Genomic DNA, 56,201 nt, shown 5'->3' on the forward strand with positions numbered 1-56,201 from the left:
TGTCCATAACGGCCAGGCGAGCAACCTCGATGCCATGGATATCACCGCGCCCTATACCGCAGGCGCACTCCGTGGCGGTAGCCATGTACACGTCTTTAGCCCGAACGGGCAGTTCGTCAGCTTCACCTATAACGACCATGTGTTGCATGAGCGCGATCCAAAGCTCGATTTACGTAACGTTGGCGTCGCCGCACCCTTTGGCCCGGTCATCCCGCAGGGCAACCATCCTCATGAATATCCGGGCACCTTCTGGAGCGTGCTGGTAAGCCGCACGACGCCGAACCCACAGCCGGGCAGCGATGAGATCAACCGCGCCTATGAAGAGGGCTGGGTGGGCAACGGCAGGCTGGCGTTTATTGGCGATACCCTGTCTGTGAAAGGCGAAAAAGTGCCTGAACTGTTTATTGTCGATCTGCCCAAAGACGAGCAGGGCTGGAAACAGGCAGGCGATACGCCATTGCAGGGCACGCCAGAGACGATGCCAGCACCGCCTGCTGGCGTGCTGCAGCGCCGTCTGACCTTTACCCATCAAAAGGCGTATCCGGGGCTGGTGAACGTGCCGCGCCACTGGGTGCGCAGCAACCCGCAGGGTACGCAGATTGCTTTTCTGATGCGTGATGACAACGGCATTGTCCAGCTGTGGCTGATCTCACCGGAGGGGGGCGAGCCGCGTCAGTTAACGCATACCGAAAGCGGTATCCAGTCGGCATTCAACTGGCATCCTTTGGGCGACAGTCTGGGATTTGTGCTGGAAAATCGTATCGCCTGCTGCGATGCGCAGACCGGAGAAGTCACGTTTTTGACGTCCGATCACGGCAATCCGCCGTCTGCCGATGCGGTCGTCTTTTCCCCGAACGGGCGCGCTATTGCATGGATGGAGGAGAAAGAGGGTTTCCGCCAGCTGTGGCTAACGGAAACCGCACAGGATTAGCGTCGCGGCATCTCGGCGGGCGGGATAACGGCGTTGGTTGCCAGATTTTGCTGCTCGCTTTTCTCAACGCGCGAGCGTACGGAACTGTCCGTGCGGAACATATCCCAGGGCAGCAAAAGCGTATCGGCCACTGCCGTGAACGGCATATCGAGGATCACCAGGGATTTGGTGCCCCAGTTCGTGTCATCATCGGAGATCATCGCCGCGCTGGCGCGCGTCCCCGGATATGTTCCTTCTTTACCGCCGGTGTGAGACATCACGCTCGAACACCCGCAAAGTAAAACCACCCCGCTGAACATCGTCAGCTTAATCAGAACATTTTTCATCATCACTCAGTCATCGTTAATGGCACTGCATAGACCTGCAACTCTGGGTTATAGCGAGCCTTGTTGAAAATGAATAGCCCAATAACCCCGCACTGTGGCAGCCATCGCAATTTAACCCTTTGTGCTGTTGTCCCAGTCTAAGCGAGAAGCACAAAAGTGCAAAAAAAAGTGCGAACGTCGCGGTTGAAAACACCGGTTCCAGACCCATTTTAAGAATGTAACCCGATAACGAACACGCCTGATGGGTGTTCGGGGGGCGCAATGGCCTGTCCATGGTGGAAGGCTAAAATTTCTCGCTGATTTCAGGAGCTTTTATTTATGCGTAACTTCGATCTTTCCCCGCTATACCGTTCTGCAATTGGTTTTGACCGCCTGTTTAACCATTTAGAAAATAACCAAAGCCAGAGCAACGGCTACCCTCCATACAATGTTGAGCTGGTTGATGAAAACCACTACCGCATTGCCATTGCTGTCGCCGGTTTTGCAGAGAGCGAACTGGAGATCACCGCGCAGGACAACCTGCTGGTGGTGAAAGGTTCACATACGGCCGAGCAGAAAGAACGTACCTACCTTTACCAGGGCATCGCCGAGCGCAACTTTGAACGCAAGTTCCAGTTAGCGGAGAACATTCACGTTAAAGGCGCGAATCTGGTCAACGGTCTGCTGTTTATCGAGCTGGAACGTGTGATTCCGGAAGAGAAAAAACCGCGCCGTATCGAAATTAATTAATGCCGCGGGTCGCGTCAGCGGCCCACTCAGAATTGCTTGCCGAACCGGGAGCATATGCGAATCCACAAGGATTTGCAGGAACAACTGTGCACAAAAATAAACTGTGCCGAACTCGCTTCTCAGAAGGAGATTTAGTATGCGTAACTACGATTTATCCCCCCTGCTGCGTCAGTGGATTGGTTTTGACAAACTGGCTAGCGCCCTGCAAAGCACCACTGAGCACCAGACGTTTCCGCCGTACAACATCGAAAAAAGCGACGATAACCACTATCGCATCACGCTGGCGCTGGCCGGGTTCCGCCAGGACGATCTGGATATCCAGCTCGAAGGCACGCGTCTGACCGTGAAAGGGTCGCCGGAAAAACAAGAAACCGAGACCAAATGGCTGCATCAGGGGTTGGTGACTCAGCCGTTTACCCTGAGCTTTACCCTGGCAGATCATATGGAAGTCTCCGGCGCGACCTTTACCAACGGGTTGCTGCATATTGACCTGGTCCGTAACGTGCCGGAAGCCATCGCGCCACAGCGTATCGCCATTAGCGAGCGGCCGGCGCTGAATAGCTAATCCGCTTTACTCACAGACCGCACAAAGCCCTGCCCCGGCAGGGCTTTTTTGTGCGCCATCACCCATACAACGCCCTTCACCTCTGAGAGAATCCTTAACATAACCAAGGTTATGCAAGGAAGTGGATCATGAGTGATATCGCGTTAACCGTCAGCGTGTTGGCCCTGGTCGCTGTTGTTGGATTATGGATTGGCAACATAAAAATCCGTGGCGTCGGGTTTGGGATCGGTGGGGTGCTGTTTGGCGGCATTTTTGTCGGACACTTTGCTGACAAACTCGGGCTGGTTCTCAGCGCCGATATGCTCCACTTTACGCAGGAGTTCGGCCTGATCCTCTTCGTCTATACCATCGGCATTCAGGTCGGGCCGGGCTTTTTCGCCTCATTGCGGGTTTCCGGATTACGCCTCAATCTGTTTGCCCTCGGCATCGTCGTAATGGGTGGGCTGGTCACCGCTATCCTGCATAAACTCTTCGCAATTCCGCTGCCCGTGGTGCTGGGCATTTTCTCCGGGGCCGTGACTAACACGCCCGCGTTGGGTGCGGGCCAGCAAATCCTGCGCGATTTAGGTATCGAACCCGGCATTGTCGATCAGATGGGGATGAGCTATGCGATGGCTTATCCGTTCGGGATTTGCGGCATTCTGCTCTCCATGTGGCTGGTTCGGGTGCTCTTTCGCATTAACGTTGACAAAGAGGCGAAGGACCACGAAACCACGCTCACCAACGGCCATATGCCGATCAAAACCATCAACATCCGCGTCGATAACCCCAATCTGAACAACATGGCGATTCAGGACGTGCCGATCCTGAACAGCGCCAATATCATCTGCTCGCGCCTTAAACGTGACGAGATGCTGATGGTGCCCGCGCCTGGCACCATTATCCGGCAAGGCGATCTGCTGCACCTTGTCGGGCAGCCCGGGGATTTAAACAACGCGCGGCTGGTGATTGGTCAGGAAGTGGATACCTCGCTCTCTACCCGCGGCACCGACATGCGCGTGGAGCGTGTGGTGGTAACTAACGAGCACGTTCTGGGCAAGAAAATACGCGATCTGCAGGTAAAAGAACGTTACGACGTGGTTATCTCTCGTCTCAATCGCGCCGGTGTTGAACTGGTCGCCAGCCCGGAAGCCAGCCTGCAGTTCGGCGATATTCTTAACCTGGTCGGGCGTCCGTCGTCCATTGACGCCGTGGCGGATATGGTCGGTAACGCTCAGCAAAAACTGCAGCAGGTCCAAATGCTGCCGGTGTTTATCGGAATCGGGCTGGGCGTGCTGCTTGGTTCCATTCCGCTGTATATACCGGGGTTCCCGGTGGCCCTCAAGCTGGGTCTGGCGGGCGGGCCGCTGATTATGGCGCTGATCCTCGGGCGAATCGGCTGTGTCGGTAAGCTCTACTGGTTTATGCCGCCGAGCGCCAACCTGGCGCTGCGCGAGCTGGGCATTGTGCTGTTTCTGGCGGTCGTCGGGCTAAAATCCGGTGGCGATTTTGTCGATACCCTGGTCAGGGGGGAAGGGATGAGTTGGGTCGGCTACGGCATCTTCATCACCGCGATCCCGCTGCTGACGGTCGGCATACTGGCGCGAATGTTCGCGAAAATGAACTATCTGACGCTCTGCGGCATGCTGGCGGGGTCGATGACGGATCCACCGGCGCTGGCCTTTGCCAATAGCCTGCACGCCACCAGCGGCGCGGCGGCGCTGTCATACGCTACGGTCTACCCGCTGGTGATGTTCCTGCGCATCATCACCCCCCAGCTACTGGCGGTGCTGTTCTGGGGGATGAGTTAGCAGGTCGTCCGGGTGGATGCGCCGCAGATGGTAGTCCACCTGGTAATCACTGGTATTTCGGAACATCACGGAATAGTTAAGGAACTCGCCGCTGTCGCTGTAGGAGAGAGAGGTAATGCGCAGCAGCGGCGTTTGCTCCGGCAGGTTCATGTAACCAGCGAGTTGTTTATCGGCCAGTACCGGCGTCAGGCTCTCGTAATTGCCGCTGATTGTAATTCCGCACTCCTTCTCGATGTAATCAAACTTTGACCCTTCCAGATGCGCCAGCGAGAGGTTGCGAAACAGCTTCACGGGCATAAAGCTATCCTCCAGCATCAGCGGTTTTCCGTCCACGTAGCGCACCCGGCGGGAAAAGTAGATCCGCTCATCCACCTGGATCCGCAGCTGGCTGGCGATGGCGGGCGGGGCGGGCATCACTTCAAACTGCAACACCTTGCTCTGTACCTCTTTGCCCTGCTGACGCAGTACCTCCACCAGCCCGGTGAGGTTGGTGGTTTCATGGTGCACATCTTTGCGTGCTACAAACGTCCCGCTGCCGTGCCGCCGCTCAACCAGCCCCCAGTTCACCAGCAGATCCAACGCCTTGCGAATGGTCATGCGCGCCACGCCAAACTCCTGCGCCAGCGCTTTCTCACCCGGAATGGGGCTGCCGATGTTGTAGTCCGATGAATTCAGCCGTAGCCGTAATCGGTCGGCAATGGATTTGTAGATCACCAGTAGACCTCTCTGCCCGTATCAGGGTGTGGATTGCATCCTGACATGTCCATATTTACGTCGAAAAGTAGACCTGATTGGTCAAAATAAAACCATGAATGCGATCACGAATCGCAGCGGCACGCCATGTTCGCGCATCAGTAAGTTCTTATGCTCACCTCAGGCCAGCACAAAACCATAAAGGCCTCTCTCCCCTACAGGTTGTTACGTGAGGATTTAAAAATGCTCAGTCAAATACAACGTTTTGGTGGTGCCATGTTTACCCCGGTGTTGCTGTTTCCCTTTGCCGGGATCGTGGTGGGAATCGCCATCATGCTTCGCAATCCGCTTTTCGTGGGCGAAGCCTTAACGGCTCCTGATAATCTGTTCGCGCAGATCGTGCACATCATTGAAGAGGGCGGCTGGGCGGTGTTCCGCAATATGCCGCTGATTTTTGCCGTTGGCTTACCGATTGGTCTGGCGAAACAGGCGCAGGGCCGCGCCTGTCTGGCGGTGCTGATCAGCTTCCTGACCTGGAACTACTTCATCAACGCGATGGGGATGACCTGGGGCCACTTCTTTGGCGTCGACTTTTCCGCCGAACCGACGGCGGGAAGCGGGCTGGCGATGATTGCCGGGATCAAAACCCTTGATACCAGCATTATTGGGGCGATTGCGATTTCCGGTATTGTCACTGCGATCCATAACCGCTTTTTCGAGAAACCACTGCCGGTTTTCCTGGGCATTTTCCAGGGCACCTCGTTTGTGGTGATTATCGCGTTTTTCGTCATGATCCCCTGCGCCTGGCTGACGCTGCTGGGCTGGCCGAAAGTGCAGATGGGCATTGAGTCCCTGCAGGCGTTCTTACGCTCCGCCGGTGCGCTCGGTGTCTGGGTGTATACCTTCCTGGAACGCATTCTGATCCCAACCGGGCTGCACCACTTCGTCTACGGTCCGTTTATCTTTGGCCCGGCCGCCGTTGAGGGCGGGATTCAGGTCTACTGGGCGCAGCATCTTCAGGCGTTCAGCCAGAGCACGCTGCCGCTGAAAACCCTGTTCCCGGAAGGTGGTTTCGCGCTGCACGGTAACGCTAAGGTGTTTGGATCGGTCGGGATTGCGCTGGCGATCTGGTACACCGCCTCACCAGAAAACCGCGTCAAGGTCGCGGGCCTGCTGATCCCGGCCACGCTTACCGCCGTGCTGGTGGGGATTACCGAACCGCTGGAGTTTACTTTCCTGTTTATCTCGCCGCTGCTGTTTGCCATTCACGCCGTGCTGGCGGCCACCATGGCGACGGTGATGTACACCTTTGGCGTGGTGGGCAACATGGGCGGTGGCCTGCTGGACCAGTTCCTGCCGCAAAATTGGATCCCCATGTTCCATAACCACGCTTCAACGGTATTCACCCAGATCGGCATCGGCGTCTGCTTTACCGGCCTTTACTTCGTGGTCTTCAAAACGCTGATTGAGCGTCTGAACCTCAAAACCCCGGGTCGTGAAGAGAGTGAAATCAAACTCTACAGCAAGGCGGACTATAAGGCGGCGCGCGGACAAACCACCGCCCCGGCTGCCGCCAGCCAGCAGGTCGGCCAAGCCGCCGGATTCCTGCAGGCGCTGGGCGGCGCGGCCAACATCGAAAGCATCAACAACTGCGCCACCCGCTTGCGTATCGCGCTGGTCGACATGGCGCAAACCCAAAGCGATGAGGTGTTCAAAGCCCTCGGCGCACACGGCGTAGTGCGACGCGGCAACGGCATACAGGTGATCGTTGGCCTGCACGTTCCGCAGGTGCGAGACCAGCTGGAATCGCTGATGAAAACCCCTTTAACGAATGAACAAACCACCCTGACAGAGGCTATATCATGAAAAAATTCTCAGTTGTCATTGCAGGCGGCGGCAGCACCTTTACGCCTGGTATCGTCCTGATGCTGTTAGCCAACCGTGACCGTTTCCCGCTGCGTGCCCTGAAGTTTTATGACAACGATGGCGCACGTCAGGAAACCATCGCCGAGGCGTGCAAAATTATCCTTAAGGAAAAGGCACCGGAGATTGAGTTTAGCTACACCACCGATCCAAAAGCGGCGTTTACCGATGTGGATTTCGTGATGGCGCACATCCGCGTGGGCAAATACCCGATGCGCGAAAAAGACGAGAAAATTCCGCTGCGTCACGGTGTGCTGGGTCAGGAAACCTGCGGCCCGGGTGGGATCTCTTACGGCATGCGCTCAATCGGCGGCGTACTGGAACTGGTGGATTATATGGAGCAGTACTCCCCGAACGCGTGGATGCTGAACTACTCCAACCCGGCGGCGATTGTGGCGGAAGCGACGCGCCGCCTGCGTCCGCATGCCAAAATTCTCAACATCTGCGATATGCCAATCGGTATTGAAGGGCGCATGGCGCAGATTGTGGGCCTGAAAGACCGCAAACAGATGCGCGTGCGTTACTACGGCCTGAACCACTTCGGCTGGTGGACATCGATTGAAGATCTGAAAGGTAACGATCTGATGCCGAAACTGCGCGAATACGTGGCGAAACACGGCTATGTTCCGCCTTCGGAAGATGCGCATACCGAAGCGAGCTGGAACGATACCTTCGCCAAAGCCAAAGACGTGCAGGCGCTCGATCCAGATACCATGCCAAACACCTATCTGAAGTATTACCTGTTCCCGGACTACGTGGTCGCGCACGCCAACCCGGAGCGGACCCGCGCCAATGAAGTTATGGATCACCGTGAGAAGCATGTATTCAGTTCGTGCCGGGCGATTATAGAAGCCGGAAAATCCTCTGCCGGGGAGCTGGAGATCGACGAACATGCCTCGTACATCGTCGATCTGGCGACGGCGATTGCCTTTAATACCCAGGAGCGGATGCTGCTGATTGTGCCAAACAACGGGGCCATTCATAACTTTGATGCCGACGCGATGGTGGAAATTCCGTGTCTGGTGGGCCATAACGGGCCGGAGCCTCTCACCGTGGGCGATATCCCGCACTTCCAGAAAGGGCTGATGAGCCAGCAGGTGGCGGTGGAAAAACTGGTGGTGGATGCCTGGGAACAACGCTCGTATCAGAAACTCTGGCAGGCAATCACCCTGTCAAAAACCGTACCGAGCGCGTCGGTCGCGAAAGCGATTCTGGATGACCTGATCGAGGCTAATAAGGATTACTGGCCAGAGCTGCATTAACCCTCCTGACCGGCATCGCCTGATGCCGGTCTCCTTGTCCTGGCCGATTTACGCTATGCTGAAGCCTGCCTGCAGCATGACAAGGAGCCTTCATGAAAATTTCCCGCCTCGGTGAAGCCCCGGACTACCGCTTCTCGCTGGCCAATGAACGTACATATCTGGCGTGGATCCGTACCGCGCTGGGCTTTCTGGCCGCCGGCGTCGGTCTTGATCAGCTCGCGCCCGATTTCGCCACGCCGTTGATTCGTGAAGTGCTGGCGCTGTTGCTGTGCCTGTTTGCGGGCGTACTGGCGATTTACGGCTATCTGCGCTGGCTGCGTAACGAAAAGGCGATGCGCCTGAAGCAGGATCTGCCCTATACGCGTGGGTTACTGATCATCAGTGCGATTTTGCTAACAGTGGCGGGCGTGGTGATGGTGCTGGTGGTGTATGGCGGATAGTCGCAAAGCGCGGCGCGAAGCGGACCCCGGCCTGCAGCCGGAGCGGACGTCGCTGGCGTGGCTGCGCACGCTGCTGGGGTATGGCGCGCTGATTGCCCTGGCGATTAAGCACAACTGGCACCGCACGGGGCTACCCTTCTGGATCTCACTGGTTGTGCTGGCGCTGGTGGCCATCATTTTATGGCGCTATACCCGCAGCCGTAACGTGATGGACGTGGCGCAGGACGATTTTGTGCAGCCGAAGGCGGTGCGGGATAAGTTCCTCATCGCCCTGGCTGTGCTGTCGCTATCACTGCTGTTTGCGGTAACCCACATTCAACAAATTGTGCACCTGTAGGCCGGGTAAGGCGCAGCCGCCACCCGGCATAATTACTTCCCTTTCGCCAGATACTTCGCCATCTCGTCTTCCGGCACCATGCCGCCGCCGGTCGCCCACACCAGATGGGTGACGTTGGCATCAGCCTGAACACGCAGCGGCCCGGCCATGCCCGCCAGCGCCGATGGCTCCAGACGAATCCCTTCCTCCTGCGCCAGCCAGCCGAGCATGTCGTACATGCTTTGATCGGAAAGGGTATAGAACCCGTCGAGCAGACGTTCCATCGCGCGGCCGACGAAGCCCGACGCGCGTCCGACCGCCAGCCCGTCCGCTGCCGTCACGTTGTTGATACCCAGATCCTGCACGGCAATCTCATCGTGCAGGCCGGTATAAACCCCCAGCAGCATGCACGGGGAGTGCGTGGGCTCGGCAAAGAAGCAGTGAACGTTGTCGCCAAACGCCAGCTTCAGACCAAACGCCACACCGCCAGGACCCCCGCCAACGCCGCACGGCAGATAGACATACAGCGGGTGCTCTGCATCCACCACACGGCCCTGTTCGGCAAACTGCGCCTTCAGGCGCTCGCCGGCAACGGCATAGCCCAGGAACAGGGTGCGGGAGTTTTCATCGTCGATAAAGAAGCAGTTCGGGTCGTTTTCCGCCGCTTTTCGCCCTTGTTCCACCGCCACGCCATAATCCTGCTCATATTCCACGACGGTAACGCCATGGCTGCGCAGTTTGGCTTTCTTCCACTCGCGGGCGTCGGCGGACATATGTACCGTCACCTTAAAGCCGATACGTGCGCTCATGATGCCGATGGACATTCCCAGGTTGCCGGTTGAACCCACCGCAATGCTGTACTGGCTAAAGAAGTCTTTAAAGCGCGGTTCCAGCAGGATGCTGTAGTCATCTTCAGTGCTCAGCAATCCCGCTTCCAGCGCCAGTTTTTCCGCGTGGGTCAGCACCTCGTAGATGCCGCCGCGCGCTTTAATCGAGCCGGAGATGGGCAGATGACTGTCTTTTTTCAGCAGCAGCGTTCCGGGAAGAGCCTTGCCAGATTCTCTCTCCAGCCGTTTTTTCATGGCCGGAATAGCAACCAGCTCAGATTCGATAATCCCGCCCGTTGCCGCGGTTTCCGGGAAGGCTTTCGCCAGATACGGCGCGAAGCGGTTGAGACGCGCATGCGCGTCGTCCACGTCGGCTTTGGTCAGCCCGACATAGGGCAGCCCTTCTGCAAGCGAAGTGGTTCGCGGGTTAAGCCACGTGGTCTCTTTCAGAGCCATCAGATCCTCAACCAGAGGAAACTGTGCGGTTAAAGCAGTGATAGTTGCGTTTTCCATAATACGTCTCGTCGCGCTCAGATAATGAAAGAAAGCAGGAATGTGCCGCCAAGTGCAAGCACCGAGGCGATAAACGTCGCCGTCGTATAGTATTTGAAGGTCTCATTCAGGGTCGCGCCGCAGTATTGCTTGACCAGCCAGAAGAGCGAATCGGTCACGATCGTGCAGCCAATAGCGCCGGAACCGATGGCAATGGTGATGATCTCCGGGCTTACGTTCGGATAGAGCGGCAGCATCGGCGCCACTATTGCGGTCGCACCCATCATCGCGACCGTAGCGGAGCCTACAGCGGCATGCAGCACCAGCGCCACCAGCCAGGCGAGCAGGATCGGATGCATGTGCAGGTTCGAGAGAATATGCGCCAGCGAATCTGCCAGCCCGCTGGTTTTGAGAATAGCGTTGAACGCGCCACCGGCACCAATAATCAACAATATGTTCGCGATAGAGCCAAAGCCGTGCTCCGTATGGGTCAGCATTGCGCCCATGCCCATATGCTGGCGGATCCCCAGCAGGTAGTAGGCGACAAATACAGCGATAAACATTGCCGTGATCGGGTTGCCGATAAACTCCAGCAGGGTATACAGCGTGCCTTCCTTCGCCATATTGAGCTCAGCGAGGGTCTTCACCAGCATCAGAACAATCGGCAGCAGCACCGTAAACAGCGTTGCCCCCAGCGACGGCAGGGTATGCTCCTCCCGCACCTTCAGATCTGAAAATTCTGCCGGAACCGGTTTATACGGCAGACGGTTGCCGAGCAGTTTCAGGAACAGCGGGCCACCAACCAGAGATGCCACCAGACCCACCAGCAGGCCGTAAACAATCACCGTTCCGACGTCCGCACCTAATTTGTTGGTGACAAACAACGCAGCCGGATGCGGCGGTACCACGCAGTGCACCGCCATCAGTGCAGTACAGAGCGGAATGGCAAGCTTAAGCAGCGACGTATTCGTCTTTTTGGCGATGGAAAACGCCAGTGGGATCAGCAGTACCACGCCCACTTCCACGAACAGCGTAATACCGCAGATAAGACCCACCAGCACCATAATGACGTCCGCTGACAGCCAGCGGCAGCGCTGTAGGGTGATCCCGATGCGCTCCGCCGCACCGGAGACTTCCATCATCTTACCCAGAATGGTACCCAGGCCGATGACTGCTGCCAGGAAGCCCAGCGTACCGCCAATCCCGCTTTCAATGGCATTCACCATATCCAGCGGGCTCATCCCCATCATCGCGCCGACGAAAAAGCTCGCCAGCAGCAGCGCAAGGAACGGGTGAAACTTCAGTTTTACGATGGTTAAAACAATCAACACAATGCTGACAAGCAGCGTTACCACAACCCAGACCGGCGATCCCATATCTCACCTCACCCTTATGTCATCTGTGGGTATTGGACGAAAAAACGGCGTGAGCTGACAAACGATAAAAATTGCCGTTCAGGTGAGCTAGATTGGATCAAATGAGTGACTGAACTCAAAAAAGCGCACTTATTTCGCTGTTGGTTCACATAAATTCATGCCTGGGCGGTATGCTGGGCGCAGAAATAACGTGTGAGAATTGTGATGACCGATGCGAATGAAGTCAGAAACCGGCTGCTAAATGGCTGGCAACTGTCAAAGATGTACACTTTTGAAGTGGCTGCCCGGCATGAATCCTTCGCGCTGGCGGCGGCGGAACTGTCGCTCAGCCCCAGCGCGGTGAGCCACCGCATCAACCTGCTGGAAGAGGAGCTGGGCATTCAGCTGTTTGTCCGCTCGCACCGTAAAGTTGAGCTAACGCAGGAAGGAAAGCGCGTTTACTGGACCCTAAAATCATCCCTCGACACCCTGAATCAGGAGATCCTGGATATTAAAAACCAGGCGCTGTCCGGTACGCTGACGGTGTATTCCCGGCCGTCAATCGCCCAGTGCTGGCTCGTCCCCATGCTGGGGGATTTTACCCGCCGCTATCCGTCGATATCTCTCACCATTCTCACCGGTAATGAGTACGTCAATATGCAGCGAACCGGCATCGATCTGGCCATCTATTTCGACGATACGCCGCCAAACTACCTTTCTCATCATTTCTTGATGGACGAGGAGATTTTGCCCGTCTGCTCGCCCGCATATGCTCGCGAGCATGCGCTGTTGAAAAACCCCGATAACCTCAGCCACTGCACGTTACTGCACGACCGTCAGGCCTGGAGTAATGATTCCGGTACGGATGAGTGGCTCAGCTGGGCGCAGCATTTTGCGATGAATATGCCGTCATCATCGGGTATTGGCTTCGATCGTTCCGATTTAGCGATAGTGGCAGCCATGAATCATGTGGGCGTGGCGATGGGGAGAAAGCGGCTGGTGCAAAAGCGCCTTGAGCGGGGCGAGCTTATCGCCCCGTTTGGCAACAAGACCCTCAAATGCCATCAGCACTATTACATCTCAACGCTTCCCGGCCGTCAGTGGCCGAAAATTGACGCCTTTATTGGCTGGCTAAGAGAACTGGCAGGCTGAAGAATTATTACGCTTTGGCGCTACACCAAATACAAAAAAGCGTGCTAAATACAGGTAATGCTTTTGATTTATCCAGGGTAAGCCGTGTTAAAGCCTCTTATTGCGACCGCTTTACTTCTCTCTTCCGGCTGGGCGATAGCCGCCGAGCCGCCGCTGACGGCTGCGCTTTATGCGCAAAAGCTGGGTGTGGGTATGGACGTGGACTGGGCGCGCACCGAGCGCGGGATACGGGAATTCGACCCGCTGGTGGTACGCGACTTTCGCGCGAAAGGCATCAGCCATGTGCGTATTCGCGTGGCCGATGAGCCGACCGAAGCACGGCTGATCCACCTGCGTAAGCTGGTGGAAGCCTGCGAGCAGTACGGCGTGATCCCGATTATCGCGTATCAGGCGGACAGCTATAAAAACGATCCGAAAGCCGATAACGAAAAAGAGGTTACCGACTGGTGGATTGCCGTGGCGCACTATTTCGGCAAACGTTCGCCGCTGCTGGGCTTTGACCTGATTTATGAGCCTGCGGACAAGCTCAACCACAACGCAGCCTCGCTCAACCGGGTGTATGAGAAAACCATTAAGGTCATCCACAGCATTGATGCGGACCGGATGATCTTCATCGCTCCCCGCCTGCGTGCGGCCCCCGAAGATCTCCCCAGCCTCAAGCTGCCTGCGCACAGCCAAAACTTTCTGCTGGCGGAGTGGCATATCTTCCCCTGGGGGCCGCTGAAAAATAACGGCAAATACCCGTGGACCTCCGGTACGGCGGCGGAGAAAGCGGCGATTCACAATCGCATCGCGACGGCGCTGCGCTGGCAACAAAAAACCGGACACGTCAGCTGGGTCGGGGGCTGGGGCGTGGGGGAGTCAAACCGCTTTACACCCACCGCGTCGCAAATGGCCTTTGCCACGTTTATGGCCTGCGAGCTGCAAAAGGCGAAAATACCCTACGCGATTAACGCCGATTTCCAGTTTTATGACGGAGAGGAGGGGGCCTGGCGGCCAGCGCCAGAGCCGCTGCTGGAGGCGATGATTGCCCCGGCGTGTGAAAAGCCCGGCGAGAAGCCGGGCCATCATGCGGTTAAACAGGCTGCTCGTGGTGGGGAACACGCGACGCCAGCGGCAGCCAGCACAGCAAAATCAGCAGCCCCATCAGCGTCATCAGTAAACCCAAACTAGCCTGCCCGGTTTGCGGCATCATGGCGGAGAGCCAGGCCAGCGCGCCGGAACCGATGTTTTGCAAACCGCCCACCAGTGCACCCGCCGTACCCGCGAGGAACGGGAACGGCTCCATGGCGCCGCTGGTGGCAAGCGGGAACAGCATCCCCGCGCCGAAGAAGAACAGCGCCGCCGGGATCAGCAGCGTCCAGACGGTCATTATGCCAAACAGACCCGGGATCCACATCATCAGGCCAGCCAGCAGGCAGCTGATAACAGACTGCCACATCAGCGTTGAGAAGCGTTTGTTCTGACGTCCGGCGAACCAGGCCCCAAAGAACGCCGCCGGGATCGGCAGGATAAACAGAATACTTACCACCATGCTGCTCAGGCCAAGCCCCGCTCCCAGCAGTACGCCGGAGCAGGCTTCGAACACCGCAATGCCCGCCAGACCGCCGATCAGCATCAGCAGGTAACAAGTAAAAGCCCCGTTGCCGAACAGCGTTTTGTAGCTGGCGAGAAGCTTCGTGCGCGGTGCGTCCTGGGGACGGGTTTCCGGCATCCAGCGCGCCATGCTGAAGGTGACAATCACGCACAGCACCAGCAGGAAGGCATAGCAGGCGCGCCATGACCACATTGTGTCCAGCAGGCCGCCAATCAGCGGTGCCAGCAGCGGGCTGACCAGAATACCCATATTCAACAGGCTGTTGGCATGGCGGAGTTGCGTGCCCTGATACATATCGCGCGGTAAGGTACGCGCCATCACCCCACCGACGCCCGTGCCTACCCCCTGCAGTGCGCTGGCGGCAATCAGTACGGTCAGGCTATGGGTGGTAATAGCAATCACCGTCGCGACCATGAAAATGCACATGCCGGTCAGAATGACCGGACGGCGGCCAATGCGGTCGGACAATGGTCCGTAGAACAGCTGCGAAACGCCATAGGTCAGCAGGTAGGCGGCCATCACGCTTTGTACCGCGCCCTCGCGGACGTTGAGTTCCTTTGCCATGTCGGCAATCGCCGGAATGTAGATGGTTTGCGCCATCTGACCGACGGCCACCAGTAACACCAGCATCAACAATAAGTTAACGTTCCTTTGTTTTTTCATGTCGCTGAATACTTTTGCCAAAAGAGAAAAATGAAGAATAAGTGACTACGCATTCCCATAAATGCACGAGGAATCTACCACAATGAGATGACAAATTAAGCATTGTCATGATGAGTGAAGAAGAGGATTAAGGCAGGTTTTGTAAACAAGAACGGCAACTAATGTTGCCAGTGAATTACGCCAGACGCAGCAGGATCGCACCGGCTGCAATACCCAACGCGGCAGCGATACGCAGACCGGCAACCTTTTCTTTTAAAAGCACAAATGCGATCAGCGCACCGAAGAGTATGGAGGTTTCACGTAGCGCAGCGACAACCGCCAGCGGAGCCTGCGTCATCGCCCATAAGGCCAGGCCATACGAGCCCATGGTTCCAACCCCGCCGAGCAACCCCTTTTTCCAGTACAAACGCAGGTAGCTGGAAGCTTCGCGGCGTCGCGCCACCATTGCCCAGCACAGCAGGCAGAAGCCGTTCATAAAGAAGGTCCACAGCGTATAGCCCAGCGCGGTATCCGATAAACGTACGCCCGTTCCGTCCACCAGCGTATAGCCGGCGATAAAGCAGGCGTTCAGCAGTGCCAGCCAGATCCCCTTGCGGGACTGCAATCGGCCATTCATCGCCATCGCGAGGATCGACAGGCAGATCACCCCGATGCCCGCCCAGGCGAGCCAGGAGAGGCTATCCCCGAGCACCAGCACGCTGATCAGCGCCACCAGCAGTGGGGCTGTTCCGCGCATCAGCGGATAGGTCTGGCTCATGTCTGAGACCTGATACGTCTTCGCCACCAGTACCGTATACACCACCTGCAGCGCGCAGGAGACCACTAAAAATGGCCAGCTGGCTACGGAGGGTTGAGGAGAAAATGGCAATAAAACCAGCGCAATGAGTGTGGCGGAGCCGCTAACGCTGATCGCCGAGTAAAGCTTATCCGTTCCGGCTTTGACGATGGCGTTCCAGCTGGCATGCAGCAGTGCGGCGAACAGCAAAATACAGAAAACGGAGATGGTCATGGCGTCTTTGGCGGTGAATTGTCACTCAACTGTAACATTCACGACCTGATGTCGCCAGCCAGCTACACCGCGCAAAAGAGACGATGGGTAACCCGTGGCTCGTCTGACACCAGCCTGAAGCCTGCCCGACGGTAGAAGCCGCAGGCCGTATCGGGGGCATGGGTATTGAGGAAATCAAACCAGATGCTGGCATCGGCCATCACCACCGTTAACAGCTGTTTACCAATGCCCAGACCGCGGCACTTCTCGCTGACATAAAGATGGCGAATACGTCCGGCACGCGGCTGCTGGCTGAACGGATCGCGGTTAAGGCCGCAGACGCCCACCAGCTTGCCGTTTAAAAAGGCACCCAGCAGCTTTTCACCCGGCGCGTTAAAGCGGTTTTCACCACGCTGCCAGTTCTCTTCCAGCCTGCGCAGCATATTGAAATTCGCCGCGATGCTTTCGGCTTTCAGCGCGATATACCCGGGCTCTTCCGGCGTGATGGGTTCAATTAACAGACGCGACATAGCATTCCCTCGTTATTAAAGAGGGGCGGTTGCCCGCCCCTCTCAGGTGCGACTTGAACCTGAATCACCGAAGGTATTTCAGGACAGCATCAAGCAGTTGCAGAACAGCAACAATGAGTTTGAGGATAAGTATCACCATATCCACTACGCTCATACGCGTCTCCTTTTGGTAAAAAGGAGCACGATGCTGGCGTACCTTTCCGCCGCCTGTTGCCAGCACCTCGATTGACGTAACACAGTGTGCTCACTTCAGAGGGTTAAGGCACTGACGGCACCACCCGTTTCAGCCAGGACTTCGTTGCGCCGGTAGAACTGCGGCCCCCTCGCTCACTGCGAACATCCTCAGTATAGATAAATACTGTATGTATGAACAGTATTTTGTGGACAAAATTCGAAACCCATTCCATACTCAAAAACGTCAAAATCCGTGCCGGAATTGCGCGTTCGTCTTCGATCGCATATACTTCGTGCGTTGACGTAACACAGTGTGTTCTGCGGCAACCAACCGCAAAACCCTGAAAAAACCTCGCTCCGGCGGGGTTTTTTGTTTTCTGCTTTCTGTACAGAACGGGATGCCAGTTGATTTATTGACAACGTACTCGGCAGAAATAAGGTAAATATTAATGTTTCAGTTAATAATCCTTAAATATAGATTTTTTAAATAAAATTAAGTCTGTTTATTTTTAACGTGAATGAGTATTTAAATAAAATTAACGGATTTGAATTGCCCGGTTTTTCAACGTATATTCATATAACCATAAAAAAAGTATGGATACGTTATGCAAGCATCTGATTACTTGAAGATGAAGTTCCAGAGCGACAGGCAGTTAGCTATTTATGGACAACAAGGCGTTGCTGGGACATGGAAAGCATTAAAGGGGATCGGTTCTGATATTTACTCAGGAATGGAGCGTGTTAGTTGGTATTCATCATGCTTAATCCCCAGCTATCACGATGTGTGTGAAGAGTTACTCTCAGAAGAAAAAAGGATGTACCTCTCAATTGTGTCTATTTACCGTTATCGCAATGTAATAGCACACATGCTCTATCTTTATTTTGAAAGCATTATGACTGATTCTGAAAATGGGAATGAAAAAAATCGCGTTCGCAAGACGGATTCAAACGTAACCGGCCTTGTTAAAAACATCCCAGCAAGCAAGGCAGCGCGTTTAGCGATAGCATGGACGCTGGCCAAATCCCTTTCGGAATCCGGCTTACTTTCAGAGATCGTCGTCGAACGGCTTGCGCGCCGTGTACCCAATGTTGTTATGGCTCTGCAGCTGATGGGTACGGACCAGAAGTGCGCTCTTGCTGCCCGTCGTCTGAAAGTGTTGGATCCTAAGTATTACGCCACCCTTTATGCCGCACAACTGGAGATGCTTTACTACTTTTTTGAACCATTCCTGGCTGAAATCATTAAGAAAGTGCAAACGGGATTCTACAAGGATTTTGATGCGATCTATAACGACTTAAAGGATAAATAGCATGTTTAAGAGTCTGCTATCCATTCTTTTTACAGATGTTTTATTCCCCGTTTATATTTTTGCTTGCGCCTCTTTGTTTCTCTGGCTGGTGCCCAACCACTGGGTATTATTAACATTCATTGCTATCGTCGTATTTATTATTGTTCATCCGATAATTTTCGGCCGCTTTGATAAGTACGATTGAGTTTTATAAAAAGGAGTTTGTATGTCAAATCCGGCTTATTTGTTTCTGACAGATGAAAATGGTTCGCCAATGGTAGGTCCCTGCCTGGTTTCAGGGCGTGAAGGCGCAATTGAACTCAAATCGTTCACTCATAATGTCAATATCCCGGTCGACGGGAATACCGGGAAATTGACGGGCACGCGCATACATATGCCCGTCATGTTCCAGAAGGAATTTGATCGTGTCACTCCGTTTTTATTTCGGGCGTTGAGTACGGGGAGAACGCTTCAGTCAGCCACCATAAAGATGTATCAGATTAATGAGGCTGGTTTAGAGCAGGAGTATTTTAATATCATTATGGAGAATGTAAAAATAACTTCTATTACACCCGATTTGTATCCAGGTGCCAACACCGGAACACACCTCGAAACGGTTCTCATACGCTATGAGAAAATCACCTGGAAACATTGCGACGGAAATGTCATCTATAGTGACGCCTGGAATGAGCGAGCAACATACTAAAACGTGATCCCTGACGCATTTTTGCGCAGATGAAAATATTTCCATTGTCACGCCCGAAAACCTGTGTTTGTATAAATTCAATCAATGATTCCAAACACAGGTCCCCCATGACTGCATCCATGAACACCGCGACCCTACTAAAAACTGCGCAACCAGCCGCAGTGGTCGTCGTGCGTGTGGTGGTGGTCGTCGGCAATGCGCCGTAGGGACTGGATCAACACACGAATCCAAAACCCCGCCGGCGCAAACCGGGCGGGGTTTTTCGTTTAGGACCCCTCCCGGATACGCTAAGTAGTTCGGGTTGCAGCCAACGCATCTGCAACCTGAAATACGACGCGTAAAGCTGGCTCAGAAGAAAAGGACTGGAGCATGGCAAGTTCGGGCACAACATCCACCAAGACGCGTTTTACGGGCGCGCAGCTGATTGTTCATTTACTGGAACGACAGGGCATTACCACGGTTGCGGGTATTCCGGGCGGTACGGTGCTGCCGCTGTATGACGCGTTAAGCCAAAGCACGCAGATCCGCCACGTGCTGGCGCGTCACGAGCAGGGAGCGGGTTTTATCGCTCAGGGCATGGCGCGTACGCAGGGTAAACCGGCAGTCTGTATGGCCTGTAGCGGTCCGGGGGCGACCAACCTGGTAACCGCCATCGCCGACGCGCGTCTCGACTCCATTCCGCTGATTTGCATTACCGGCCAGGTGCCGTCCTCAATGATCGGTACCGATGCGTTCCAGGAAGTGGATACCTACGGCATCTCTATCCCCATCACCAAACATAACTATTTAGTTCGCGATATTACCGAGCTTCCTCAGGTTATCAGCGATGCGTTCCGCATTGCGCAGTCCGGTCGCCCAGGCCCGGTGTGGATAGACATTCCTAAGGATGTCCAGACCGCAGAAATTGAGATCGACGTCCTGCCGGAGCCGGGCGAGCGAGCACCCGCGCCAGAATTCAGTGCTGAGAGCGTGCGCGATGCCGCGGCCATGATCAACGCCGCTAAACGTCCGGTGCTCTATCTGGGCGGCGGGGCAATCAATGCCGCAGATGAAATCCGTCAGTTCGCTGAAAAAGCCAACCTGCCTACCACCATGACCCTGATGGCGCTCGGCATGCTGCCCAAAGCACACCCGCTGTCATTAGGAATGCTGGGCATGCACGGCGCACGCAGCACCAACTACATCCTGCAAGAGGCGGATTTGCTGATTGTGATGGGCGCGCGTTTTGATGACCGGGCGATTGGTAAAACTGAGCAGTTCTGCCCGAACGCAAAAATCATTCACGTGGATATCGACCGCGCCGAGCTGGGTAAAATCAAACAACCGCACGTGGCGATTCAGGGGGACGTGGCCGACGTGCTGGCACAGCTGATCCCGCAAACGGACGCAACTGACCGCGCCGACTGGCGTCAGATGGTGGCGGATCTGCAACGCGAGTTCCCGGGCGCGATCCCAACCGAAGGCGACCCGCTGAGCCACTACGGGCTGATTAACGCCGTGGCCGCCTGCGTGGACGACAGCGCGATTATTACCACCGACGTTGGGCAGCACCAGATGTGGACCGCCCAGGCCTATCCGCTGAACCGTCCGCGTCAGTGGCTGACCTCCGGCGGCCTGGGAACCATGGGCTTTGGTCTGCCTGCGGCAGTTGGTGCGGCGCTGGCGAACCCGGACCGCAAGGTGATCTGTTTCTCCGGTGACGGCAGCCTGATGATGAACATTCAGGAGATGGCCACCGCGGCCGAAAATCAATTAGACGTTAAAATCATCCTGATGAACAACGAGGCGCTGGGGCTGGTACACCAGCAGCAGAGCCTGTTCTACAAGCAGGGGGTGTTTGCGGCAACCTATCCGGGGATGATTAACTTCATGCAAATTGCCGCCGGTTTTGGCCTGCATACCTGCGATCTGAACGCAGAAGAGGACGCCCACGCAGCGCTGCAGGCGGCGATCTCTCGTCCGGGCCCGGCGCTGATCCACGTCCGTATCGACCCTGAACAAAAAGTGTATCCGATGGTGCCGCCGGGTGCGGCAAATACTGAGATGGTGGGGGAATAAGCCATGCAGAAACAACATGAAAACGTCATTCTGGAACTCACCGTCCGCAACCACCCTGGCGTTATGACCCACGTCTGCGGGCTGTTTGCCCGTCGCGCGTTTAACGTCGAAGGCATTCTCTGTCTGCCGATTCAGGGCAGCGAGCACAGCCGCATCTGGCTACTGGTCAACGACGATCAGCGTCTGGAGCAGATGATGGCCCAGATCGACAAGCTGGAAGACGTCACCAGAGTGGCGCGCAACCAGTCCGATCCCACCATGTTTAACAAAATTGCGGTGTTCTTCGAATAGATCGCTTAAGGTAAGCGTCTTTCGCTCTTGTAGGCCGGATAAGCGCAGCGCCATCCGGCGTTTTCAGACCGCAGGAACAGACATGACCACCATCGCTCTCATCGACGACCACCTTATCGTTCGCTCCGGCTTTGCCCAGCTTTTAAACCTCGAACCGGATTTTCAGGTGGTGGCAGAGTTCGGCTCGGGGCGCGAGGCGCTGGCGGGCCTGCCGGGGCGTGGCGTACAGGTCTGTATCTGTGACATCTCAATGCCGGATCTCTCCGGGCTGGAGCTGCTAAGTCAGTTACCGAAAGGGATGGCGATTATCATGCTCTCGGTTCATGACAGCCCGGCGCTGGTGGAGCAGGCGCTCAATGCCGGTGCGCGTGGGTTTCTGTCAAAACGCTGTAGCCCGGATGAGCTGATCGCCGCTGTGCGCACCGTCTCGACGGGCGGCTGCTACCTGACGCCGGATATCGCCCTCAAGCTGGCGGCCGGACGTCAGGATCCGCTTACCCGGCGTGAGCGTCAGGTGGCAGAAAAACTCGCGCAGGGGATGGCGGTGAAAGAGATTGCCGCCGAACTGGGTTTGTCGCCCAAAACCGTGCACGTTCACCGCGCTAACCTGATGGAAAAACTCGGCGTCAGCAACGACGTCGAGCTGGCGCGCCGTATGTTCGATAGCTGGCAATGAACCCGTTGATTTCGCGGCTGATCGCCGTTGTTGCCAGCTTTTTTATCTTCTCTGCCGCCTGGTTCTGCCTGTGGAGCATCAGCCTGCATCTGGTGGAACGCCCGGAGCTGGCGGTGCTGCTGTTTCCCTTTGGCCTGCGTCTGGGGCTGATGTTGCAATGCCCGCGCGGCTACTGGCCGGTTTTGTTGGGCGCAGAGTGGTTGATGCTGATCTGGTTGTCGCAGGAGGTCGCCCTCGCGCATCTGCCCTTATTGATGACCGGAAGCCTGCTCACGCTCCTCCCGGTTGCGTGGATTTCCCGCTATCGTCACCAGCGCGACTGGCGCACGCTGCTGCGCCAGGGGGCGGCGCTGATTGCCGCCGCGCTGCTGCAATCCCTGCCGTGGGTAGGTGAAAAGGAGATGCTTAACGCCCTGCTGCTGACCCTGACCGGCGGCCTGACGCTGGCACCCACCTGTCTGGTTTTCTGGCACTATCTCACCAGCACTGTCTGGCAGCCGCTCGGGCCATCGCTGGTCTCCCAGCCGGTTAACTGGCGCGCCCGGCATCTCATCTGGTATCTGCTGCTGTTTGTGGTGAGCCTGTGGCTGCAGCTTGGCCTGCCTGCTGAGCTTTCCCGTTTTACCCCGTTTTGTCTGGCGCTGCCGATCATTGCTCTCGCCTGGCATTACGGCTGGCAGGGGGCGCTGATCGCCACACTGATGAACGCTATCGCGCTGATTGCCAGCCAGACCTGGCACGATCACCCGGTCGATTTACTGCTCTCTCTGCTGGCGCAGAGCCTGACCGGGCTGCTGCTCGGGGCAGGTATTCAGCGCCTGCGTGAGCTGAACCAGTCCCTGCAAACCGAACTGTCGCGCAATCGCCGCCTGGCAGAACGCCTGCTGGAGACCGAAGAGAGCGTGCGCCAGGAGGTGGCGCGCGAACTGCATGACGACATCGGCCAGACCATTACCGCCATTCGCACCCAGGCGGGCATTGTTCAGCGCCTGGCGGCGGATAACGCCGGGGTGAAGCAGGGCGGGGCGCATATCGAACAGCTCTCTCTTGGCGTGTACGATTCGGTGCGTCGCCTGCTGGGCAGGCTCCGTCCGCGCCAGCTGGACGATCTCTCTCTGGAACAGGCGGTGCGCTCCCTGATGCGTGAGATGGAGCTGGAAAGCCGCGGAATTGTCAGCCATCTCGACTGGCGCATTGATGAATCATTGCTGAGTGAAGGCCAGCGCGTCACGCTGTTCCGCGTCTGTCAGGAAGGGCTGAACAATATCGTCAAACACGCCAACGCCAGCGCGGTGACGCTGCAGGGCTGGCAGCAGGATGAAAGCCTCAGGCTGGTGATGGAGGACGACGGCTGCGGCCTGCCGCCGGGCTCGGGGCAGCAGGGGTTTGGCCTGGCGGGCATGCGCGAGCGCGTGAAGGTGCTGGGCGGCACGCTGAATATCTCCTGCACCCACGGGACGCGCGTCAGCGTCAGCCTGCCGCTAAGGAGCCATCATGTTTAAAACCCCCGCAAACGCCGCGCCGATAGGCAACAAAGCGGAGATCGACGCCCGCTACCGCTACTGGCGTCGTCATATCCTGATCACTATCTGGCTCGGCTACGCGTTGTTCTACTTTACCCGCAAAAGTTTCAACGCCGCCGCGCCGGAAATCCTTGCCAGCGGCGTGATGACGCGCACCGATATCGGCCTGCTGGCGACGTTGTTCTACATCACCTACGGCCTGTCGAAGTTCTTCTCCGGCATCGTCAGCGACCGCTCCAACGCCCGCTATTTTATGGGTTTTGGACTAATCGCCACCGGCGTGGTGAACATTCTGTTTGGCTTCTCCACCTCGCTCTGGGCCTTTGCCCTGCTGTGGGCGCTGAACGCCTTTTTCCAGGGCTGGGGCGCGCCGGTCTGCGCCCGCCTGCTCACGGCGTGGTATTCGCGTAACGAGCGCGGCGGCTGGTGGGCTATCTGGAACACCGCGCATAACGTCGGTGGCGCGCTGATCCCAATGGTGGTTGGTGCCGCGGCGCTGCACTACGGCTGGCGCGCGGGGATGATGATTGCCGGTGGTCTGGCGATCCTGGCCGGGTTGTTCCTCTGCTGGCGGCTGCGCGACAGGCCACAAACCGTGGGGCTGCCCGCGGTGGGCGACTGGCGGCACGATGAAATGGAAGTGGCGCAACAGCTTGAGGGGGCGGGGCTGACGCGCAAAGAGATCCTCACCAAATACGTGCTGTTAAACCCGTATATCTGGCTGCTGTCGCTTTGCTACGTGCTGGTCTACGTGGTGCGCGCGGCCATCAACGACTGGGGTAACCTGTACATGTCCGAGACGCTGGGGGTGGACCTGGTGACCGCCAACTCGGCGGTGACGATGTTCGAGCTGGGCGGGTTTATCGGCGCGCTGGTGGCGGGCTGGGGCTCGGATAAGCTCTTCAACGGCAACCGTGGCCCAATGAACCTCATCTTTGCGGCAGGAATCTTACTCTCCGTCGGTTCGCTGTGGCTGATGCCGTTCGCCAGTTACGTGATGCAGGCGGCGTGCTTCTTTACCATCGGCTTCTTCGTGTTTGGCCCGCAGATGCTGATCGGCATGGCGGCGGCAGAATGCTCGCATAAAGAGGCGGCGGGTGCGGCGACGGGCTTCGTCGGGTTGTTCGCCTACCTGGGCGCGTCCCTCTCCGGCTGGCCGCTGGCGCGGGTGATCGACATCTGGCACTGGAGCGGTTTCTTTGCCGTGATCGCCATCGCGGCGGGGATATCGGCCCTGCTGCTGCTGCCGTTTTTGCACGCGCAGGCGCCGCGTGAAGCCAGTGTGATGTGATGTGCCTCACCTTTTCGCCCCGAGTGGCGCAAAACTAAGAAATTTTCCCGGTTTTACCTGGACGCTGTCTCAGGCATCTCTCCTGGCTGATTTTTACAATGCCTGCCATTCGCAGGTAAAAATCAGCTCAGGAGCAAACCATGCTGGCCTTCCTTAATCAGGTGCGCAAGCCGACCCTGGATCTGCCGCTCGACGTGCGGCGCAAAATGTGGTTCAAACCGTTCATGCAGTCCTATCTGGTGGTCTTTATCGGCTACCTGACCATGTACCTGATCCGCAAAAACTTTAACATCGCGCAGAACGACATGATCTCCACCTACGGGCTGAGCATGACGCAGCTGGGGATGATTGGCCTGGGCTTCTCCATCACCTACGGCGTGGGCAAAACCGTTGTCTCGTACTATGCAGACGGCAAAAACACCAAGCAATTCCTGCCGTTTATGCTGATCCTCTCCGCCATCTGTATGCTCGGCTTCAGCGCCAGCATGGGCGCGGGCTCCGTCAGCCTGTTCCTGATGATCGCCTTCTACGCCCTGAGCGGTTTCTTCCAGAGTACCGGTGGGTCGTGCAGCTACTCCACCATCACCAAATGGACCCCGCGCCGTAAGCGTGGTTCATACCTTGGTATGTGGAACATCTCCCACAACCTCGGCGGGGCGGGGGCAGCAGGCGTGGCGCTGTTCGGTGCTAACTACCTGTTTGACGGTCACGTCATCGGCATGTTTATCTTCCCGTCGATTATCGCCCTGATTGTCGGCTTTATCGGTCTGCGTTTCGGCAGCGACTCTCCGGAATCTTATGGCCTCGGCAAAGCCGAAGAGCTGTTCGGCGAGGCGATCAGCGAAGAGGACAAAGAGACCGAAGAGAACGAGATGACAAAATGGCAGATCTTTGTTGAGTACGTGCTGAAAAACAAAGTGATCTGGCTGCTCTGCTTCTCCAACATATTCCTGTACGTGGTGCGCATCGGTATTGACCAGTGGTCGACCGTGTATGCCTTCCAGGAGCTGAAGCTCTCTAAAGAAGTCGCGATTCAGGGCTTTACCCTGTTTGAAGTGGGTGCGCTGGTCGGTACGCTGCTGTGGGGCTGGCTCTCTGACCTCGCCAACGGTCGTCGTGCGCTGGTGGCCTGCGTCGCGCTGGCGCTGATTATCGCTACCCTGGGCGTCTACCAGCACGCCAGCAACCAGTACGTTTACCTGGCGTCTCTGTTTGCGCTCGGCTTCCTGGTGTTTGGTCCGCAGCTGTTGATCGGCGTAGCGGCGGTAGGTTTTGTACCGAAAAAAGCGATCGGCGCCGCCGATGGGATTAAAGGCACCTTCGCCTACCTGATTGGCGACAGCTTCGCCAAGCTGGGTCTGGGGATGATTGCCGACGGCACGCCGATTTTCGGCCTCACCGGCTGGGCAGGCACCTTTGCGGCGCTGGATGCCGCCGCCATCGGCTGTATCGTCCTGATGGCGATGGTTGCGGTGCTCGAAGAACGTAAAATTCGCCGTGAAAATCGTGTGCAGAAATTAAAAGCAGCCTGAGTGTGCAGGTGACTTCTTTGCCCGGTGTGTGATGCCGGGCTTTTTTGTTTTAAATTCCAGTTTTTACCCCGCTTTACACAATCGCCCCTCTCCTTGCTCTACAGTTTTTTTGCTGCCGCCTTTCGCGCAGCCTTATTCCTTTTGCTATGGGAGAGCTTGCATGTTGACCCGACGATTATCCTGCCTGGCGCTGTTGATGGCGCTGGCAACCCCCGCAATGGCTACGGATGCGCCCACCTACGGCGAGAAGCTGGAAGGTTTCGACTACGGCTGGCCGGTAAAACACTTTACGTTTACCTCCCAGGAACAGTCTCTGGATATGGCTTATCTGGACGTGAAGCCGGAAAAACCCAACGGCCGCACCGTGGTGCTGATGCACGGCAAAAACTTCTGCGCCGGTACCTGGGACGGCACTATCCGTGCGCTCTCAGCCAGCGGTTATCGGGTGATCGCTCCCGACCAGATTGGCTTTTGTAAATCCACCAAACCGGAGCACTATCAGTACACCTTTCAGCAGCTGGCGGATAACACCCACGCCTTGCTGAAAACGCTCGGCGTCGATCGCGTGACGGTTATCGGCCACTCGACCGGAGGGATGCTGGCGACCCGCTACGCGCTGATGTGGCCGCAGCAGGTGGAGCAGCTGGTGATGGTCAACCCAATTGGTCTGGAAGACTGGAAAGCGCGCGGTGTGCCGCATATTACGGTCGATCAGTGGTACCAGCGCGAGCTGAAGGTCAGCGCCGACGGCATTCGTCAGTATGAGAAAAATACCTACTACGCCGGAGCGTGGAAGCCGGAGTACGAGCGTTGGGTCACCATGCTTGCCGGGCTTAACAACGGGCCGGGAAAAGAACGTGTGGCCTGGAACTCGGCGCTGCTCTACGACATGATTTACACCCAGCCGGTGATCTACGAATTTAGTGAACTAAAGATGCCGGTATTATTGATGATCGGCACGAAGGACAACACCGCCATCGGGAAAGATCTCGCCCCGCCTGAGATCCGCAAAACGCTCGGCAACTATGCGGTGCTGGGGAAGGAGACGGCGAAACGCATCCCGCACGCGACGCTGGTCGAGTTCAACGACATGGGGCACGCGCCGCAGATGCAGGATCCTGCACGCTTCCACGAGGCACTGCTGAAAGGGCTTCAGGCGCGCTGACTGGTTTCCAGCAACAACCCGCGCAGCCACATCTGCGCGGGATTACGGTGTGTTCTGGTGTGCCAGGCCATGCACTTGGTGAAACCCGGCACCGGAACCGGTGTGTCGCAGACAAACATTCCCGTCTGGTTTTCCGCTATCCGTGACGGTACCACGGCGATCATATCGCTTATCGCCAGTACATCCGGCAGTACCAGGAAGTTGCTCACCGATAACCCCACGTGCCGCGTCCGGCCCATTTTTTCCAGCGCGCCATCCGTCACGCCGCGAAAACTGTCACCCTCATAAGAGACCAGCACGTGCTCAAGGGCGCAAAAGCGCGCCAGAGAGAGCGGTTTGCCCGCGTCCGGGTGGTCGGCACGCATCATGCAAACGTACCGTTCATCATAAAGCGCCCGGCTGTGCAGGTCGTCTGGCGTGGTGTGGGGCGTGATCAGCGCCACGTCAACGTTCCCGCGTTCAAGCTGGTTCATCATCCGCTCGGAATCGACAGGTATAACCCGCACGCGTATTGCCGGTGCCCGCACCTTCAGTGCCGCGATAAACGGCACCGCGATCGCGCGGAGCGCGTAATCGGTGGCAGCAAGCGTGAAGGTGAGGGTGGCCTGTCGTGGGTCAAACGCCACCGGCTGCAGCAGGAGGTCGATATCTGCCAGGATGCGCTTCACCGGCGCGGCCAGTTCTTCCGCACGCGTCGTGGGTACGATGCCGTGGGGCGCTCGGATAAACAGCGGGTCGTCGAAGTAATCCCGCAGGCGGTTCAGCATGCCGCTGACCGCCGGCTGGGTCAGGGCCAGACGCGTCGCCGCGCGGGTGACGCTGCGTTCATCCAGCAGGGCGTCGAGCGTTTTCAGCAGGTTAAGATCCAGCGTGCGCAGATCCGTTTTCATGACGATGTTCTACCTTTTTTCAGTTCACTATTATGGCCGTGCCCGCTGTCGATACCCTGCGTTTCCCGCTATGATGAGCGGCTATTCAAAGGAGAACGCATGGTCTGGATAATGCTGGCAACGCTTGCCGTGGTGTTTGTGGTTGGGTTTCGTGTCCTGACCTCGGATTCCCGCCGCGCCATCAAACGCTTGAGCGAACGGCTGGGTATCACCCCGATGCCGGTAGAATCGATGATCGATCAGTTCGGTAAAACGCCCGGCAATGAGTTTATCCGTTATCTTGAACGCCCGGACGAGGCGCATCTGCAAAACGTTGCCCAGGTGCTGCTCATCTGGCAGGTCTGTATCGTCGACGGTAGCGAAGAGAATCTCCACACCTGGCACCGCATGTTGCGTAAAGCCCGTCTGGCCGCGCCGATCACCGATGCGCAAATTCGTCTGGCGCTTGGCTTTATGCGCGAGATGGAGCCGGATCCGCAGGAGCTGAACGCTTTCCAGCTGCGTTACAACCAGCTCTTTCTGCCGGAAGAGGGTGTATTTTACCTGCACTGATATCACGAACCGTGATGATGAGTATAAGGCATCATCATTAGATTTATACCACTCACGGGCGCACCATCACCTCATCCACTAACGATGAGGTGAACCATGAAACAATCCGCCATTATCTGGCCAGACGATTACCTGCCAGGCACCACCGATAACTTTGCGTCCAACGAAATCATTGTCGCCGGGCTGAGCGCAAAAGCGATCTGGGCGCAGCTCAACGACACTACCCTGTGGCCGAACTACTACAGCAACGCCGAAGATATTCGTTTTCACGACGGCAGCGGTCCGGAACTGAGCGCCAACGCCCGCTTCCGCTTCACGACCTTTGGCTTTCCGGTTGAGGCGCAGGTGACGGAGTATGTTCCGCCGGTCGATGGCGAGGCGGCGCGTATCGCCTGGCACGGCTGGGTGGAAGGGGAGGAGAGTGCGCGTCTGGATGTGATCCACGCCTGGCTGTTTGAAGACTTACCGGGTAACCGCGTCCGTATTTTGACTCAGGAGTCGCAGAAAGGCGTTCCGGCACAGGAATTAGCACGTACCCTACCGAACCCGATGATCAACGGGCATCAGGAGTGGATCGTCGGGCTGGCGAAGGCGGCGATGCAAGAAAAGTTGTCGAAACGTTAAATTCGTCACACTTTTGATGATAAACTGCGCGACTTTCCCGCACGTTTTTATCTCAGGTGACACCATGACAGAACATATCCAGCCCACGACCAGACCGCAGACCAAAGAGGTTTCTCGCCCCAACTGGTCGGCGGTTTTTTCCGTGGCGTTCTGCGTCGCCTGTCTTATTACCGTCGAGTTTTTACCGGTCAGCCTGCTGACGCCGATGGCGCAGGATCTGGGCATTTCCGAAGGCGTAGCAGGGCAGTCCGTTACCGTGACCGCGTTTGTGGCGATGTTTGCCAGCCTGTTTATCACGCAGGTTATTGGCGCGATTGATCGCCGCAAAGTGGTCATTCTCTTCAGCGTGCTCCTGACGCTCTCCTGTCTGCTGGTCTCTTTCGCGGAGAGCTTCACCCTGCTGCTGCTCGGCCGCGCCTGTCTGGGTCTGGGGTTGGGCGGTTTCTGGGCAATGTCCGCCTCGCTCACCATGCGTCTGGTGCCGGCACGCACCGTGCCGAAAGCCCTCTCCGTTATCTTTGGCGCGGTCTCCATCGCGCTGGTGATTGCCGCGCCGCTGGGGAGTTTCCTTGGCGGAATCATCGGCTGGCGTAACGTCTTTAACGCCGCAGCGGTGATGGGTTTTCTCTGCATTCTGTGGGTGTGGAAAGCGCTGCCGTCCTTGCCGGGAGAAGCGGCGCACCATAAACAGAACATGTTCAGTCTGCTTAAGCGCCCCGGCGTGCTGGCGGGGATGACCGCCATCTTCATGGCCTTTGCCGGGCAGTTTGCCTTCTTTACCTATATCCGCCCGGTCTTTATGACCATGGCGGGCTTTGACGTGGATGGCCTGACGCTGGTGCTGCTCAGCTTCGGTATCGCCAGCTTTGTCGGCACCTCGCTGTCGTCTCAGTTCCTGAAGCGCTCCCTGAAAGTGGCGCTTGCTGGCGCCCCGCTGGTACTGGCTGTCAGTGCCGTCGTGCTCATTCTGTGGGGCAGTGACAAATGGGTTGCCTCGGCGATTGCGATTATCTGGGGCTTTGCCTTTGCGCTGGTGCCGGTGGGCTGGTCGACGTGGATCACCCGCTCGCTTGCCGATCAGGCTGAAAAAGCCGGGTCGATTCAGGTGGCGGTGATCCAGCTGGCGAACACCTGCGGCGCGGCGGTGGGCGGCGTGGCGCTCGACCACCTGGGGCTGACGTCGCCGCTGGTCATCTCCGGCACGCTGATGCTGCTGACCGCGCTGCTGGTGGCAGGGAAAGTGAAGACGAAGTAATGCTTTTCTCCCTCTCCCGTGGGAGAGGGCTGGGGTGAGGGCAACAGGCTATGCCGGGGCTTTCACCCGTTTTCTCGAATCCATCGAAATCAACACCACCGACGACACGATCAGCAGCGTGCCCAGCCAGTCCGGCAGGGTAAACGCCACGCCCAGTAAAATCACCGACAGTAACGCGCTGCTCAGCGGCTCGGCGCAGCTCAGAATGCTCGCCTTCGGCCCGCCGATCATCTGCGCGCCTTTCAGGTACAGGCTGAACGTCAGCGCCGTGCCGATCACCACCAGGTAGAAAAACGCCAGCAGCAGGCTGCCGTCAATGACAAACGCGGTGCCGCGTCCGGCGTAGAACGGCGTCAGCGTTAAGCCGGCGATCAACATACTCCAGCCGACAATCGGCAAGGTGCCGTAACGGGCGATCAGGGTTGACGGATACGTCGTGTAAAACGCCGCGGCAAAGGCCGAGGCAATGCCGAAGAACAAAGCCGCAGGCGAGATGGAGAGTGAAGTGTGGTCGCCGTGGGTGACCAGCAAAAATGTCCCCACCAGTGAGGTCAGGATCGCGGAAAGCACAAACAGACCCGGCCGCTTTTTCCGCGCCAGCGCAAACCACGCCACGATAATCGTCGGTGACAGAAACTGCAGCACGGTGGCCGTAGCCGCGTTGGATTTCTCGATTGTCACCAGGAAGGTGAGCTGCACCGTGAGCGCGCCAGCCAGGGAGAAAAACAGCAGGCTGAGGGCGTCTTTGCGATGTTTGATGACCGAGAAAATTTTGTCGCCGTGAACGAAGGAAAGCGTCAGCAGGATCAGGCCGGTAAACAGCAGGCGAACCATGGTCAGATACGGTGACGAGATCTGGCTTTTCTCCATGATGTACTGCGCGCAAACCCCTGAGCTGCCCCATAAAACGGCGGCGATCAGGACGTTCAGCATCCCTTTACGTGTGGAACCCATGTTCTCCCCTGCGATGTTGTCGTTAATTCGGTCAACAGCATAGCATGGTTGTGTGCGGCCTGGTGCCCTCACCCCAACCCTCTCCCACGGGGAGAGGGGGATACACCGTTTTGCTTTTACCTTAGAACCACGCCTCCCACATCGCGCCGACGTTGAAGTCGTCCAGCGTTTCGTCTTTGGTATTGTTCACGCGGGCGGTACGTTCGTTATCCACTTTGCCGCCGGTGACGTAGAAGCGCAGCATCGGACGGAACTCCGGCCCCATGGCGATAGACATGTTCTGCGACAGGGTCAGCTTCCAGCCCTTGTTGTCGCCGCCGTTGTCGTAATCCACATGCTGCCAGCCCGCTTCCAGCCAGGTGGAGTGAACGTCGTTCCACCAGTGCATCGGACGTACAATGGCGTTGTAGTTCTTACGGTTATCGGTCTTATCACGGCTGTTGTCGTAGTCGTGGAAGGCGAGGATGTACTCCACCTGCGTGGCCTGGGTGAATTTGTACAGCCCTTCGAAGCTGGCATAGACCGTGGTCAGATCTTCGGTTTTATTGAACACGCTGTTGTCCGCGTTATCAGAGTAACGGGCAATCACCTTGTTCACGCCGCTGTCGTTGGTGTGGCTCAGCACCACGCCGCCCTGCCAGGCATTCAGACGCTCATCGCTCTCCACCGCTTTTGAATCAAAGCCGTAGTTGGCGTACAGCTCCAGATCCAGCGGACCGACTTTCATGCCGTGGATTTTAGAGGTGGCCGCGTAGTTACCTTTGTCGCCCGTGCCGGACCCGCCGGTACAGGTGATGCGTGACGGGTTGGCTTCATCTTCCATGACTTCCGGGCTACAGGATTCCACCGCCGCCACCGCGGCCACGTCAAACTGCACGCCGCCGATGTCGAAGTTCTTCACCCCGGCGCCCTGGCCGTCATGGTTCATCCAGAAGTAATCGTTGATGCCCTGCTGCGGACGCTGGTGGAAGTCACGACCAGCCCAGAAGTAGGCGTTCGGGTTGGAGGCCATAATGTTGGTCACCCCCGCGTAGGCTTTTTTCAGGTTAACTTCATCGCCCCAGTGGTCGATCATCACGTTGATGTCCCAGATGGCGCCGTTGTCACCCTTGAAGGCCTTGGAGAGCTGGAATTCACCGCCGTTGCCTTCGTTACCCAGACGACCGATGGCAGATGCCCCGTTATAGGAACCGTCCACCGCCACGTATTTCTGGTCAGCGGCCTGGAAGTGCGCGCCGTAACGGGCATAACCGGTAAATTTAATGCCGAACGGAATAGCCATATCCGGGGATTGCGCCGCGCTTTGCGGCTCCGTCACCACGTCGGCTTTTTTCGCGACCGCGGCATCCATTTTGGCCTGACGCTCCGCGAGGGCTTTATCCACCGCTTTTGCCACAATGGCGTCGATTTGTTCCTGGGTAAATTCCTGTGCGAGCACAGAAATTGGGCAAAGCGCGGCGATAACCGCCATGGTTAATGGAAGTTTTTTTAGGGTAGTCATGGTTATCTCAATATAGTTTAATTTTATTCAGACAATAACCATCCCGCTCCGATCTGACAGAGTATGTCGCTATCATCAGAACAAGTGGATTTCTATTTAAGGTACAGAGGTATTACTCGTTATTTCGCCATAGATTATCTCTGATATAAATGAATAATTTCTTCGGATAATTCACGCGCCAGTAATGAATTCATTAAATGATCTTGCGCGTGCACCATAATTAACGTCATCGGCTGACGGGCTTCACCCGCATCCTGCTCAATGAGTTTGGTCTGCATCTTGTGCGCCTGGCGCGCGTAGCCATCGGCTTCGCGCAGCAGGCTTTTGGCTTCGTCAATGTTGCCCTGCCGCGCAGCGTGCAGTGCTTCAAAGCACAGGCTGCGCGACTGACCCGCATTGACGATGATTTCCATCACGGCTTCTTCTAAGGCAATCATCGTCTTTCTCTCTATTTCTCGAAACTATTATGTAAAGAGGTGGCAGCAAACCACTCTCCGCTCTTTTTAATGGTGCGCTGTTGCGTAGTTAAATCGAGCTGAATAAAGCCATAACGGTTTTTATACGCATTACACCACGACCAGTTATCAATAAACGTCCACATATGGTAACCAAGACAGTGACACCCTTCGCTAATACCTTTATGCAGCCAGGCTAAATGTCCGGAAATAAAATCGATGCGGTATTGATCGTTGATTTGGCCATTTTCAATAAAACGCTGCTCATTTTCGACACCCATTCCGTTTTCAGAAATAAAACAGCGTGGGTTGCCGTAATTGTCTCGCAGATTAACCAGAATATCGTAAATACCCGGCTCGTAAATTTCCCAGCCACGGTACGGGTTCATCTTGCGGCCCGGCATCTCGTAGTTATCAAAGAACCACTCCGGCATAAACGGCGCCTGCGGGTTCACCGCGCTGTCGCGACACTTCACGCGACGCGGCTGGTAATAGTTAATGCCGAGCAGGTCGATTTTCCCTTCCGCGATCAGGAAACTGTCCTCCGGTTTACAGGCGGGCAGCTGGTCGTAAGATTTTAGCAGCGCCACCAGATCGGCCGGGTATTCGCCGCGCAGAACCGGGTCCAGGAAGCTGCGGTTGAACATCAGATCCGCAATGTGCGCCGCCTTCACGTCCGCCGGGTTTTGCGAGCGCGGGTAGGACGGCGTCAGGTTGAGCACGATGCCGATCTCACCTGCGTAATGTCCGGCGCGGTAGGCCTGGACAGCCTTCGCGTGGGCCAGCACGGTGTGATACGCCACGGTGGCCGCCCGACGGAAATCCACCACGTTGGGGTAGTGGAAATCGTACAGATAACCGCCTTCAACCGGGACAATCGGCTCGTTGAAGGTAAACCAGTGCAGCACGCGGTCGCCAAACAGGTCGAAGCAAATCTGCGCATAGCGGGCGTAAGCGTCCACCACCTCCCGGTTTTCCCAGCCGCCAATCTCCTGCATCGCCATCGGCATGTCGAAATGGAACAGGGTGATAAATGGCGTAATGCCCTGCTCGATCAGCTCATCAATGACCTGGTTATAAAATTCGACCGCCTTTGGATTCACTTCACCGATACCGTCGGGGATCAGGCGCGCCCAGCTTATAGAAGTGCGAAAGCTGTTGTGGTTCAGCTGCTTTAACAGCTGAATGTCCGTTTTCCAGTGCTGATAAAACGTGGAGGTATGCTGCGGCCCCACGCCGTTGTGAAAACGGTTCGGCTCGCGGGCAAACCAGTAATCCCATGTGGTTTCACCCTCTCGTGTCCCTTCGGTCTGGAGAGCAGAGCTTGCGCTGCCCCACCAGAAATTATCGGGAAATGTATATTTCATGACGCTTCCTCTTTGACTTAATTGCTTGCGGTCTCAGCGGTACCGACGGTTGCCTGAGCTTTCTGCTCTTCGTTTTTCATCAACGTACGCTCGTAAGCACGCAGGAACGGCAGGTACATCAGCGCTGACATCACCATACAGATGAGACACATCACCACCGGGCTCAGCGCCCAGTTGGCGGCCCATGAGGCGCCAATTGGTGCGGGCGTGGTCCACGGCGTTAACGATACCACCTGTGCCAGCCAGCCCAGTTTGGTTGCCGCGTACGCCAGGCACGCATTCACCAGCGGAACACACACGAACGGGATAAACAGCATCGGGTTCATGATAATGGGCGCGCCGAACAGGATCGGTTCGTTGATGTTAAAGAAGCTTGGCACAACGCCCATTTTGCCGATGGTGCGTAAGTGCGTTACCCGGCTACGCAGCAGCAGGAAGGCCAGCGGCAGCGTGGAGCCTACGCCGCCAATCAGCAGGTAGTGATCCCAGAAGCCCTGCAGGTAGACGTGTGGCAGTGCCGCACCGGCCGCCAGAGCCGCCTGGTTTGCCGACAGGTTCGCCATCCAGAACGGGTTCATGATGCCGGTGACAATCAGCGAGCCGTGGATACCGGCGAACCAGAAGATTTGGCACAGCAGCACGGAGAGCAGAATGGCGGGCAGCGAGTCAGACGCAGAGACCAGCGGTTCCAGCAGGTGCATAATCGCCTGCGGGATGATCATACCGGTCTGCGCCTCGATAAACAGGTTCAGCGGATGCAGGGTGCCAATCACCACCATCACCGGGATCAGGATCTCAAACGAACGCGCCACGCCGGTCGGGACTTCCTTCGGCAGACGAATGGTCACGTTGTTCTGCTTCAGCCACGCATAGACGCGGGTGGCGTAGATGGCGGTGATCAGCGCAGTGAAAATCCCCTGACCAGACAGATACTGGGTGGAGATCTTACCGTCCGCATACGGCGCGGCGACCAGCAGGAAGGCCATAAAGGCCAGCAGGCCGGACATCACCGGGTCGAGATTAAACTGACGCCCCAGGCTCGCCCCGATCCCCACCGAGATGAAGAAGGTCATCACGCCCATGCTGAGGTTAAATGGCAGCATCAGCTGTTCGCGATAAGTCTGGGAGAAATCCAGCCAGCCGCGGGCAAAGCTGTTGGTGGTATCCGCCGAGAACGGCGGGAAGATGAACACCAGCATAAACGAGCCGATGATCATAAACGGCAGCGCGGCGGTAAAGCCGTCGCGGATGGCAATCACATACTTTTGCTGGCCGAGCTTCGCGGCCAGCGGGGTAATTGACTGCTCAATCACCGCGACCATGGATTGATATAACGAACTCATGTGAACACCTTTTAGTGTGCCGCTTCGATGAGCGACAGAGCATAGTCCAGTACTTTATCGCCACGCTGCATGCCGTAGTCCATCATATCGATGGGCTGGACCGGAATGCCTTTTGTGGCCGCCTTGTCTGAGAGTGTCTGTAACATGTATTTCACTTGCGGTCCGAGAAGCACCACCTGATATTGCGGAAACTGCGTATCAAATTCGGAAACGCCGTACGCATCAATTTTTACCGCCAAACCGCGTTCTTTCGCCACATCGACCATTTTGCTGACCAGCAGGCTGGTGGACATCCCGGCAGAGCAGCAGAGCATAATCTTGAACATCGACAACCATCCTCAAAATGTAAATAGATATTGCGGTAATGATTGGATATCAGATGGAAACCGGTTTCCATTTATAAAAGACAGAAGTGTGACAACCATCAAGATCCCTTATATATGAGGCTAATTAACCCGATGTGCGTCACAAAATTTGGCTGTTTTGACATCATTTTGAGTGGAAACGGAAAATCGGTTTCCATGGAAAACGGAAACGGATATACTCCTTACTGGCTATAATGAGAGCCGTAGCGGTAATGGAATTTGCAGGCGCGAGGTAAGCCTGTCAGGGGAAAAAGATGTCGACAATCAATGATGTATCACGTCTTGCCGGGGTGTCGAAAGCCACGGTATCGCGAGTGTTGAGTGGGTCGCGTGGCGTAAAGGAAGCCAGCCGTCAGGCCGTTCTGAAAGCGGTAGATGAACTGAACTACCGGCCCAATGTGATTGCGCAGTCGCTGCTGAGCCAGTCGACGGGGTGTATCGGGGTGATTTGCGCGCAGGAGAATATTAACCAGACGACCGGTTATCTGTACGCGCTGGAAAAACAGCTCAGCCAGCATCAAAAACACCTGCTGCTGCGCTTCGTCCATAGCAAAGCGGACGTGCTGCACGCCCTGGAAGAGCTCTCCTGTGGGCTTTGCGATGACATTCTGGTGATTGGCGCGCGTTTTCCACTGGATATCGACATGGATAACGTCATCCTGGTTGACTGTATGGGCTCAGAAAATCCCAACAGCATCCAGTTCGATCACGCCTTCGCCGCCGAAACCGCCTGTAACTACCTTACCAGCCAGGGACGCCGCCAGATTGCCCTGATCCATCCGCACGGTAGCGGCTTTGCCGATCAGGTGCTGCTGGGCTACAAACATGCGCTGGAAAAAAATTTCCTGCCCTTCAACCGCAACCTCGTGTTTATGGACGCGACCTCCTCGTCCGTGGCGCTGCAGGAGCTGCTGAATAACGCCAGCACGCTGAATTTCAACGCATTACTGGTTGCGGACGAGCAGGAAGCGCAGCGGGTGATCCCGCAGTTGCAGGCGTTTAATAAATCGGTGCCGGAGGACATCATGGTCTTCAGCCTTGCCGGATCGCTGCATCTGCCAGGCATTCCGGTGATCCCGGCCATTGAGTATTCCATGGATGCCATGGCGGCGCGCATCGTGAGCTGGTTGACGGAAAAAACACAGATGCTCGGGTCGTACGTGCTGCGCGGGGATTTGATCATTCCGGATGTGCGTAAGCGTTAAAAATGTTGTGCAGGCCGGGTAAGGCGCAGTCGCCACCCGGCGAGAAGCACGTTTCCAGCCCTCAATAATCCTCCATACAATCCACCTGACTCACCGCATCCCAGTAGGCCTCCAGGCTGTCACGCTTCACGGCCGTGATGGCGTTTTTAATCAGCAACTGGTTGGCCTCGGACGATAAAATCATGGCCTGCCAGGCTTTATCGCTCTGTTTTTTCTGGGGCGTGCAGGCTTTTTTCACATCTTTGAGTACCTGCTGCTTAATTTGAGCCTCCCGCGCCGGGTCGTCCTTTTCCTGAGCATGGGCAAACGCGGCGAACAGCAGGCAGACCAGCAGACAAACCAGGTGTGCAGATTTCATCGAAACCTCCATTAAGAGACACATGCTTCCCCAGAAATATATCGTTACATTCAGTGTAGCGACGCCAGCCGAAAGTATGAATTTTCTCTTCACCGCGTATCCGGATTGCCCCGCAAGCGTTACTCAATCCCACCCCCCAGCGACTGCCACAGCGTGATGCGGTTTTCCAGGTCGGTTTGCTGCAGCGATATCAGTGATTCCTGCGCCGACCACAGCGACCGCTGCGCGGTCAGTACCGTCAGATAATCCCCGGCACCCGCCTGATAGCTGCGGGTCGCCACATCCAGCGTTTTTTGCTCGGCCGCAACGTATTCACGCTGGGCATCAAGCTGCTCGCTGAGCGTTTCACGGCGTGCCAGCGCATCGGCCACGTCTTTAAACGCGCTCTGGATGGTTTTCTCGTAGGTGGCGATCAATCCCTTCTTCTCCGCTTCCGCGTAGCGCAGCTGGGCCAGATTGTTGCCGCCGCTGAACAGCGGCAGGGTGATGGACGGTGCGAATGACCACACCTTCATCCCGTGGCTGAAGAGGGACGAAAGCGAATCGCTGCCGACGCCCGCACTGGCGGTCAGTGAAATGGTCGGGAAGAAGTTGGCGCGCGCGGCACCGATATTGGCGTTGGCGCTCAGCAGGTTGTGCTCCGCCTCCTTAATATCCGGGCGACGCAGCAGCGCGCTGGAACTGACACCCGCCGGGATCAGCGTGATGGCGTTATCGCTCAGGCTCTCCAGCGTACCCGGCAGCAGAGTGTCCGGCACCGTGTCACCCGCCAGCAGATTAAGGGCGTTTTTGTCCTGCATTACCTGCGTTTGATAGCTCGCCACGCTGGCTCGCGCCTGCTGGTAAACCGCCATCGCCTCGCTAACGTCTGTTGCTGCCGCCACGCCGACCTGCTGCTGACGCTTCACTATCCTGAGCGAGCTGGCGGCGCTCTCCATCGTCGATTTTGCCAGCGCCAGGTTGCTGTTATCGGCCGCCAGGGTCACCCAGGCGGTGGTCAGTTCGCTGACCATCGTCAGGCGCGTGTTCTGCGCGGTAAATTCACTGGCAAGCCAGGTTTCACGTGCTGCACGCGACAGGCTCTGGTTGCGGCCAAACAGATCCAGCTCGAAGCTGGAGACCGTGCCGTTGGCCTCATCGCTGGTGGCGACACCGCTTGCCAGCGTGCGGCTGCGGGTGTGGCTCAGCTCCGCGTCCACCGTCGGGAACAGGGACGATCGCGTTTCGCCGTACTGGGCGCGCGCGGCGTCAATATCGGCAATTGCTTTTTGCAGGTCGCGATTGCTGTTGAGCGCCATCGTCACTACGCCTTTCAGGCGCGCATCGTTCATCACCTGTTGCCACTGGCTCACCACGGCGGTGGCTTCGCCGTGCGCACCCGGCAACGTCGCCGGGACGGGCGCAGCCGGGCGCTGATACGTGGGATCTAAAGAGACGCAGCCCGCGCTCATCAGCGCTAACACAAAAACAGATAAACGAAACATTATGACCTCCGGTTGCTGTGTTTACCGGAGAACAGACGTTTCACCAGTACAAAGAATAACGGAACGAAGAAGATCGCCAGCAGCGTGGCGGCCAGCGTCCCACCAATAATGCCGGTACCGATCGCCACCCGGCTGTTGGCCCCTGCACCGGTGGCAATCGCCAGCGGCGTCACGCCTGCAATAAACGCCAGCGAGGTCATGATGATGGGGCGCAGACGCGTCTGGGCAGCACGCAGCGCCGCACGTGTCAGGGAGTAGCCTTCGGCGACTTTCGCCTCGGCAAATTCAACAATCAGAATGGCGTTCTTCGACGACAGGCCGATGGTGGTCAGCAGTGCCACCTGGAAGTAGACATCATTGTTCAGGCCGCGCAGGGAGGCGGCAATCGCCGCGCCCAGCACCCCAAGCGGGATCACCAGGATGACGGAAATCGGTACCGACCAGCTCTCGTACAGCGCCGCCAGACACAGGAACACCACCAGGATCGAGAGGGCATACAGGCTCATGGCCTGACCGCTCGCCAGTTTTTCCTGTAAGGACAACCCGCTCCACGCCCAGGTGCTGCCGGACGGCAAATTATTCGCCAGCTGCTCCATTTTGCTCATCGCCGTACCGGAACTGGCGCCACTGGCGTTCTCGCCCTGAATTTCATACGCCGCCGATCCGTTGTAGCGCACCAGGCTTTCCGGGCCATACTCCCAGCGGGTGGTGGCAAAGGCGGAGAACGGGGTCATGGTGCTGTCGCTACCGCGCACATACCATTTGTTGAGATCGGACGGCACGGCGCGATAGTCGCTGTCGCCCTGGATATAGACCTTCTTCACGCGGCCGCGATCGATAAAATCATTCACATAGGTGCCGCCCCATGCGCTGGAGAGGGTGTCGGTGACGTCGCTCAGGGAGAGCCCCAGCGACACGGCTTTATTGTTGTCGATATCCACCTGAAGCTGCGGCATCTGCGGCAGATCGTTGGCGCGCACCGCGTGCAGGGAGGCATCCTGATTCGCCTCGCCAATCAGCTGGTTACGCAGCTTGAGCAGCGTGTCGCGGTCGGTGCCGCCGCTCGCCATCAGCTCAAAGGTAAAGCCATTGCTCTGGCCCAGGCCGTCCACCGCCGGTGGCGTCATGGCAAAGATGGTCGCATCGCGGATGGTGCTCAGCTCCTGCGTGGCGCGCAGGGCAATGGCCTGAGCGGTGTTTTCATCCCCCTTACGTTCGGACCAGTTTTTCAGGGAGACAAACGCCATCCCGGCGTTCTGGCCGCTGCCGCTAAAGCTGAAGCCCTCAATGGTGAAGATAACGTTGGTGTTGGCTTTCTCTTTGGTGAGGAACCATTCGCGCACCTGGCGGCTGACTTCGGCGGTACGTGTCGATGTTGCGCCGGCTGGCAGGGTGTACTGCACCATGATTTCGCCCTGGTCTTCCGTCGGCAGGAAGCTGCCCGGCAGTTTCAGCATCGCGAACCCCATCGCGCCGCAGAGCAGAGCGTATATGACCAGCATGCCGCCGGAACGGCGCTGGGCGCGCAGCACCTTGTTCTGGTAACCCTGTTCGGTCTTGCTGTAGAAGCGGTTAAACGCGCCGAAAAAGCCCTTCTTATGTGGGGCGGTGTGGCTCAGAATCGAGCCGCACAGCGCAGGCGTCAGGGTTAATGCCACTACCACGGAAAGGAGCATCGCCGAGATAATGGTGACCGAGAACTGACGGTAAATCACCCCGGTGGACCCGCCGAAGAAGGCCATCGGCAGGAACACCGCAGAGAGCACCAGGGCAATCGCTACCAGCGCACCGGAGATTTCGCCCATCGATTTTTCCGTGGCTTCCCGGGCGGGCAGCCCTTCGTCGCGCATAATACGTTCGACGTTTTCCACCACCACGATGGCATCATCCACCAGCAGCCCTATCGCCAGCACCATCGCAAACAGGGTCAGGGTGTTGATGGAGTAGCCGAACAGCGCCAGTACGCCAAAGGTGCCCAGCAGAACCACCGGAACGGCCAGCGCCGGAATCAGCGTGGCGCGGATGTTTTGCAGGAACAGGTACATCACCACGACCACGAGGATAATGGCTTCGAACAGGGTCTGAATGACATCCTCAACGGAGATTTTGATGAACTCGGTGCTGTCTTTCGGGTAGGCCACGTCGTAGCCTTCCGGCATCGACTTTTTGAACTCGGCGATTTTCTCTTTCACCGCCGTGGCGGTATTGAGCGCGTTAGCGCCCGGTGAAAGCATCACCGCCATCCCCGCGGCCGGGTGGCCGTTCAGCTTCGCGGTGGAGGTGTAATCTTCGCTGCCCATCTCCACGCGTGCAACGTCGCTGATGTGTACCACCGCGCCGTTAGACTGGCTCTTGACGATGATATTTTTGAACTGATCCACCTTCTGCAGACGCGACTGGGCGCGTACGGTAGCGGTCAGCTGCTGGGCGTTCGACGAGGGCAGCGCGCCGATTTTACCGGCGGAAACCTGCACGTTCTGCGCTTCAATCGCACTTTGCACATCTGACGGCATCAGCGAGTAGGACGCCAGCTTCGCCGGGTCGAGCCAGATACGCATCGCGTATTCCGCGCCAAACACCTGCAGACTCCCGACGCCATCCACACGCGCCAGCGGATCCTGCATATTACTGACCAGCCAGTCGGCGATATCCGAGCTGCTGGCGGTGTCGGTTTTGTCGTACACCCCCATGATCAGCAGGAAGTTGCTCTGCGATTTCTCGACGGTGATCCCGGACTGCTGTACTTCAGTCGGCAGGCGTGATTCTGCCTGCTGGACTTTGTTCTGCACCTGGACCTGCGCGGTGTCCGGGTCGGTCCCCTGTTCAAAGGTGACGGTAATGCTCACCGTACCGTCCGAACTGCTGGTGGAGGTGAAGTAGAGCAGGTTATCCAGCCCGGTGAGCTGCTGCTCGATCACCTGCGTCACGCTGTTTTCCAGCGTCTGCGCGGAGGCACCGGTGTAGGTGGCGGAGATCTTGATCGACGGCGGGGCGACGTCCGGGTACTGCGCAACCGGCAGCGTGCGGATCGCCAGTATCCCGGCGAGCATGATGAGGATGGCGATCACCCAGGCAAAGACCGGGCGACGCACGAAGAAACGGGAAAACATCAGGCATTCCCTCCGCTGGATTTCATCTCTTCGGCCTTCACCTGTTGGCCGGCGGTGACTTTGTCGGTGCCTTCCACAATCAGCCTGTCGCCCGCCTTCAGACCGCTCAGCACCAGCCATTTATCGCCGTAGGTGTCACCCGTTTCCAGCTGGCGTTGCTCCACCTTGTTGCTGGCGTTCACCACCAGCGCGGTGGCTTTGCCTTTGGCATCGCGGGTAATGCCCTGCTGAGGGGCCAGGATCGCGTCATCCATGATGCCCTCGTCCACGCTGGCGCGGACAAACATTCCCGGCAAAAGCTGATGCTGTGGGTTCGGGAAGACGGCACGCAGGGTGACCGAGCCGGTCGATTCATCCACCGCCACTTCGGTCAGCGCCAGACGACCCTTTTCGCTGTAGGTGCTGCCGTCTTCTAGCTGCAACGTGACGCTGAGCGTATCGCTGTTCGAGGCGAGGGTTTGTTTGCGTAATCGCAGCAGATCGGCACTCGAACGCGTTAAGTCGACATACATGGTGTCCAGCCCGCGAATGGTGGCCAGCGCGGTGTCCTGCTGAGCGGTCACCAGCGCGCCGGGCGTGACGGAGGAGATGCCGATGCGTCCGGCAATCGGCGCGGTGACGGTAGTCCAGTTGAGGTTAATGCGCGCGCTCTCCTGCGCGGCTTTCTTTGACTCGACGCTGGCCTTGTCCTGCGCGCAGGTGGATTTCGCGTCTTCCGCGTCCTGGCGCGACACACCGTCGTCTTTCACCAGCTGTGCATAGCGCCGGGCTTTCTGGCAGTCGGCCTGCACCAGCGCTTGCGCCTGTTTCAGCGCCGCGGCGGCTTCATCAAACGCGGCGCGGTAGCTGGAGGGTTCGATCTGATACAGCGCTTGTCCGGCTTTCACGGTATCGCCTTCGGTGAACAGCCGCTTCTGAATAATGCCGCCCACCTGTGGGCGAACTTCGGCGCTCATTGCGGCGGTGGTACGCCCGGTCAGTTCACTGACGACGGACACCGGCTGGCTCATGAGTGTGACAATCCCCACTTCCGGAAGAGGACGTTGGGGAGCAGATGTTTGCGCATTATCACACCCTGTCAGGAGGAGTAATGCGGCGATGGAGGTTGTTATCTTTTTCATCATCTTTTTCCAGGGTGAACGATGCCCGCCCTGTTAAAGGCTTAACAAGGAGGAGGGCGTTTTAAAGGCACAGCGATACCGTATCTCTGGCAGAACCAGAAATGGTAAACCGGGAAATTACCTGTTCCCGTTAATTATTCACATGCGATTACTTCGCAGTGAAAAGCATATTTAAAATATTCTGATAAATCGGCTCTAATTGTTCTGACGGCACGTTTAAAGGCGTAAGCCGACGGTAAATTGTGCCTTCGATCATCACGGCGGTAATCTCCACGCAGCAGCGAATATGTTCATCACTTAAATGAGGAAACTGCTTTTTCAGGTGCGCACAGGCGTTGCTAAACATACGGGCCTCGGCTGCGGTTAACATGGCGGCCACCTGCGGATTACGCGTCGCCTCGGCGGACATTTCGAGCATCAGCGCATCGTCGTCTTCGTTAATCGTCTGACGCCAGGCGAGCGCCTGCGGCATGCCTTCCACCACCGTTTTGTCCTGCATTCCCTCGATACGGGAATCGATAATACGGCGGATCATCTCTTCAATAATCGCATCTTTGTTACTGAAATAACGGTAAATTTGCCCGACGCTGAGTTTCGCCTCGCTGGCGATTTGCGACATACTGGCCGCATGAAATCCACTGGCGCGAAAGCAGCGGCGCGCGGCGGTGATGATCTCGTCCTGACGTTGTTTCTGCCGTTCTTCCAGTTTTGTGCTCATCGTCGATTACCGGGTAAAAAGTGAGAATGATCGTTCTCATTATACGTTTTGGGTGCGTATTGGAAAGGCTTTTTTTATTTACATATTGAATGAATATTTCAGGATTTAAAAAATGGAGGAAATAAGGAGTTTTTATGAAGGTTAACCTGTGAGATATTCAGATTGCGTGGAAAATAAGGAGAAAAATATGCACCTGAGCATAACAGAAAAAGTCACACCCGAAGAAAAAGAAGAGTTATTTGTGGGATTAAGAGCTTACAACGCCCAGTTTTTAGATATGACGAACTTTAGTGGTGATATTGGCGTTTACATGCGAGACGAAAAGGGCGTCATGCTGGGTGGATTAATCGGCGTACGAAAAGGTGAATGGCTGAATATTGATTATCTCTGGGTGAGCGATACCGTGCGGGGAACCGGCGTGGGCAGCCAGCTTATCAAAACGGCGGAAGAAGAAGCCCGACGTAACGGCTGCACACATGCCCTGGTCGACACGGCCAGCTTCCAGGCGCGTCCGTTTTATGAAAAACAGGGGTACCAGCTGCAGATGTCTTTGCAGGATTACCCGTATCCAGGCATGCAGCGTCATTATCTGAAGAAAGCGCTTTAGGCCCGGTTCTGCATTAGTCATTCCGCTATTTATTGCGAGTCGCTTTCTGAAATTGACGCGTCTAGCTTGCCTCCCTTGAGGGCGATGGCACATGCTTCGGCCTGGTCATTCAACCAGGGAGATAGCAATGAAACGTACAGCAAAACTCTTCAAAAAGGGGCGACGTCAGGCAGTGATGTTGCCTGCTGACTTCATGTTTGATACGGAGAGTGTTTACATCCGACGAGATGAGGAAGGGAACGTCATCTTGACTGCGAGATCGGAAAAGGAGCGTCACAGAGATAATTTTTTACGTTTACTGAAGCAGACTGATGTTCCTGATTCTTTCCTGAGCAAAGAGGAACGCAATCAGAGCTATACAACAAGAGATCCATTTGAAGGGTTCTAGAAAATGCTGCATATGTTGGATACAAACATAGTAAGCCACCTCGTCAGGCAACATCCCGGGGTGATAAAGCACTATTCTCGCACCCCAATAGAAAAAATGTGTATTTCAAGCGTGACGGAGGCTGAACTGCTTTATGGAATAGCCAAAAAGCAAAGTGACAGATTACAAAAAACAATACTTGAGTTCCTTAAAACCATCACTATTTGCGACTGGGACAGTGAAGCCGCAGCAACGTACGGTGAACTCCGCGCAGAAATGGAGAAGAGAGGGAGAGTGATGGGCGATCTCGATCAACTGATCGCTGCGCATGCTCTTAGTCGGGGTACAACAATAGTGACCAACGATCATGCATTCAGAATGGTGCAGGCGCTTGCCGTTGAGGACTGGACAACAGCGTCGTGATCGCCGATGCCTGGTGGCGCAGCGTCACCCGGCAATAGACCGCATATAACCTATCCTTCTTATTGATTCCTTTTCGGTTTTTATTTCACCGCCTCGTTGTCGATATAGTCACTGAAACGTTCATCAAAAGGATAGGTCTTGTGAAACTTCGATTGGGTGCTCTGGTTCTCGCGGGTCTGCTGCTGGCAGGATGCGATCAAAGTGGCAGCGATGCCAAACACATTAAAGTCGGCGTAATCAACGGCGCGGAGCAGGATGTGGCTGAAGTCGCCAAAAAAGTGGCAAAAGAGAAATACGGTCTGGATGTGGAGCTGGTCGGGTTTAGCGGTTCGCTGCTGCCCAACGATGCCACCAACCAGGGAGAACTGGATGCTAACGTCTTCCAGCATCGTCCGTTCCTTGCAGAAGATAACAAGGCGCATAACTACAAACTGGTTGCCGTAGCGAATACCTTCGTCTTCCCGATGGCCGGTTATTCCCGCAAAATCAAATCCGTGTCTGACCTGAAAGACGGGGCGACCATTGCCATCCCTAATGACCCCACCAACCTCGGTCGCGCGCTGCTCCTGCTGCAAAAAGAGAAACTGATTACCCTGAAACCGGACGTGGGCCTGCTGCCAACCGCGCTGGATATCACCGCTAACCCGAAAAAACTGAACATTATGGAGCTGGAAGGGGCGCAACTGCCGCGCGTGCTGGATGACCCGAAAGTGGATGTTGCCATCATCAGCACCACCTATATCCAGCAAACCGGGCTTTCCCCGGTGCATGACAGCGTCTTTATTGAAGATAAAAACTCGCCGTACGTGAACATCGTGGTGACGCGCGAAGACAATAAAGACGCAGAGAACGTAAAGGAATTTATCCAGTCCTATCAGTCACCGGAGGTGGTGAAGGCGGCGGAGACCATTTTTAACGGCGGAGCGGTGCCGGGCTGGTAATGCCCGCGGGATTTACACCGTCACGCTGGCATCTATCCGGCTTTCCGGCCAGAGGAAACCCTGGCCAAACCGTGCTCCTGAGACGCAGGCTCGCTGTAAGTCCTGCGCGGTTTCAATGCCTTCGACGACAACAGCCCGGGCAATCTTCTCTCTGACGAAGTGAACCAGTGCGTCAAAGCGGGCGGGAGAGCTCAGCTCTGAGCGGTCCAGCTTGATGCCATCTACCGGCAGAGCAAGACGCGCATAGTCGTCTGCCAGTTCCTGAGTCAGATCATCCAGCCAGATTTTCCAGCCCGCCGCCTTAAGCTGAAGTAGGGCGTGATGGATGCCGCGTTGCTCTGCGGCACTCATGCGGGTCACGGTTAACGGATCCTGAATTTCTATCGTTAAGCGCTGCTGGTGACGTAGCGCAAGCAACAGGTCGATGGCTTTAGCATCAAGCAGCTGGTCTGCCGGGAGATTAAGCCAGTACTGGCCTTTGTCCGGCATCTGCAGCAGCGTATTGGCCTGCCAGAAAAAAATTTGCAGCGCGCTGCGGGTGGGCAGTGAAGCGAAGAGTGCGTCAAGATTCACGTTGTGGATCTCCACCAGAACCTCATGCGCCACCGCCTGGCCGGAATGCAAATCGACTAAAGGCTGAAACCGCAATCCGGTGATGGCATGCAGCAGGGGAGAGGGAAGCACGGTGTACATGACAAGACCTGCAGAAAAAAAGGTTCCCGCGGACACGGGAACAAAGGCAAACGACACACGGTCGGGAAGTTAATTCAGGATCCAGCGAATGCTCTGATAGAACGAGGGGCCCCGCACGGCCTTCAGCTTATTCATGGCATTGTTTTTGTAGAAATAAACCAGCCTGACGTTGCAGCCGAGCTGACGGGCAATTTGCTTGGTTTTCAGGTTACATGAGTAACCTCGCAGCACGCTCGCTTCCTCGTTGGAGAGCCTTGCAGGGCGCTGCCGCGTCGTAATGCTCACGTTGTAATGGTTTAACGCTTTTGGCGTCTGGCTCATCAGGATTTGCCACATCGCCTTGATATCCCCCAGCGACACGCGCTTATTGATGACCCCATCCACATGCTTAAATTTCAGAAAACCGACGGATAACGAATAGATATAGATCCTCGCCGCTGGCTGTTTTTCTTTAATGCGCAGAATATCTTCATTGGGCGTAATCATAAAACTGCCGATATTCAGTGGATCATAAATGACGATGTCCCAAGTTTGTTCGCTGAGGAGAAAATCTTCAATATTGCTGAACCCATGGAAAATAACATCCCGATGCGCGTCAGGTTCACGGTTGCCAAGATATTGCAGGCCAATCATTGTGAACTCACAACTATCAATAACGGCCACATGTATTGTTTCTTTCATGGTCATTCTCCTTTAGTTGGGCACCCGGTCCGTGTAAGAGAAACAGTTATTTGAATCGTGCGGTCACCCATGCCTTTGTCGCGAGACATGGCATAAAATGTATGCCAGGAGAATGTATTGCGTAAAGCCAATCCCTTTTATTATCGAAAGATAAAATTCAAAAAATATTTTAAGGTGAGATCTAATATTTTTAATCTTCTTATAATATTAGAGATAGATTTTTATCCTGAGAAATGGCGTTTGTTAAGGTTTGATATGGATAACACGCTCTTTTTATGGGGTTTTTAGGCGGGGTTTTAGCACGTTTTGGGTGTTGGTTCGCCACTTGTGTTGCTTCGCCAGGAATTTTAGCCTCCCGGGCGTTAAAATCCTGGTGGGAATAAGTTGTGAGCATGGGCTTATTACACTACTATCAGTCTCCTTTTATCGTGTTAATAATGAAATAATATGATTTTTTCTGAATTCACTCTCAGGATTATTGTGTTTTATCGGGTCAATATTCTGCAGGAGATGATAAGCGATGCGCTGCGTAAATTACTGCCTGAATATTCTCTGCAAATATCAATGGTGGAATCAACAGAACAGCTCTTTGATGCCATTAGCGACGGTCAGGTCGATATTGTTATGGCCGAGTTCAGTTATCTGTTTAACCATAAATCGTGGAGCGTACAGACCAGTAACCGGCTCAATATGTTATGTCATACGCACCACGTTAAGCGTGTACTTTTTGTGCCTGAATTACAGTACGGATTATTAAAAAGGGTGCTGGAGATGAAATACGAGCTGACCCTTTCCCTGCAGGACGAGCCCGGCGAGCTGAAAAGAGAATTACAGGCGCTGCTCAGAGCAGAAGAGGCCAGGCCGCGTGTCTCATCGTATCTGAAGGGAATGATGCGCGCTGGCGCGCGCTCGCGTTCGGTGCTTTCCGCCCGGGAGTGGGAGGTGCTGCATCTTCTGGTGGAAGGCTACACCGTGACCGAAATTGCCCAGCTGCGAAGCCGCTCGGCCAGTACCATCGCCACCCAAAAGCACAATGCGATGAAAAAACTCAACCTCACCAACCACAGCGAACTCATCAAATACCTGCAGATGGCGGGCCGGATCGGGAGTTAAGCGTCGATTCGCCGGAACGACAGCGTCCCGGCAGATGCGCATCAGGGGTAGATAATATTCAGCGTCGCCGTCGTATTGAGTTTGCCCTGACTGACCTTCGCCGGTACCCAGACATAATAGGACGCCGCCATGGGCAGGGTGAACGTCTTGCTCAGTGCCCCGCCCGCCGCCACGTTGAACAGCAGCGTGGCATTTCCGCGGCTGGTGGTAGAGGTCGAGAAGATGACCGGCTGTTGCGGGTTATTCCGCTGAATCAGCCGCAGCCCCACGCCCTGTGCGGCACCGCTGCTGGTATCAACCAGTACGGAACTGTCGGTCGACAGCAGTTGCGTGCTGGAGAGGAACATCTCAATCGCCCGGTCAGACGTCCCGTTTGTCCCCAGATTCTGACAGCTCATATTGAGCGTAAAGGGCGTCAGCCCTGGCTGGGCAGAGGCGCTCAACTGTGGGATACCCAGCGTAGGTAAATGAACCGTCAGCCCCGCGTTGTCGAAAGAGCAGGTGGTCAGCTTCGGTGCATATTTGATGGTCATCGGCTGGCCAAACATATCCCGGTTATCGTATGGCCACTTAAAGCCGTTAAACAGCCACTGCACGATTTTCACCAGCTGATTGATCGGCCAGGTAATGATCTCCCAGAACGACATGCCGCTCATATCGCTGACGAACAAGACATCGCTCATGGTCGCCGTGTCCCCCGAGAGGGTCGTGCCACTCTGATCAACCAGCGTAAAGCGCACGGTAAACGGCGTATTCAGTTCTGAAGCCGTATGGTTACCGCTCGCGCTCAGCGTCTTGTTGGGATGCGTGCTGGTGATCTCCGCCCGCACCCTGTATTTGTCATTGCTGAAGCCCAGAATGGTGGCGTACTTACTGTCGGTCGAGAGGATCGGCGTGTAAGAAAACTCGCTGTTGCCGGTTGAGCAGTTAAACGAGCCGCTGTACTGGGTGCTGAAGCTCCCGGTCCAGGTCGGCGTGGCGGGCGTCAGCTTATCCGACAGATCGACGCTGATCGGCGGGCCATAGGAAATACTGCCCCCGGAACAGGTGGCATAGCTTGCCCCGCTGACGCAGGCGAGAAACAGAAAGGTCAGTAACCGTATCATGTTGATGTTCCGTTAGTAATGGCAAACAGAGGACGGGCTTTCCAGTCCCCACGCCGGTGCGGCGATAGTGCAATTTCCGCCACGCAAATGAACGCTAAGCTCACGTGGTGGTTGTTCCGCGCGAATGTAGAGCACGCTGGCCTGGCCGACATAACCCACCGACTCGCCGCGCTCGTTCAGCACTTCGGTACCAAACGGCAACGGTGCCCCGTCCGGGCGGGTGGCGCGCAGCATCCAGGACTGGCGCTGGTCGGTATCGAAGCGGATATAGTTCACCGCGCCATCGTAAGGGGCGACGTTAGCGATGTTGCCCAGCACTTCTGCCCCGCGGCTGTTCGCCGTTTCGGACAGGGTGATGGCATTTTTACGGTACGGCGTGGCGTAAGGCACCAGCGCCACGCCATCACGGTTGGTCACGATACTTTCGTCGCCGTTAACCATCAGCCCTTCCGCCTGCGGCGCATCGACAATGGTCATGGTGGAACCGGTTTCGTTGGAGGCAAGCAGATGCCACGGCACGGCCACCAGGCTGCCGCGCCCGTTCAGCCCCATCTGGCGGTAGTCGGAGGATTCACTGTAGGAGCCACCAAGCGTCGCGAAGTTTGCCCGGTATGCGGTGTTCACGCTGGCGGTGTTGTTCCCGCCCCGCGCATTGCTGCCGGAGAGCGTATAGCTCAGGCGGTTCGACGCCAGCGCGTTGCCGCTCATGCTGATATTGCTCTGTTCATAATGCGAGTCGCTGGCCGTCAGGCTGGAGGTGACCCACGCGTTGTTATCAAACAGCGAGAAGGGCAGGCTGAGGGAGAGGTAAAAACGCGTCTCTTCTTCACGCTCGCTGTTGCGCACCCGGCTGGCGGAGACGGTATAGCTTGCCCGGCCGATGGCGTTGGAGTAGCCGGCCTGATATTCGCGCGAGGTTTGGCGGGAATTCCAGTAGTCGCGCTGTGTACCAGAGACAAACACCGTGCCCCAGTTGTCGGGCAGACGCTGGTTCAGGTTAAGCGTGAAGGTGTTTTTAGGCTGTGCGGCGCGCAGGGCATCCCAGGTGCTCATCGTCATCTCCGGGGCGACCCCGAAGCGATCTTCATACTCGTCATACTGTGCTTTCAGGCGTTGATACCCTTCCCGGGAGTAAAGCGCGTCGCTAAAGCTGTAATACCCTTTCGTGGAGTAGCGGTAGGCCGCCAGCGTGAAGTTGGTGGCTGTGGTATCGATAAATTTACTGTACGACACGCGAAAGCTTTGGCCGCTGTCGGTTCTGTCCTGCAGCGTGGTTTTGGCGTGGGTGACATCCACGGATACCGCGCCAAAGGGCAAATTCCAGCCGGTGCCGATAAGCCCCGCCTGATAATTATCGCTCACGATCGTGCCCGTATAGCCGGTCATCAGGTTATTAAAGCCATAGCGCAGCGTGGCCTGCAGGAACGCCGGGTCCGCCTCAAGGGTGTTTTGATGAACCTTTCCCGCCACCACGCTGTACTCGCTCACACCCTCTTTGAGCATGCCGGGCACGGCAGAGAAAGGCACCGTGAATGATTGCTGGGAACCGTCCGCTTCGCGCACGACCACCAGCAGGTCGCCCGCTGAACCGGTCGGCTGAATGCTGTCGAGGGTGAACTGGCCCGGCGGAACGTTCTCCTGATAGATGACGTTACCGTTCTGCATTACCTTCACCAGGGCGTTAGTGCGCGCCACGCCATGTACCACCGGTGAAAAGCCCTGCTGCGAGTTAGGGCGCATTTTCATATCGGACGCCAGCGACACGCCGCGCACACGAAGGGAATCAAACAGATCGCCGGGAATATAAAAGTCGCCCAGCGTCAGGTTGGATTTCAGCGCCGCCAGCGGGCGGCGCAGGTAGCGGGTGTTATTCTGCCAGCTGCTGTCACCGCTGGCGGATTTGCGCCAGGTACTGCTGTCGCGAAACTGCCAGCCGAGCAGGTTGGCACCGGAATCCAGCCCGGCGTAAAAATCATCGTTGGTCTCTTTGGCGGAACCTTTTGTTCGCGTGTTGTACCAGGTGGTGTTCCAGGAGAGCATCAGCGCCGGGATCCCTTCGTCCCAGAACTGAGGGGCAACATAGCCCTCTTCGGTACGTAAGACGGCCGCCTGTGGCACGGTGAGTGCCAGACTCAGCGTGCTGGTGTCCGTTTTTACCTCGCCGCCCTGAACCAGATCGTGCAGCTGCACCTGGCCGTCAGTAATGGCGGGGGCCGGAATCGCTTTGGTGTTGATCCCCAGCATAAGCGCGTCTTTCCAGGCAAGGCGAACGTCATCCTGTTGCTCGCCGTAGGTCACCGTATAGCGCCCCTTCCAGTCTCCGTTGACGTAAATATCCATCTCCTGGGGACCGGCTGGCATGGCGTTGTTTTCGTAAAAGCGTGACAGATCGGACTCACCGGATGCGCCAGCAAGCAGGGAGGTATCAAACGTTACCGCACCTGATTTATGCGAAAGCAGAAGCGAGCAGACAGCCAGCATGCAGAGCCTGTTTTGTTTCATTTTCATGGTGAGTCTTTCCGATCACTGGCTGGTGAGCGTGCGGGTTTTATACGCACCCAAATCATCCACATACATCAGCTGGTAGGTTTGGCCGCGTTTCACCGCGTTTTTTGTTGCGACGGTGAGTTGACCAAATGGCGCGACCATCGGTGATTCCTGCAGTAATTTGATTTTGCCCTGGGAAATATTGGCAACCGTAATATGGAAAGGGCTGTCATTAACGATGCGGAACTGTTTACCGCTGGCAATTAGCGTCAGTTTCCCCGTTGCGTTATCCAGCGTGCCGGTTAACGAGGCCGGGCGATAAAACATTTTGATGCGTGATTTAATCGCCAGCTGAACGGTATTCTGGTTTTGTATATTTTCCGGCTTTGGCGGAATGTCGAGCACGTTCAGGAAAAAGACCGATTCGCGATCGCCCGGTAAATTCGCTGGCAACTTTTTTATCCGCAATTGCTGACCATTATGTTCGCTGACCTTCACCACCGGTGGCGATAACAGAAAAGGAACGTTTGCCGTTTCCGGGGTGGAGTTAATATCGCCGTCATCAATCCAGGATTGCACCAGCGCAGGGGCATCACCCGTATTGATTAACTGAACAATGACCTCTTTGTTATTCTCAGGATAAAGAACACGCGTGCCATTAATCACAATATTGGCCCATGCGTTGCCCGCGCTGAGCAGCAGAGATGCCAGCATAATAATCTTACGCATATTGGTAACCTTAAATACAGGCTTCGCCGGGACGAAGCCTGATTAACTGAAATTACAGGTAGGAAATGGTGTAGGTCACGTTAGAGCTCAACGCACCGACCGTTGCAGCAGCGGCGTTGGTTTTATAGTAATAAACGTCCAGCGTCAGCGTTTCTGAATCTGGCGCCGCTGAGGTACCCATAATGCTGGTGGTATAAGCCTGGTTCAGCGTAACCGGCGTAGATTTACCTGGTTCAACTAAGGCGAAACCGACATTACGCGCCACGCTGGCGTCGTTTTCATTAACGCTGTTATTCAGCAGGTATTTGCCGTCGGTAGAAATATTATCGGCGCTGGAGAAATACACTTTCAGCGGCGTACCGGTCGTACCTGCTGCTGGCGTACAGCCAGAGAAGGTTAACGAAATGGATTTTTTATTTTTTGTAATCAGGCCAACCGTTGTTCCGGCATCCTTAACCGAAATGGGGGAGAGGGCGACGGTCATATCCGCGCTTTTCCCGCCATTAATCGTACAGGTGGTATCGGTAATAGCACCGGTAAAGTTAATTACGCCACCCGCTGAGTTATCTGCGGCAATGGCGTGAGTAGAGGCAATGGCTGCGCCAAGCACAGATACGGTCATGATCGTTTTGAACATGATAAACTCCATAATATTTTGTTTTATCTAAGAAAGAATGTTTCCCGGCTGCGCAACACGCTGTGACAGGCTTACGCGCATCGCGACCTGAGTACGAGCCTTGACGATATTATGTTGCATCAAAAAGATACATAACAAAACATTATTCCGTTAAGATCAAAATAATGAGATTATAATCTTGCTATAACGTTCTTTTAAGGATCATAACCTAAATGCCTTCATTCGAAGGTCTTAATTAATGAATTAATAATTGTTAATTTATGAAGTTTTCTATGCGGCGTGCTCAAATAATATTTGATGACTTGACCACACCCTCTTTAGACCTATTATTGCGAGGGAAATACAGTCGTTTATAACAGTGGTGTAACAATCATATGAAGTATCTTATTGATCTCGCAATGCTTTATGAAGTGGACTCCGGTGTGATCATGATAAATGGAGAAGAGGAATCTTCCATTAAGTTATCAAATCAGGCGGCACGTTTGTTATATGAACTCATCATTAATAATGGTAAAACCCTCGACAGGGACGACCTGATTAAGAAAGTCTGGGAAGACCGGGGTTTTTCCGGCTCCTCGGTCAGTCTTAATGTTGCCATAAGTGAAATTAGAAAAGCTTTTCGGAGTTTAGGACGTGACCCGCTACTGATTAAGACCATTCGTGGAAAAGGTTTTAGTCTGGCCGCGCATATTGAACATCACACTGTCAGGCCGCCCGTGGCCGCTCCGGAAAAAATGGTGGCGGAAACCGTCGATATTGTGACGCAGCAGCGAGACCCGCCTGAAGGTTTGCGTCGACGGGACAGCGGCTTTACCACCCTGTTCGTGATGGCGCTGGTGGCAATAATGGGTATTGCCGCGCTGCTGTTCTATCAAAATATGCGCGTCGCCGATCGTCCGAAGGAGTCCGATATCTATCGGCTGGGCAAAATTGACCGCTGTACGGTTTATCTTATTGATAAGAACATGTATCAGCCGCTGCAGGTCTATCTTAACCGCGCTAAAGAGGCGATCGCCCGTCAACATATCGACTGCGAACATCAGGCTGCTGATGCCTATTATTCAAAATTTAAAAAGTCACAGCTGGAAAATGATTTTTTGGCCGTCTGTTATCTGCAGGATGGCGCCGATAGCTATAAAAATTGTATCTCTTACAGAAGCCTGACAGGGAGTTAAGATCATGTCGAAGAGACAGATGGGTATATTATTGGGCGTGGTACTGCTGCTTTCCGTTATCGTCATTGCCGTGCTTTACCCGAAAAGAACTCAGGAAGTGGGATTTGGCTGTCAGTCTGATACGGTTTCCAGGAAAAACTATTCCACTGGAGAGTCGACCGCCCTGTCGTTAACCACGCTGTTTCTTTTTAATGGCAGCGATATTGTCACGGTGATCCATAAAGGGGTATTCACCCGCGGCGACAAACGTTATTTGATTGACCGAAACTATGTCCTTAACGTTGAGAAAGTTGCTGGCAGTGATATTTACTATATTAAAGGAAAAAAACTGCAGAAATCTGATGATGACATTGCCCCGGATGGAATTGTCAATGAGCTGCTAATGGACAGTATCGACTTCTTTTATGTTACCCGAGTTAAAGGTCATGCCTGGCTAATTAAAGGGTTGGTATTACCAATAATGATGTGCGTGGCTGTACCCACATCCTGATATTCTGCAGAATGACCAGAATAGATGTTTATCTATTCATCAAAAAGTCTCAATTTTATTCATTATGTAACAACAAGATGCAAAAGCAGGCGGATATTTTTCATCTTTTGCTTTAAAGGGAATGAAATTTTCTGTATTGCCTCGTTATTTTTCGGGTGACTATACT

At 55.9% G+C, this 56,201-nt stretch carries 57 protein-coding genes and 1 other annotated feature (1 of these 58 only partly in view); of the genes, 31 read left to right on the forward strand and 26 right to left on the reverse strand.

The window, feature by feature from the left end; all coding sequences use genetic code 11:
• Positions 1–931: the 3' portion of a DUF3748 domain-containing protein gene (locus EQV24_RS18260; RefSeq protein ID WP_130626906.1), read on the forward strand. The gene continues 299 nt to the left of window position 1, outside the view; 931 of the gene's 1,230 nt are visible here — the last part of the coding sequence; its start codon lies off the left edge, out of view; its stop codon occupies positions 929–931.
• Here the strand turns inward: EQV24_RS18260 and EQV24_RS18265 are convergent.
• Positions 928–1,260: a YceK/YidQ family lipoprotein gene (locus EQV24_RS18265; RefSeq protein ID WP_020685435.1), complete on the reverse strand. Its 333-nt coding sequence runs from the start codon at positions 1,258–1,260 to the stop codon at positions 928–930. The two genes, EQV24_RS18260 and EQV24_RS18265, sit on opposite strands and share 4 nt — an antisense overlap.
• A gap of 249 nt (positions 1,261–1,509) precedes the next feature.
• Positions 1,510–1,582: a sequence feature (ROSE (Repression Of Heat Shock gene Expression) occurs in the 5'-region of heat shock genes and acts as an RNA thermometer to modulate expression.), on the forward strand.
• Between EQV24_RS18265 and ibpA the strand changes: the two genes are divergently transcribed.
• The 3 genes from ibpA to EQV24_RS18280 all read left to right on the forward strand — a co-directional run bounded on the left by ibpA (position 1,576) and on the right by EQV24_RS18280 (position 4,341).
• Positions 1,576–1,986 (forward strand): small heat shock chaperone IbpA, encoded by a 411-nt coding sequence (gene ibpA, locus EQV24_RS18270; RefSeq protein ID WP_006177605.1) that lies wholly within the window; start codon positions 1,576–1,578, stop codon positions 1,984–1,986. It overlaps the preceding feature by 7 nt.
• A 136-nt stretch (positions 1,987–2,122) precedes the next feature.
• Positions 2,123–2,551, forward strand: coding sequence for a small heat shock chaperone IbpB (gene ibpB / locus EQV24_RS18275; RefSeq protein ID WP_058678970.1), 429 nt, complete (start codon positions 2,123–2,125; stop codon positions 2,549–2,551).
• Between the two features lie 128 nt (positions 2,552–2,679).
• A complete protein-coding gene (locus EQV24_RS18280) occupies positions 2,680–4,341 on the forward strand; it encodes a putative transporter (RefSeq protein WP_013094791.1) in 1,662 nt (553 codons plus the stop codon).
• On the opposite strand, the gene EQV24_RS18285 is transcribed toward EQV24_RS18280, so the two are convergent.
• Entirely contained in the window at positions 4,309–5,055 is a 747-nt protein-coding gene (locus EQV24_RS18285) for a GntR family transcriptional regulator (RefSeq protein WP_058678971.1), read from the reverse strand. The two genes, EQV24_RS18280 and EQV24_RS18285, sit on opposite strands and share 33 nt — an antisense overlap.
• Positions 5,056–5,277: 222 nt before the next feature.
• On the opposite strand from EQV24_RS18285, the gene EQV24_RS18290 reads away from it, so the two are divergent.
• The 4 genes from EQV24_RS18290 to EQV24_RS18305 all read left to right on the forward strand — a co-directional run bounded on the left by EQV24_RS18290 (position 5,278) and on the right by EQV24_RS18305 (position 8,996).
• Positions 5,278–6,900: an alpha-glucoside-specific PTS transporter subunit IIBC gene (locus EQV24_RS18290; protein ID WP_013094793.1), complete on the forward strand. Its 1,623-nt coding sequence runs from the start codon at positions 5,278–5,280 to the stop codon at positions 6,898–6,900.
• Positions 6,897–8,219, forward strand: coding sequence for a 6-phospho-alpha-glucosidase (locus tag EQV24_RS18295; protein WP_130626907.1), 1,323 nt, complete (start codon positions 6,897–6,899; stop codon positions 8,217–8,219). The genes EQV24_RS18290 and EQV24_RS18295 overlap by 4 nt, the downstream gene beginning before the upstream one ends.
• Positions 8,220–8,311: 92 nt before the next feature.
• On the forward strand, positions 8,312–8,659 hold the full coding sequence (locus EQV24_RS18300; protein WP_013094795.1) for a DUF202 domain-containing protein: 348 nt from the start codon (positions 8,312–8,314) through the stop codon (positions 8,657–8,659).
• Positions 8,649–8,996 carry a DUF202 domain-containing protein gene (locus EQV24_RS18305; protein ID WP_013094796.1) on the forward strand — a complete coding sequence of 116 codons (348 nt, stop codon included), beginning with the start codon at positions 8,649–8,651 and terminating at the stop codon, positions 8,994–8,996. The genes EQV24_RS18300 and EQV24_RS18305 overlap by 11 nt, the downstream gene beginning before the upstream one ends.
• Positions 8,997–9,028: 32 nt before the next feature.
• On the opposite strand, the gene dsdA is transcribed toward EQV24_RS18305, so the two are convergent.
• Positions 9,029–10,315 (reverse strand): D-serine ammonia-lyase, encoded by a 1,287-nt coding sequence (dsdA, locus tag EQV24_RS18310; protein WP_058650557.1) that lies wholly within the window; start codon positions 10,313–10,315, stop codon positions 9,029–9,031.
• 17 nt (positions 10,316–10,332) lie between these two features.
• A complete protein-coding gene (gene dsdX, locus EQV24_RS18315) occupies positions 10,333–11,670 on the reverse strand; it encodes a D-serine transporter DsdX (protein WP_029881850.1) in 1,338 nt (445 codons plus the stop codon).
• A gap of 204 nt (positions 11,671–11,874) precedes the next feature.
• Here dsdX and dsdC point away from each other — a divergent pair, with 204 nt between their 5' ends.
• Both dsdC and EQV24_RS18325 read left to right on the forward strand, forming a co-directional pair.
• Positions 11,875–12,801, forward strand: coding sequence for a DNA-binding transcriptional regulator DsdC (gene dsdC, locus EQV24_RS18320; RefSeq protein ID WP_038418253.1), 927 nt, complete (start codon positions 11,875–11,877; stop codon positions 12,799–12,801).
• 84 nt (positions 12,802–12,885) lie between these two features.
• The gene (locus EQV24_RS18325) at positions 12,886–13,974 is read left to right on the forward strand and encodes a cellulase family glycosylhydrolase (protein WP_095427758.1); all 1,089 of its coding nucleotides are present in this window, start codon (positions 12,886–12,888) and stop codon (positions 13,972–13,974) included.
• Here the strand turns inward: EQV24_RS18325 and emrD are convergent.
• From emrD to tisB, 4 genes are all read right to left on the reverse strand, one after another.
• Positions 13,877–15,061 (reverse strand): multidrug efflux MFS transporter EmrD, encoded by a 1,185-nt coding sequence (emrD, locus tag EQV24_RS18330; RefSeq protein ID WP_038420858.1) that lies wholly within the window; start codon positions 15,059–15,061, stop codon positions 13,877–13,879. The genes EQV24_RS18325 and emrD overlap by 98 nt on opposite strands.
• A gap of 175 nt (positions 15,062–15,236) precedes the next feature.
• A complete protein-coding gene (locus tag EQV24_RS18335) occupies positions 15,237–16,070 on the reverse strand; it encodes an EamA family transporter (protein ID WP_102751821.1) in 834 nt (277 codons plus the stop codon).
• Between the two features lie 62 nt (positions 16,071–16,132).
• Positions 16,133–16,579 carry a GNAT family N-acetyltransferase gene (locus tag EQV24_RS18340; RefSeq protein WP_013094803.1) on the reverse strand — a complete coding sequence of 149 codons (447 nt, stop codon included), beginning with the start codon at positions 16,577–16,579 and terminating at the stop codon, positions 16,133–16,135.
• A 64-nt stretch (positions 16,580–16,643) separates the two neighbouring features.
• Entirely contained in the window at positions 16,644–16,733 is a 90-nt protein-coding gene (gene tisB / locus EQV24_RS18345) for a type I toxin-antitoxin system toxin TisB (RefSeq protein WP_020684667.1), read from the reverse strand.
• Between the two features lie 625 nt (positions 16,734–17,358).
• Between tisB and EQV24_RS18350 the strand changes: the two genes are divergently transcribed.
• The 10 genes from EQV24_RS18350 to EQV24_RS18400 all read left to right on the forward strand — a co-directional run bounded on the left by EQV24_RS18350 (position 17,359) and on the right by EQV24_RS18400 (position 27,284).
• Positions 17,359–18,063: a hypothetical protein gene (locus EQV24_RS18350; RefSeq protein WP_058683588.1), complete on the forward strand. Its 705-nt coding sequence runs from the start codon at positions 17,359–17,361 to the stop codon at positions 18,061–18,063.
• Between the two features lie 205 nt (positions 18,064–18,268).
• A complete protein-coding gene (tssD, locus tag EQV24_RS18360) occupies positions 18,269–18,748 on the forward strand; it encodes a type VI secretion system tube protein TssD (protein ID WP_013094807.1) in 480 nt (159 codons plus the stop codon).
• Between the two features lie 107 nt (positions 18,749–18,855).
• Complete coding sequence (gene ivbL / locus EQV24_RS18365; RefSeq protein WP_071830013.1) at positions 18,856–18,954, forward strand: ilvB operon leader peptide IvbL; 99 nt, start codon at positions 18,856–18,858, stop codon at positions 18,952–18,954.
• 163 nt (positions 18,955–19,117) lie between these two features.
• Positions 19,118–20,806, forward strand: coding sequence for an acetolactate synthase large subunit (gene ilvB / locus EQV24_RS18370; RefSeq protein WP_040021106.1), 1,689 nt, complete (start codon positions 19,118–19,120; stop codon positions 20,804–20,806).
• 3 nt (positions 20,807–20,809) lie between these two features.
• A complete protein-coding gene (gene ilvN, locus EQV24_RS18375) occupies positions 20,810–21,097 on the forward strand; it encodes an acetolactate synthase small subunit (protein WP_001171659.1) in 288 nt (95 codons plus the stop codon).
• Positions 21,098–21,179: 82 nt separating this feature from the next.
• Entirely contained in the window at positions 21,180–21,773 is a 594-nt protein-coding gene (uhpA, locus tag EQV24_RS18380; RefSeq protein WP_013094809.1) for a transcriptional regulator UhpA, read from the forward strand.
• A complete protein-coding gene (uhpB, locus tag EQV24_RS18385; protein WP_130626908.1) occupies positions 21,770–23,275 on the forward strand; it encodes a signal transduction histidine-protein kinase/phosphatase UhpB in 1,506 nt (501 codons plus the stop codon). Before uhpA ends, uhpB begins: the two co-directional genes overlap by 4 nt.
• Complete coding sequence (locus EQV24_RS18390) at positions 23,268–24,587, forward strand: MFS transporter (protein WP_013094811.1); 1,320 nt, start codon at positions 23,268–23,270, stop codon at positions 24,585–24,587. The genes uhpB and EQV24_RS18390 overlap by 8 nt, the downstream gene beginning before the upstream one ends.
• A gap of 140 nt (positions 24,588–24,727) precedes the next feature.
• Positions 24,728–26,119 (forward strand): hexose-6-phosphate:phosphate antiporter, encoded by a 1,392-nt coding sequence (gene uhpT, locus EQV24_RS18395; protein WP_013094812.1) that lies wholly within the window; start codon positions 24,728–24,730, stop codon positions 26,117–26,119.
• A 160-nt stretch (positions 26,120–26,279) separates the two neighbouring features.
• Entirely contained in the window at positions 26,280–27,284 is a 1,005-nt protein-coding gene (locus EQV24_RS18400) for an alpha/beta hydrolase (protein WP_032618346.1), read from the forward strand.
• On the opposite strand, the gene EQV24_RS18405 is transcribed toward EQV24_RS18400, so the two are convergent.
• The gene (locus EQV24_RS18405) at positions 27,272–28,174 is read right to left on the reverse strand and encodes a LysR family transcriptional regulator (protein ID WP_013094814.1); all 903 of its coding nucleotides are present in this window, start codon (positions 28,172–28,174) and stop codon (positions 27,272–27,274) included. The two genes, EQV24_RS18400 and EQV24_RS18405, sit on opposite strands and share 13 nt — an antisense overlap.
• Positions 28,175–28,273: 99 nt before the next feature.
• Here EQV24_RS18405 and EQV24_RS18410 point away from each other — a divergent pair, with 99 nt between their 5' ends.
• From EQV24_RS18410 to nepI, 3 genes are all read left to right on the forward strand, one after another.
• Positions 28,274–28,726 (forward strand): DUF1198 domain-containing protein, encoded by a 453-nt coding sequence (locus EQV24_RS18410; RefSeq protein WP_013094815.1) that lies wholly within the window; start codon positions 28,274–28,276, stop codon positions 28,724–28,726.
• Positions 28,727–28,822: 96 nt separating this feature from the next.
• Positions 28,823–29,350 (forward strand): SRPBCC domain-containing protein, encoded by a 528-nt coding sequence (locus tag EQV24_RS18415; protein WP_013094816.1) that lies wholly within the window; start codon positions 28,823–28,825, stop codon positions 29,348–29,350.
• Between the two features lie 64 nt (positions 29,351–29,414).
• Positions 29,415–30,605, forward strand: coding sequence for a purine ribonucleoside efflux pump NepI (gene nepI, locus EQV24_RS18420; RefSeq protein WP_023620618.1), 1,191 nt, complete (start codon positions 29,415–29,417; stop codon positions 30,603–30,605).
• 48 nt (positions 30,606–30,653) lie between these two features.
• On the opposite strand, the gene EQV24_RS18425 is transcribed toward nepI, so the two are convergent.
• The 6 genes from EQV24_RS18425 to EQV24_RS18450 form a co-directional block, all read right to left on the reverse strand.
• Positions 30,654–31,559 (reverse strand): EamA family transporter, encoded by a 906-nt coding sequence (locus EQV24_RS18425; protein WP_130626909.1) that lies wholly within the window; start codon positions 31,557–31,559, stop codon positions 30,654–30,656.
• Between the two features lie 121 nt (positions 31,560–31,680).
• Entirely contained in the window at positions 31,681–33,060 is a 1,380-nt protein-coding gene (locus EQV24_RS18430) for a carbohydrate porin (RefSeq protein ID WP_013094819.1), read from the reverse strand.
• A gap of 134 nt (positions 33,061–33,194) precedes the next feature.
• Positions 33,195–33,497: a PTS lactose/cellobiose transporter subunit IIA gene (locus EQV24_RS18435; RefSeq protein ID WP_008500136.1), complete on the reverse strand. Its 303-nt coding sequence runs from the start codon at positions 33,495–33,497 to the stop codon at positions 33,195–33,197.
• A gap of 11 nt (positions 33,498–33,508) precedes the next feature.
• A complete protein-coding gene (locus EQV24_RS18440) occupies positions 33,509–34,882 on the reverse strand; it encodes a glycoside hydrolase family 1 protein (RefSeq protein WP_013094820.1) in 1,374 nt (457 codons plus the stop codon).
• A 17-nt stretch (positions 34,883–34,899) separates the two neighbouring features.
• Positions 34,900–36,225: a PTS cellobiose transporter subunit IIC gene (locus EQV24_RS18445; protein ID WP_013094821.1), complete on the reverse strand. Its 1,326-nt coding sequence runs from the start codon at positions 36,223–36,225 to the stop codon at positions 34,900–34,902.
• 11 nt (positions 36,226–36,236) lie between these two features.
• The gene (locus tag EQV24_RS18450) at positions 36,237–36,551 is read right to left on the reverse strand and encodes a PTS sugar transporter subunit IIB (protein ID WP_013094822.1); all 315 of its coding nucleotides are present in this window, start codon (positions 36,549–36,551) and stop codon (positions 36,237–36,239) included.
• 293 nt (positions 36,552–36,844) lie between these two features.
• On the opposite strand from EQV24_RS18450, the gene EQV24_RS18455 reads away from it, so the two are divergent.
• Positions 36,845–37,795 (forward strand): LacI family DNA-binding transcriptional regulator, encoded by a 951-nt coding sequence (locus EQV24_RS18455; RefSeq protein ID WP_130626910.1) that lies wholly within the window; start codon positions 36,845–36,847, stop codon positions 37,793–37,795.
• 61 nt (positions 37,796–37,856) lie between these two features.
• Here EQV24_RS18455 and EQV24_RS18460 read toward each other — a convergent pair whose 3' ends face one another.
• From EQV24_RS18460 to EQV24_RS18480, 5 genes are all read right to left on the reverse strand, one after another.
• Positions 37,857–38,153 (reverse strand): YicS family protein, encoded by a 297-nt coding sequence (locus EQV24_RS18460; protein ID WP_058661664.1) that lies wholly within the window; start codon positions 38,151–38,153, stop codon positions 37,857–37,859.
• Between the two features lie 119 nt (positions 38,154–38,272).
• Positions 38,273–39,637 carry a TolC family protein gene (locus EQV24_RS18465; protein ID WP_038418274.1) on the reverse strand — a complete coding sequence of 455 codons (1,365 nt, stop codon included), beginning with the start codon at positions 39,635–39,637 and terminating at the stop codon, positions 38,273–38,275.
• Positions 39,637–42,747: an efflux RND transporter permease subunit gene (locus tag EQV24_RS18470; RefSeq protein ID WP_130626911.1), complete on the reverse strand. Its 3,111-nt coding sequence runs from the start codon at positions 42,745–42,747 to the stop codon at positions 39,637–39,639. Before EQV24_RS18470 ends, EQV24_RS18465 begins: the two co-directional genes overlap by 1 nt.
• Positions 42,747–43,868 carry an efflux RND transporter periplasmic adaptor subunit gene (locus EQV24_RS18475; protein WP_130626945.1) on the reverse strand — a complete coding sequence of 374 codons (1,122 nt, stop codon included), beginning with the start codon at positions 43,866–43,868 and terminating at the stop codon, positions 42,747–42,749. The genes EQV24_RS18470 and EQV24_RS18475 overlap by 1 nt, the downstream gene beginning before the upstream one ends.
• 148 nt (positions 43,869–44,016) lie before the next feature.
• Positions 44,017–44,586: a TetR/AcrR family transcriptional regulator gene (locus tag EQV24_RS18480; RefSeq protein WP_013094828.1), complete on the reverse strand. Its 570-nt coding sequence runs from the start codon at positions 44,584–44,586 to the stop codon at positions 44,017–44,019.
• Between the two features lie 187 nt (positions 44,587–44,773).
• On the opposite strand from EQV24_RS18480, the gene EQV24_RS18485 reads away from it, so the two are divergent.
• From EQV24_RS18485 to nlpA, 4 genes are all read left to right on the forward strand, one after another.
• Positions 44,774–45,193, forward strand: a complete 420-nt coding sequence (locus tag EQV24_RS18485; protein WP_048972221.1) for a GNAT family N-acetyltransferase — start codon at positions 44,774–44,776, stop codon at positions 45,191–45,193.
• 127 nt (positions 45,194–45,320) lie between these two features.
• Positions 45,321–45,581: a virulence protein gene (locus EQV24_RS18490; protein WP_020686447.1), complete on the forward strand. Its 261-nt coding sequence runs from the start codon at positions 45,321–45,323 to the stop codon at positions 45,579–45,581.
• Between the two features lie 3 nt (positions 45,582–45,584).
• Positions 45,585–45,983 carry a type II toxin-antitoxin system VapC family toxin gene (locus tag EQV24_RS18495; RefSeq protein WP_020686448.1) on the forward strand — a complete coding sequence of 133 codons (399 nt, stop codon included), beginning with the start codon at positions 45,585–45,587 and terminating at the stop codon, positions 45,981–45,983.
• Between the two features lie 140 nt (positions 45,984–46,123).
• A complete protein-coding gene (nlpA, locus tag EQV24_RS18500) occupies positions 46,124–46,924 on the forward strand; it encodes a lipoprotein NlpA (protein WP_130626912.1) in 801 nt (266 codons plus the stop codon).
• Between the two features lie 12 nt (positions 46,925–46,936).
• Here nlpA and EQV24_RS18505 read toward each other — a convergent pair whose 3' ends face one another.
• Both EQV24_RS18505 and EQV24_RS18510 read right to left on the reverse strand, forming a co-directional pair.
• Positions 46,937–47,617, reverse strand: coding sequence for an EAL domain-containing protein (locus EQV24_RS18505; RefSeq protein ID WP_058650563.1), 681 nt, complete (start codon positions 47,615–47,617; stop codon positions 46,937–46,939).
• 69 nt (positions 47,618–47,686) lie between these two features.
• The gene (locus tag EQV24_RS18510; RefSeq protein ID WP_029881867.1) at positions 47,687–48,304 is read right to left on the reverse strand and encodes a LuxR C-terminal-related transcriptional regulator; all 618 of its coding nucleotides are present in this window, start codon (positions 48,302–48,304) and stop codon (positions 47,687–47,689) included.
• A 474-nt stretch (positions 48,305–48,778) separates the two neighbouring features.
• Here EQV24_RS18510 and EQV24_RS18515 point away from each other — a divergent pair, with 474 nt between their 5' ends.
• Positions 48,779–49,411, forward strand: coding sequence for a LuxR C-terminal-related transcriptional regulator (locus EQV24_RS18515; protein ID WP_243649061.1), 633 nt, complete (start codon positions 48,779–48,781; stop codon positions 49,409–49,411).
• A 41-nt stretch (positions 49,412–49,452) separates the two neighbouring features.
• Here the strand turns inward: EQV24_RS18515 and EQV24_RS18520 are convergent, their stop codons facing one another.
• Genes EQV24_RS18520 through EQV24_RS18535 form a run of 4 tightly spaced genes read right to left on the reverse strand, consistent with a single transcriptional unit; the run spans position 49,453 to position 54,370 of the window.
• Positions 49,453–50,517: a fimbrial protein gene (locus EQV24_RS18520; protein WP_130626914.1), complete on the reverse strand. Its 1,065-nt coding sequence runs from the start codon at positions 50,515–50,517 to the stop codon at positions 49,453–49,455.
• A gap of 12 nt (positions 50,518–50,529) precedes the next feature.
• Positions 50,530–53,025, reverse strand: a complete 2,496-nt coding sequence (locus tag EQV24_RS18525; RefSeq protein ID WP_108453701.1) for a fimbria/pilus outer membrane usher protein — start codon at positions 53,023–53,025, stop codon at positions 50,530–50,532.
• Between the two features lie 15 nt (positions 53,026–53,040).
• Entirely contained in the window at positions 53,041–53,733 is a 693-nt protein-coding gene (locus EQV24_RS18530) for a molecular chaperone (RefSeq protein WP_130626915.1), read from the reverse strand.
• 52 nt (positions 53,734–53,785) lie between these two features.
• Positions 53,786–54,370, reverse strand: a complete 585-nt coding sequence (locus EQV24_RS18535) for a fimbrial protein (RefSeq protein WP_013094838.1) — start codon at positions 54,368–54,370, stop codon at positions 53,786–53,788.
• Positions 54,371–54,744: 374 nt separating this feature from the next.
• On the opposite strand from EQV24_RS18535, the gene EQV24_RS18540 reads away from it, so the two are divergent.
• Together EQV24_RS18540 and EQV24_RS18545 are read left to right on the forward strand one after the other, a co-directional pair.
• Positions 54,745–55,545 carry a winged helix-turn-helix domain-containing protein gene (locus EQV24_RS18540; RefSeq protein ID WP_023620608.1) on the forward strand — a complete coding sequence of 267 codons (801 nt, stop codon included), beginning with the start codon at positions 54,745–54,747 and terminating at the stop codon, positions 55,543–55,545.
• Between the two features lie 4 nt (positions 55,546–55,549).
• Entirely contained in the window at positions 55,550–56,035 is a 486-nt protein-coding gene (locus EQV24_RS18545; RefSeq protein ID WP_013094840.1) for a hypothetical protein, read from the forward strand.
• Positions 56,036–56,201: the final 166 nt, after the last annotated feature.

This window comes from Enterobacter sp. A8 (assembly GCF_004296595.1).
GTDB classification, from domain to species: domain Bacteria; phylum Pseudomonadota; class Gammaproteobacteria; order Enterobacterales; family Enterobacteriaceae; genus Enterobacter; species Enterobacter cloacae.

Bases quoted from the DNA above. Each gene is read 5' to 3' on its own strand.
- uhpB (WP_130626908.1), top strand. From the start codon at position 21,770: ATGAACCCGTTGATTTCGCGGCTGATCGCCGTTGTTGCCAGCTTTTTT.
- EQV24_RS18460 (WP_058661664.1), bottom strand. From the start codon at position 38,153: ATGAAATCTGCACACCTGGTTTGTCTGCTGGTCTGCCTGCTGTTCGCC.
- EQV24_RS18405 (WP_013094814.1), bottom strand. From the start codon at position 28,174: ATGAAAACGGATCTGCGCACGCTGGATCTTAACCTGCTGAAAACGCTC.
- EQV24_RS18340 (WP_013094803.1), bottom strand. From the start codon at position 16,579: ATGTCGCGTCTGTTAATTGAACCCATCACGCCGGAAGAGCCCGGGTAT.
- EQV24_RS18425 (WP_130626909.1), bottom strand. From the start codon at position 31,559: ATGGGTTCCACACGTAAAGGGATGCTGAACGTCCTGATCGCCGCCGTT.
- EQV24_RS18280 (WP_013094791.1), top strand. From the start codon at position 2,680: ATGAGTGATATCGCGTTAACCGTCAGCGTGTTGGCCCTGGTCGCTGTT.
- EQV24_RS18295 (WP_130626907.1), top strand. From the start codon at position 6,897: ATGAAAAAATTCTCAGTTGTCATTGCAGGCGGCGGCAGCACCTTTACG.
- EQV24_RS18470 (WP_130626911.1), bottom strand. From the start codon at position 42,747: ATGTTTTCCCGTTTCTTCGTGCGTCGCCCGGTCTTTGCCTGGGTGATC.
- dsdX (WP_029881850.1), bottom strand. From the start codon at position 11,670: ATGGGATCGCCGGTCTGGGTTGTGGTAACGCTGCTTGTCAGCATTGTG.
- uhpT (WP_013094812.1), top strand. From the start codon at position 24,728: ATGCTGGCCTTCCTTAATCAGGTGCGCAAGCCGACCCTGGATCTGCCG.
- EQV24_RS18485 (WP_048972221.1), top strand. From the start codon at position 44,774: ATGCACCTGAGCATAACAGAAAAAGTCACACCCGAAGAAAAAGAAGAG.
- EQV24_RS18335 (WP_102751821.1), bottom strand. From the start codon at position 16,070: ATGACCATCTCCGTTTTCTGTATTTTGCTGTTCGCCGCACTGCTGCAT.
- EQV24_RS18390 (WP_013094811.1), top strand. From the start codon at position 23,268: ATGTTTAAAACCCCCGCAAACGCCGCGCCGATAGGCAACAAAGCGGAG.
- tssD (WP_013094807.1), top strand. From the start codon at position 18,269: ATGTCAAATCCGGCTTATTTGTTTCTGACAGATGAAAATGGTTCGCCA.
- EQV24_RS18495 (WP_020686448.1), top strand. From the start codon at position 45,585: ATGCTGCATATGTTGGATACAAACATAGTAAGCCACCTCGTCAGGCAA.
- EQV24_RS18265 (WP_020685435.1), bottom strand. From the start codon at position 1,260: ATGATGAAAAATGTTCTGATTAAGCTGACGATGTTCAGCGGGGTGGTT.
- ilvB (WP_040021106.1), top strand. From the start codon at position 19,118: ATGGCAAGTTCGGGCACAACATCCACCAAGACGCGTTTTACGGGCGCG.
- tisB (WP_020684667.1), bottom strand. From the start codon at position 16,733: ATGAGCGTAGTGGATATGGTGATACTTATCCTCAAACTCATTGTTGCT.
- dsdA (WP_058650557.1), bottom strand. From the start codon at position 10,315: ATGGAAAACGCAACTATCACTGCTTTAACCGCACAGTTTCCTCTGGTT.
- EQV24_RS18520 (WP_130626914.1), bottom strand. From the start codon at position 50,517: ATGATACGGTTACTGACCTTTCTGTTTCTCGCCTGCGTCAGCGGGGCA.
- EQV24_RS18435 (WP_008500136.1), bottom strand. From the start codon at position 33,497: ATGATTGCCTTAGAAGAAGCCGTGATGGAAATCATCGTCAATGCGGGT.
- EQV24_RS18465 (WP_038418274.1), bottom strand. From the start codon at position 39,637: ATGTTTCGTTTATCTGTTTTTGTGTTAGCGCTGATGAGCGCGGGCTGC.
- dsdC (WP_038418253.1), top strand. From the start codon at position 11,875: ATGACCGATGCGAATGAAGTCAGAAACCGGCTGCTAAATGGCTGGCAA.
- EQV24_RS18535 (WP_013094838.1), bottom strand. From the start codon at position 54,370: ATGTTCAAAACGATCATGACCGTATCTGTGCTTGGCGCAGCCATTGCC.
- ilvN (WP_001171659.1), top strand. From the start codon at position 20,810: ATGCAGAAACAACATGAAAACGTCATTCTGGAACTCACCGTCCGCAAC.
- EQV24_RS18440 (WP_013094820.1), bottom strand. From the start codon at position 34,882: ATGAAATATACATTTCCCGATAATTTCTGGTGGGGCAGCGCAAGCTCT.
- EQV24_RS18545 (WP_013094840.1), top strand. From the start codon at position 55,550: ATGTCGAAGAGACAGATGGGTATATTATTGGGCGTGGTACTGCTGCTT.
- EQV24_RS18300 (WP_013094795.1), top strand. From the start codon at position 8,312: ATGAAAATTTCCCGCCTCGGTGAAGCCCCGGACTACCGCTTCTCGCTG.
- EQV24_RS18400 (WP_032618346.1), top strand. From the start codon at position 26,280: ATGTTGACCCGACGATTATCCTGCCTGGCGCTGTTGATGGCGCTGGCA.
- EQV24_RS18290 (WP_013094793.1), top strand. From the start codon at position 5,278: ATGCTCAGTCAAATACAACGTTTTGGTGGTGCCATGTTTACCCCGGTG.
- EQV24_RS18415 (WP_013094816.1), top strand. From the start codon at position 28,823: ATGAAACAATCCGCCATTATCTGGCCAGACGATTACCTGCCAGGCACC.
- ivbL (WP_071830013.1), top strand. From the start codon at position 18,856: ATGACTGCATCCATGAACACCGCGACCCTACTAAAAACTGCGCAACCA.
- EQV24_RS18540 (WP_023620608.1), top strand. From the start codon at position 54,745: ATGAAGTATCTTATTGATCTCGCAATGCTTTATGAAGTGGACTCCGGT.
- EQV24_RS18480 (WP_013094828.1), bottom strand. From the start codon at position 44,586: ATGAGCACAAAACTGGAAGAACGGCAGAAACAACGTCAGGACGAGATC.
- EQV24_RS18305 (WP_013094796.1), top strand. From the start codon at position 8,649: ATGGCGGATAGTCGCAAAGCGCGGCGCGAAGCGGACCCCGGCCTGCAG.
- EQV24_RS18450 (WP_013094822.1), bottom strand. From the start codon at position 36,551: ATGTTCAAGATTATGCTCTGCTGCTCTGCCGGGATGTCCACCAGCCTG.
- EQV24_RS18430 (WP_013094819.1), bottom strand. From the start codon at position 33,060: ATGACTACCCTAAAAAAACTTCCATTAACCATGGCGGTTATCGCCGCG.
- EQV24_RS18530 (WP_130626915.1), bottom strand. From the start codon at position 53,733: ATGCGTAAGATTATTATGCTGGCATCTCTGCTGCTCAGCGCGGGCAAC.
- EQV24_RS18490 (WP_020686447.1), top strand. From the start codon at position 45,321: ATGAAACGTACAGCAAAACTCTTCAAAAAGGGGCGACGTCAGGCAGTG.
- ibpA (WP_006177605.1), top strand. From the start codon at position 1,576: ATGCGTAACTTCGATCTTTCCCCGCTATACCGTTCTGCAATTGGTTTT.
- EQV24_RS18445 (WP_013094821.1), bottom strand. From the start codon at position 36,225: ATGAGTTCGTTATATCAATCCATGGTCGCGGTGATTGAGCAGTCAATT.
- EQV24_RS18475 (WP_130626945.1), bottom strand. From the start codon at position 43,868: ATGAAAAAGATAACAACCTCCATCGCCGCATTACTCCTCCTGACAGGG.
- EQV24_RS18525 (WP_108453701.1), bottom strand. From the start codon at position 53,025: ATGAAAATGAAACAAAACAGGCTCTGCATGCTGGCTGTCTGCTCGCTT.
- EQV24_RS18455 (WP_130626910.1), top strand. From the start codon at position 36,845: ATGTCGACAATCAATGATGTATCACGTCTTGCCGGGGTGTCGAAAGCC.
- emrD (WP_038420858.1), bottom strand. From the start codon at position 15,061: ATGAAAAAACAAAGGAACGTTAACTTATTGTTGATGCTGGTGTTACTG.
- EQV24_RS18350 (WP_058683588.1), top strand. From the start codon at position 17,359: ATGCAAGCATCTGATTACTTGAAGATGAAGTTCCAGAGCGACAGGCAG.
- nepI (WP_023620618.1), top strand. From the start codon at position 29,415: ATGACAGAACATATCCAGCCCACGACCAGACCGCAGACCAAAGAGGTT.
- EQV24_RS18505 (WP_058650563.1), bottom strand. From the start codon at position 47,617: ATGTACACCGTGCTTCCCTCTCCCCTGCTGCATGCCATCACCGGATTG.
- uhpA (WP_013094809.1), top strand. From the start codon at position 21,180: ATGACCACCATCGCTCTCATCGACGACCACCTTATCGTTCGCTCCGGC.
- ibpB (WP_058678970.1), top strand. From the start codon at position 2,123: ATGCGTAACTACGATTTATCCCCCCTGCTGCGTCAGTGGATTGGTTTT.
- EQV24_RS18410 (WP_013094815.1), top strand. From the start codon at position 28,274: ATGGTCTGGATAATGCTGGCAACGCTTGCCGTGGTGTTTGTGGTTGGG.
- EQV24_RS18510 (WP_029881867.1), bottom strand. From the start codon at position 48,304: ATGACCATGAAAGAAACAATACATGTGGCCGTTATTGATAGTTGTGAG.